Origin of the sequence: Allorhizobium undicola ORS 992 = ATCC 700741, from assembly GCF_000621665.1 — a bacterium.
GTDB lineage: Bacteria > Pseudomonadota > Alphaproteobacteria > Rhizobiales > Rhizobiaceae > Allorhizobium > Allorhizobium undicola.
The window spans coordinates 1-57,671 of record NZ_JHXQ01000009.1; the positions used below are offsets into that span (position 1 = coordinate 1).

Sequence of the window (57,671 nt, forward strand, 5' to 3'; positions counted from 1 at the left end):
GGTAGCTCGTCAGGCTCATAACCTGAAGGCCGCAGGTTCAAATCCTGCCCCCGCAACCAAATCACAGCCCCGTAGGTCAATCCTGCGGGGCTTTTTGCGTACCCACAACCTCACAGGTCTTTCGACAGGCGGCAAGCCGTCGTAAATAGCGTGAGCGTCCGGGGAGCTGTTTTGTAAGCGGCAAGCTATGGGCGACGCTGCACCGATCGTGTTCTGTGTTCGGTCCGATTGCGTTTGACGGTGAAAGGCCTATATCCTGTGATCAGCTCGATGGCTACGGTTATTGAGTGCAGGCAAGAGCATTCACAGGAAAAGCGGAGAACGATTTTCCGTCGAGTGTACGAAGAAACAATCAATCACCGTCGTCCCTTGTTCCCGTGAAACGAGGAGCGGCTCCGGGGCAGGGCAATCAAGGGCGATGTTGCAGACGTTTGACGTTGACCGGACGATCGGCTGTAACAGCGTGGACGGCCTGGGCTGTCCCGGTCGGTGGTGGCGCTAGAAAAGTACGATGGAAAAAAACCTTCTCCGCTATATTTGGCGCCATACGCGCAAGCAGCAGGTTTTCGTGCTGTCCATCGTGCTTATCTCGATGGTACCCTATTTCCTTGCGTTTGATTTGCCGAAGCGGATCATCAACGGCCCAATTCAGGGAAGCGGCTTCGAGACGCCAGACGCCACTGCGCGGTTCATGGCCTTCCATTACGATATTCCATTCATTGGCGGTTCTATTGGTTTCGCCGGGCTGGAACTGGACCGCATGGCCATGTTGATGGCCTTGAGCGGTGTGTTTCTGTTGCTGGTCATCGTCAACGGATTGTTCAAATTCTACATCAACACCTATAAGGGCAGGCTGGGAGAGAGATTGCTTCGGCGTATCCGCTACGAGCTGGTGGATCGTGTGCTTCGGTTTCCGCCGAGCTACGTCAAGCAGGTGCATTCCTCGGAAGTCTCCACGATGGTGAAGGATGAGGTGGAGCCCTTTGGGGGCTTTACCGGCGATGCCTTCGTCCAGCCCGCCATGCTGGGTGGGCAAGCGATTGCCGCGCTCTGCTTCATTTTCCTGCAAAGCTTCTGGCTCGGCATGATTGCCGGGGTCATGGTGGGAATGCAGGTCGGCATCATTCCCAAGATGCGCCGGCGTCTGATCACGCTAGGGCGGCAGCGTCAGATCACGGCGCGTCATCTGGCCGGGAAGGTCGGAGAAATTGTCGAGGGTATCGGCACAATTCACGCCTATGATACCTCCAATTATGAGCGCGCCGATGTGGCGCAGCGGCTTGGACATATCTACAAGATCCGCTTCGACCTTTATCAGTGGAAGTTTTTCGTCAAATTCTTCAACAACTTCCTCTCGCAGCTCACGCCGTTTCTGTTCTATTCGATTGGCGGATATTTTGCGTTGCGGGGCAGTCTCGATGTCGGTCAGCTTGTTGCTGTCATCAATGCGTATAAGGACCTTCCCGGGCCGCTGAAGGAGCTGATCGATTGGGATCAGTCCCGCCAGGACGTGCAGGTGAAATACGAGCAGGTGCTTGAGCAGTTCGAGCCGCCGCAAATGCTGGAGCCGGGCTTGCAGGCTTTGGTCGTGGCCACGGTTTGCGGGCAGGGCGAGGCGCTGGCGGCCCAGAACGTGACGCTGCTGGATGGCAGCGGAGCAAAGGTTGCCGAAGCGCTCTCGGTGAAAATCGAAGCCGGTCAGACCGTCGCCTTCATCGATAATCATGGCAACGGCGCCGAGATGCTGGCAGAGTCCTTCGGACGCCTTGTCTGGCCAGCCGCAGGCAAGGTCACGCTTGGTGAGAACGATCTTCTGGAGTTGCCGGAATCGGTCACTGGCCGTAGGATTTCCTACGTTTCCGCCGATGGTTATTTCTTTCACGGCAGCCTGAAGGACAATCTTGTTTATGGCCTGAAACATGCGCCCACGAACAGCGTGCATTATTCCGGCAAACAGGCCGTGCATCGGCGGTGGGAAGTCAGGGAGGCGCAACTTGCGGACAATTGCGACTTCGATCTCAATGCCGACTGGATTGATCGTGGCAGCACATCCGTTTTGACGGGTGGGCCGGATGACCTGAAGAATTCGGTGATCGGGGCGCTGAATGCGGTGCAGCTCACCCAGGATGTGATCGATATGGCGTTGCACACGATCATCGATCCGGCGGAATATCCGGACCTGACCGAGAAGGTGGTCGAGCTTCGTCTGGCGTTGCGTGATCAGTTGGAAAAGGAAGGTCTTTCCAACCTCGTCGTGCATTTCGATCCCAGCCGCTACAATGTGGAGGCAACAGTCGGCGAAAACCTGCTTTTCGGTGCGATGCGCCCGCTTGAAGGGGCGGTCGTGGGGGTTCATGAGAGCGATCACTTCTTTGATGCCCTCCGCAGCGCCGGATTGCTCGGGCTGCTCTACGACATGGGCGTCATGATCGCGGAAAACCTGGTGGAGATCTTTGCCGGCCTGCCTGCGGACCATCCGTTCTTTCAGCAGCTTGAAATTTTGACGGCCGAAGATGTGCAGGCCTATCAACAGATCCTGCAACGTCTCAAGGGCCGCAATCGTCCTGCTCCCGGCGAAAAGGAGCAGCGCGCCATGATCCGGCTGAGTTTCCGTTATATCGAACCGCGTTACCGCCTTGGTATCCTGACGACCTCCGCGATGGATGAGCTGGTGCGCGCGCGTGATCGCTTCCACGAACATCTGCCGCTTGAGTTGCGTGACAGGATCGAGCGCTACGATCCCCATCGTTATATCTCAGCCGCCACCCTTCGGGAAAACATCGTTTTCGGCAAGCTGGTCAACCGGAACGCGGATGCGCCCGCGAAATTCCGCAGGTTGGCGGTGCGGTTGTCGAAGGAAAAGGGGCTTCATGAGCGTTTGCTCGCCTTGGGGCTCGAATTCGATATTGGCAGTGGTGGCCGCCGCCTGACGATCGTGCAGCGCCACAAGCTCAATCTGGCTCGCGCTTTGGCACGGCGGTCGGATTTTTACGTCTTCAACAAGCCGCTTCCCGGTCTCGATCGGCGCGCTCAGGAGGAAATCGTCAAGGATGTGCTTGCATTTCTGCGCGAGCAAGACAATTATCCATCAATTATCTGGGTGCTTTCGAACACATCCTTGTCAAAAATGTTTGATAGAGTGGTGGTATTCGACCGAGGCTCGGTAGTCGCGGATGGTTCTTTCGAGACACTGGGCAATGAAAATGGTATCTTCAAAGCGTTGGTGGCCTGAAAAGGATCCGCCAGCATAGAGGAGCTGAGTTGCAGCCATGCTTTTGAATGACGAAGTCCAGCTGTTGAGAAAAGTGCCCTTCTTCGAGCGCGTGGATCCGTGCAAGCTGAAGCTGCTGGCCTTTGCCTCTCAGCGTGTCAGCTACAGCCGCGGCGACCTGGTTTTCGAGCAGGGCGATGGCGGAGATGCCGCCTATATCATCATTGAAGGGCAGGTTGATCTTATTGCCCATTCGCCTGCGGGCGATATAAAGATCGGCGAAGCCTCCTGCAATTCCATAATCGGCGAGATGGCCCTTCTCTGTGACGGTCCGCGCACCTCATCTGCCCGCGCCGCGACAGATGTTGAGGTTCTTCGTATTTCCAAGGATTGCCTTTCCAAGGTCATGGCCAACAATCCTCGTGTCAGCGTGGAAATAAGCCGGGCCCTTGCAGAACGCCTTCGAGTTGCGACCAGCGAACTCGACAGCAATCGTATTCGCCAAGCCGTTTTTGCGGAGTGATGCTTCCTTTTATTTCATGACCGAAATGCGGCGTCGGTGTCACATCCTCTGTTGGATGACATTGCTGTGATTGCGTGTGATGAAGACGTCACGGACAGCGAGCGTCGTTTAAAGCGCTTTTCGATCTGATTGAATGAGATCGGCGCTCTAACATGTTTTTATTGAAGCATAATCCTATCGATCCTCACAGCTACTGCATAATTCCTTAAATCGGAATCGATTTAAGGTGAAAATTATGCAGCAGATTTAAAGTGTTACAGCATCCTTCGTGCATTTGATAAAACGCACGGCGCTGTAAAGCACCACCGAAAGGTTGGGCGCTGCATATGCCTCATAAGATTTTTCGGTAGAAAAAATAACGATCCGGCTCGATATGTGGCAGGACCGGCAAAGGCTGCAATTGCGCGTTATCCAGCGGCAGCCCGCTTAGTGCATAGCCGCCGGGCAGCAACATGGCGGCGACCATGGACGGCAGCCAGGTGAGGGTGACAGCGTCCTTTTCGGGATAGCCTGTGCCGATATCGGCATGAACGAACGCAGCCTCCCCGGTCATGAAGGGCTTGCCCGCGCGATCGATTTCCCCAAGAACGAGATTGCCGTCGTCGGGAATGGAGCTTTTATGCGCGCCGAGCTGGCGATCAAAGGCCACGATGCGGCGGTGAGGGAAATTTTCCCGAATGTGGTTGAAGGTTCGGCCATTGCCCAGGCCAATTTCAAGAATGGTGCTCTCCGGCGGCAGCTCGCAATGATCGCGAATGTGATTGAGCATGTCGCGCTGGGCGCTCATGCGGTTTATGAAACTGTCCAGACGGCTCATGGTCAGGCCTTGATAATGGTGTCCGCGGCAATCAGGCGGCGGGCAAAGGCGTTGCGTGTATCGATGACGAGCGATGCATGGCGGGCAATGGCGTCGTAATCGACAGGATCGTGATCGGTTGCAATCAGTACGGCATCAAAGTCCGAAAGGGCTTGCGGGTTCCATTCGAGGCTTTTGCGGCCCCTCAGATGGCCGTATTCGCGGGTGCGGGGAATTTCGGGAATGAAAGGATCGAAATAGCTGACCTCGGCACCGCGCTCCAGCACCAGTTCCATCAGCTTCAGCGAGGGGCTTTCGCGAATGTCCGGCACGTTTTTCTTATAGGCCAGTCCGACAATCAGCACGCGGGAGCGGCTGAGCGCCTTGCCGAGGCGCCTGTCCAGGCCCTCGGCCAGCTTCTCCACCACATAATGCGGCATGGCCGTATTGATCTCGCCCGCCAGTTCGATGAAGCGGGTGGGCTGGTCGAATTCCCGCGATTTCCAGGTGAGGTAAAAGGGGTCGATGGGAATGCAATGGCCGCCAAGACCGGGGCCGGGATAGAAGGGCATATAGCCGAAGGGCTTGGTCTTCGCCGCATCGATCACCTCCCAGACATCGATGCCCATGGCGTCATAGACCAGCTTCAACTCGTTGACGAGGGCGATATTGACGGCACGGAAGATGTTTTCCGTCAGCTTTACCGCCTCTGCCGTGGCGGTGGAGGAAACCGGCACCACCGTTTTGACCACGGCTCCATAGAAGGCTTCCATCATTTTCGATGCCTCCGGCCCGTCGCCTGCGATGACTTTGGGAATGGTTGAGGTTTCGAAATCGCGGTTGCCGGGATCTTCCCGTTCCGGTGAAAAGCCGATGAAGAATTCTTCACCTGCGCGCAATTCGGAATTTTCGAGAATGGGCTTCACCACCTCTTCGGTGGTGCCGGGATAGGTCGTGGATTCCAGAACGATCAATTGGCCGGGTCTCAAGGCCCGGGCGATCTGGCGGCAGGTGTTTTCCACGAAGGAAAGATCGGGATCGCGATGGCGGGTGAGGGGGGTCGGCACGCAGATGGCGATGACATCACAATCCGACAATTGCAGGAAATCCGTGGTGGCGCTGAAACGGCCCGCTGCGGTCATCTCGCCAAGTACCGCGTCCGAAACGGCTTCGATGTAGCTTTTTCCCGCCTCGATGGCATCGATCTTCGAAGGATCGATATCGAAACCGAGAACGGAAAAGCCTGCCCTGGCAATGCTCATGGCCAAAGGCAGACCGACATAGCCCAGGCCAATAACGCCTGCCTTTGCGCGTTTGCTGGTGATGGCGGAGAGAAGCGCTTCGGCGTGGCGGGATTGCGACATGATGGAGGGCCTGCGTGATGTGAGAGAGGCCTTTCAGTTGCGGAGCCTTGCCGGGAAAGTCAAGCTTTGCAAGACATCGCAAGTGCGTGAATACGCATGAAAGGCGCAAAACCACTTGCATGACCACCCGGCGCTGACGCATGACATGGGCATGAAGATTGCTTTTTACGCGCCATTGAAATCACCAGACCATCCCGTTCCCTCGGGTGACAGGCTGATGGCGCGGCAACTGATGGCAGCCTTGCGGCTTGCCGGGCACGAGGTGGAACTGGCCTCGTCGCTGCGGGCCTTCCATGCCACGCCCGATACGCGGCTGGAAGGGTTTGAAGCTGCCGTTGAAGCTGAGGCTGAAAGGCTTCGGGTGCTTTGGCGTGTCGGGGGCAAGCCTGATCTCTGGTTTTGCTACCACCCCTATTACAAGGCCCCCGACCGTCTCGGCCCCATGCTGTCGCGTGAATTCGGGCTTGCCTATGTTACGGCGGAGGCCTCCTATTCCCATCGCCGCAACCTTGGCATCTGGGGAGAGTTTCAGGTGGAATTGCGCGAGACTGTGGCGCAGGCCGACGCCAACCTGCATTTCACCAACCGCGATGCGCGCGGGCTTGCGGAGGCCGTGCCGCAGGCCCGTCTTGAGCCCTTCTTTCCTTTCATCGACGCTGATCCCTTCCTGCGGAGAATGCCGCAGCCTGAAGATGGCCGGCTGGTGACGGTGGCCATGATGCGTCCGGGCGACAAGCTTAGCAGCTACCGGGCCCTGGCGGCAGCACTCCGGCACCTGCCGCCGACCGGCTGGACGTTGACGGTGATCGGCGATGGCTCGGCGCGGGCCGAGGTGGAAGCCTGTTTTGCCGGTCTCGATGACGGCCGGCTGGACTGGCGCGGACAAATGTCTGGCGAGGAGGTGGCGCAGGAGCTATCGCGGGCCAGTCTTTTTGTCTGGCCGGGCCATGGCGAGGCCTACGGGCTTTCCTATCTTGAAGCGCAGGCGGCGGGGTTGCCCGTGATTGCGGAGGCTGTGGCGGGCGTTCCGGAGGTGGTGGTTCATGGCGAGACGGGTTGGCTTGTACCGCCTGATGACGCGGTTGCCTTTGCCGACGCCATTGCCGCCTTGCTCGGCAACGCCGCGCGGCGGCAGTCGATGGGCCAGGCGGCGCGACGCTTTGTCATGGAAAAGCGTTCGCTTGGCGCGGCCGCACTGCGGCTGGAGGAAATCTTGAGACGGGTGCGGAATGGGTGAGAAAAGATTTCGGCAGGCGCTGGCAAGGGCGCAGGAGCAGGGCAAGCAGGTGCGCTTCTGGTGGCGCGATGACGATGCTGTCGCGCCCGGTCCGGCGCTGGACGAGCTTATCGAACTTGCCCGAAAATATCGCGTGCCGGTGACGCTTGCCGTCATACCGGCGCCAGCGGGCGAGGCTCTGGCTGAACGGGTGCGCAATGAGCCGATGGTTGGCTGTGCCCTGCATGGCTGGTCGCATGAAAATCATGCGGGTGCAGGGGAAAAAAAGCAGGAACTTGGTGCACATCGGGCCGCCAGCGACGTGCTGGGTGAACTTTCCATCGGGCTGACCAAGCTGGAAAGCCTGTTTGGGCCTTCCTTCCATCCCATGCTGGTGCCGCCATGGAACCGCATTTCACCGGCGCTGGTGCCGCATCTGTCCGGGATCGGCATCCGGGCCCTTTCGGTGTTCGGGGCCGAGCGGCCGGATGCGGCTTTGCCGCTGTTCAATACCCATGTGGATGTCATGGACTGGCACGGCACGCGCGGCGGGCGCGATGCCGCTATGCTCTTCGATGAACTGGCTGACTGGATGGAGCGGGACTGGCCGCTCATCGGCCTTCTCACCCATCATCTCGTGCATGACGATGCGGCTTGGCAATTTCTGGACCGGCTTTTTTGTCTGACCGGCGAACATCCGGCCTGCATCTGGCTGGGCTGTGAAGATCTGATGACGGCTTGCGAGGGGTAGGCAGGGTGCAAGGGCTTTCGGCGCGCTACCAGGATTTCCATCCGATCAGAAATCCCCGCGCCACACGGTCTGCCTGTTTGCGGGCTTCTTCGACGGCGCTGAAGGGTGCGCGGCGTGGCAGGTTGGCGGCCACCAGCGTGCAATCGGGCAAGGTAACAGTGGTGGAACGCAGGATCAGCGTGAAAAGAAGCGGACCGGTAGACCACCATGCCGGGGCATCCGGCAGTCGCGCCATGGCCTGCGGCATGGCCTCCAGCAGGCGGGTGAAGACGAGATGGCCGGGCGGGCTGGCAATGAAGGAATTGGTGAGCAGAAGCGGGCCGAAACCTGTCAGCCGGGGCGTGTCCTCCGGCAGGGCCGAGAGGCCGATCAGCGGGTGGCAGTCGGCAAGACTTGCCCCGTCGCGGGCCGGATACCAGTCGCAATCGAGATAAACACCGCCTTGTTGCGACAGAATGAGATAGCGCGCCACGTCCACCGCGCCCGGATAATCGCCCCGTGCCAGCATGGCCTGAAAGCTCGGATGGCGGTCGAAGCCTTGCCGGGCGAGGTCAGCTTCACGCCACAGGCGCCATTCGAAGCCATGGCTCTTGCAATGGGCCTGCCATGCCGCGGTGGCGGGAGGCAGGGGCAGATCGCCGAGCCAGATCTGATGGACAACCCTTGGAACGGGCTGCCGGTTGATGTCCGTCATGGCATTGCGGCTGCCTTCGTGGAAGGTGGCCAGATCGGCCAGAACGGCTGGATGCGGCACAAGCAGATATTGCAGGGCGGCGATCTCGCGCATGTCCCGCCGCAGCTTGGCCAGTTTCAGCCGGGTGGAGTGCAGCTTGCGCGGCTCGCCAAGGGCCGTCAGCGGCCCTGGTTCGCCTTTTTCCAAAAGCTCGCGATCGGCCGCCAGCCTTTCCAGTAAGGCAAGTGCATCGCCATGCTGACCAGCCTGTGCAAGCCCAACCGCCTGCTCCAGAATGGCGCGGAGTTTTTCGCGCGGTTTTTGCATATCGTTCATGAAGCTGGCCTAATGATTTGCAGCGGCTCGAGGCGTTTTGCGCATTGAGAGCGTTAGAGCATTTTCAGGAAAAGTGGAAACCGGTTTTCCGTTTGAAAATGCGTTAAAGGGAAAGACCGAGCATTTTCAGGAAAAGTGGAAACCGGTTTTCCGTTTGAAAATGCGTTGAAAGAAAAAGTGGTTTGGCAAGACGGCCTGAAGATTGACGCGAAGGGTCATTGTTTCAGTCATGGACAGTCCGTAAAGGGTCATATAGCCTGCTTGATAAAATATGGAAAAAGCCTTCAGGCCTCAGGCCGGGGGCAGGGGGCTGAACAGTAACATATGGTGGAAAGCTCAGATCTGCTGTCCGTTGATCGTCTTGCCGTGCGCTTTCCCTTGATCGGGGGCAGTCTGGAGGCGGTCCGTTCTTTCAGCATGAGGGTGCGGCCCGGCAGGGTCACGGCGCTGGTGGGGGAATCGGGATCGGGAAAATCCGTGATCGGCCGCTCGATCATGGGCATAGAGACCCCGATGGCCGAGCTTGGCGGGCGTGTCCTGTTTTGCGATCCTGACGGTGAGGGCCCGGTCGATCTTCTCGGCTTGAAGCGCGATGGCCGGCAGTTCCGCGCCATTCGCGGCAATCGCATCGGCATGATCTTCCAGGAGCCGATGACCTCGTTTTCGCCGGTTCACACCATCGGCAACCAGATTGAGGAAGTGTTGAAGGTCCACCGCGTGATGACGCCCGCCGAGCGGCGTGCGGCGGTGGAGGACATGCTTGGCCTTGTCGGCTTCGAAAAGCCGGGCCGCGTCTTCGACATGTATCCATTTGAACTCTCGGGCGGAATGCGCCAGCGCGCCATGATCGCCATGGCGTTGATCTGCCGTCCCGCACTTCTGATTGCCGACGAGCCGACGACAGCCCTGGACGTGACCATCCAGGCGCAGATTCTGAAACTCCTGAAGGAGTTGCAGGAAAAGCTGAACATGGCTGTCCTGCTCATTACCCACGATCTTGGCGTGGTTGCCTCCATGGCCGATGAGGTTGTGGTGATCTATCGCGGCGAGGTGATGGAATCGGGGCCGGTGGAGGCGATTTTCCGCAATCCGCAGCACGCCTACACAAAAGGTCTGATGGCAGCCGTGCCGCATTTCGAGATGCAGCCGGAAGAGAGGCTGAAGCCGCTTCGCGAGATCCGCACGGATGCCCGCAACCTGCTTGCCTGCGAAAGCCGCGCTGTTTCGCAAAGCGAGGTGCTGTTAACGGTGCGCAACGTTACAAAGAGCTTTGTGCCGAAAGGCGCAAGCGGGCTGTTTTCCGCGCCCGGCGAGCGGGTGCTGGCGGTCAATGACGTTTCCTTCGACATCAGGCGTGGCGAGACGCTGGGTTTGGTGGGGGAGAGCGGCTGCGGCAAGACGACGCTTTCGAAGATATTGATGCGTGGCCTTGGCGCCGATTCCGGCGAAATCACCTTTCATGGTGGTGATGGCGACATCGATGTGCTCCATGCAAAAGCCACGGCGTTGAAGACGCTGCGCAAGCGTATCCAGATGGTGTTTCAGGATCCTGTGTCTTCGCTTTCGCCGCGCATGACGGTGCGCGGCATTGTCGGCGAGCCGTTGGAAATCCATCACCGCGCCAAGGGACCGGAAAGGCTGGAGGCGGTGCGCCGGTTGATTGCCGCCATCGGTCTGCCAGAAACGGCGCTGGGGCGTTACCCGCACAGTTTTTCCGGCGGCCAGCGCCAGCGTATCGGCATTGCGCGTGCGCTGGCGCTCAGGCCCGACCTTGTTATTTGCGACGAGCCGGTCTCGGCGCTCGATGTTTCGGTGCAGGCGCAGATCCTCAACCTGATGAAGGATCTGAAAAGCGAACTTGGCCTGACCTACCTCTTCATTTCCCACAATCTCGCGGTGGTCAATTACATGGCAGACCGCGTGGCGGTGATGTATGCCGGGCGCATCGTGGAGATTGCGCCTTGCGAGGTCATCATGCGCCGTCCGGTGCATCCCTATACAAAAAAGCTTCTGGCGGCCGTGCCGATGGCCGACCTTGAGCATCCCCTCGACTTTTCGCTGATTGGCGAACCTTCTGCCGCAGCCCGCAAGAAATGGGCAAGGCAATTCCATGATGAGGGCGATCCGGCCAATCTTGCCCATGCCGATCTCGGCGGCGGCCATCTGGTGCTGGCCCGCCGCAATGTCGATGCAGGGGAGCTGATGCCGTGATCACCCGCCGCCAGAGCCTTGCCCTTTTGGGGGCCGCAGCCCTTCACCCGAAATTGGCATTGTCCGCGCCCGAGACGGCGTTGCGCGAGCCGGAGATTCTGCGCGATGCGGTGGCGGCCGGAAAGCTTCCGCCGATGACCGAGCGTCTGCCGCGTCTGCCGCGTGTTGTCACGCTGTCCGATCCCGACCGGCAACCCGGCAAATATGGCGGCACGCTCCGGCGCCTGATCGGCGGGCCACGTGATATTCGCTACATGCCCATCGACAGCTATTGCAGGCTCGTCGGCTATGACCGGCAATTCCGTTTCGTGCCCGATATTCTGGCTGCTTTCGAAGTGGAAGAGGAGCGTGTCTTTACCTTCCACCTGCGCCCCGGACACCGCTGGTCGGATGGCAGTCCCTTCACGACGGAGGATTTCCGTTATGTCTGGGAGGATATGTTCCACGAAAAGAAACTGCACAAGGGTGGCACCCCGACGGTGCTGAAGGTGCGTGACAAGGAGCCGCGTTTCGAACTCATCGACGACGTGACCCTGCGTTATAGCTGGGACGATCCCAATCCGGATTTTCTGGCGGAACTGGCCTCTCCGGTAGCAACCCGGTTGATGATGCCCTCCGCCTATCTCAAGCAGTTTCACCGGAAGTACCAGAGCAAGGAAAAGCTGGAGGAACTGGCGCTTGCCAATGGCGTGGAGGACTGGGTGGCGCTGCACCAGAAGATGTCGCGTGCCGTGCGGCCGGAAAATCCCGATCTGCCGACGCTTGATCCCTGGATGCCCCGCACGGCCCCGCCCGCGCAGCAATTCGTCTTCGACCGCAACCCCTATTTCCACCGTATCGATGAAAACGGCCTGCAATTGCCTTATCTGGACCGGGTCGTCATGAATGTGGGCTCGGGCGATCTCGTTTCCGCCAAGACGGGCACGGGCGAAAGCGACCTGCAAATCACCAATATCGATTTCGGCGATTATACCTTCCTGAAAAGCGCCGAAAAGCGTTATCCGATCAAGGTGGAGTTGTGGAAGCGCACGCAAGGCTCCCGCGTGGCGCTCATTCCTAATCTGAATTGCAAGGATCTTATCTGGCGGCAGGTGCTGTGGGATGCGCGGGTGCGCCGGGCGCTGTCGATTGCCGTCAATCGCGACGAGATCAACAAGGCGGTGTTTTTCGGCCTTGGGCAGCCCAGCGCCAACACGGTGCTGCCGGAAAGTCCGTTGTTTCGCGAGGAGTATCGCAAGGCCTGGACGAATTTCGATCCTGACGAGGCCAATCGCCTGCTGGACGAGGCGGGGCTCACGCGCGATGGCCGCCACGGGCTTCGCTACCTCAGTGACGGCAGGCCCTGCCATCTGATTATCGAGACCACCAGCGAGGCGGGTTTCGAAGCCGATGTGCTGGAGCTGATTACCGATCACTGGCGTCGCATCGGTTTTCGGGTGTTTGTGCATGTCTCGCATCGCGAACTCTTCCGCCGCCGCATCGTCAATGGCGAAACGGTCATGGCCGTGTGGTGGGGTCTGGATAATGGCGTGCCGACCGCCGACATGTCGCCGCGCGAACTGGCGCCCACGGCGGACGATCAGCTTCACTGGCCGCTCTGGGGCCTGCATTTTCTCTCAGGGGGCGGCGATGGGCGCCCGCCGGAACTGCCGGAGGCGCAGAAGCTGCTGGAGCTTTATCATGGCTGGCGGCGTGCGGCGGCGGGTCAGGAGCGCGAGGCCATCTGGCATGAAATGCTGGCGCTTTTCACCGATCAGGTCTTCACCATCGGTCTGATAAACGGCACGGTGCAGCCGGTGGTGCGCGCCAGCAGATTGCGCAACCTGCCGCAGCACGGCCTGTTCGGTTTCGATCCCACCTCCTATCTCGGCGTCTATATGCCGGATACCTTCTGGTATGAGGGAGACGCCTGATGCTGCGATATATCCTCTGGCGCATCGCGGTGATGATCCCGACCCTGATCATGATCTCCATGCTGATCTTCACCATCATCGAATTGCCCCCCGGCGATTATTTCGAAAGCTATGTGGAGGAAATGCGGGCCATCGGCGAAAAGGCCGATATGCAGGAAATCGAGGAATTGCGCGCCCGCTATGGCTTCGACAAGCCCGCGCCAGTCCGCTATTTCAACTGGATCACCGGCTTTGCGCAGGGCGATTTCGGCTATTCCTTCGAATACCGGATGCCGGTGGCCTCTGTGGTGGGAGACAGGGTGTGGCTGACCATTGTGGTTTCCACCGTGACAATCGCGCTCACCTGGCTGATTGCCTTTCCCATCGGCATCTATTCCGCCACCCATCAATATAGCTGGGGCGATTACGGCCTGACCTTGCTCGGGCTGATCGGCATTGCAGTGCCGAATTTCATTCTGGCGCTGGTGATGATGTATTTCGCCAATATCTGGTTCGGCATTTCCATCGGCCATTTGATGGACCCGGAATATCTGATGAAGCCGATGAGCTGGGCCAAGGCCCAGTCCATTCTCGAACATATCTGGATTCCGGTCATCATCATCGGCACGGCGGGAACGGCGGGCATGGTGCGGCGGGTGCGCGCCAACCTTCTGGACGAGCTGAACAAGCAATATGTCATGACCGCGCGCGCCAAGGGCCTGCATCCCTTCAAGGTGCTGATGAAATATCCGCTGCGGCTGTCGTTGAACTTCTTCATTTCCGACATCGGTTCAATACTTCCTGCCATCATTTCCGGGGCGGAAATCACCGCCGTCGTGCTGTCGCTGGAAACCACCGGCCCCATGCTGATCCGCGCCTTGCAAAATCAGGACATGTATCTGGCAGGCTCCTTCCTGATGTTTCTGGCGGTGCTGACGGTGGTGGGTGTTCTGGTGTCGGACATTGCACTTGCGCTGCTCGATCCGCGCATCCGCTTGCAGGGAGGCAGGACCCGATGACCGGCGCCCCGATCAAACAGACCGCCATGGAGCATTATGTTTCCTCCGCTCCTTTCGATCCGGACGCCGAAGAAAGCCGGGAGCTGACGCGGGGATCGCGGCTCGATCAGGCCTCGCAGCTCAAGCTGACCTGGTGGCGTTTCCGCCGTCACCGGATTGCCTATTACTCCGGCCTGCTTTTGCTGGCCGCCTATTTCATGATCGCCTTCGTGGAATTCATTGCGCCCTACAATGTGCATTCCCGGCATGTGGATTTCATCTATGCGCCGCCGCAGCAGGTGCATTTCTTCGACAAGGGCCGCTTCGTCGGGCCATTCGTCTATGGCCGCAGCATGGCGCTGGATATGGATACGCTTCAGCGAAACTATCGCGATGAGCCGGATCAGGTGCAGAAACTGCGGTTTTTCTGCGCGGGCGATCCCTATCTCTTCTGGGGGTTCATCGAAGGCAATCGCCATCTCGTCTGCCCGGCAGAGGGCGGGCAGCTTTTCCTGATGGGCACCGACCGGCTCGGCCGCGACGTTCTTTCCCGCATCATTTACGGGGCGCGGGTTTCGCTGACCATCGGCCTTCTCGGCGTCATGACCAGCTTCGTTCTCGGCGTCGTGATTGGCGGGCTTGCCGGATATTGGGGCGGCTGGTTCGATCTTGTCGTGCAGCGCATCACCGAAGTCCTGCAATCCATTCCCAGCATTCCGTTGTGGCTGGCCATGGCAGCCATCATGCCGCCGGACTGGAGCCCTTTCTTGGTCTATCTGGGCATCACCTTCATTCTGGGACTTCTGGATTGGACGGGGCTTGCACGCGCCGTCCGCTCCAAACTTCTGGCGCTGCGCGAGGAGGATTACGTGATGGCCGCGCAAATGATGGGGGCCGGCACCCGGCGCATCATCGGGCGCCATCTCATTCCCGGCTTCATGTCGCACCTCATTGCCAGCGCCACGCTGACGGTGCCGGGCATGATTCTCGGAGAAACGACGCTGAGCTTCCTGGGGCTTGGCCTTCGCGCGCCCATCACCAGTTGGGGCGTGCTGTTGACGGAGGCCCGCTCCGTCAATGTCATAGCGCTTTATCCCTGGCTGCTCTGGCCGGTGGTTCCCGTGATCGTGATCATTCTTGCCTTTAATTTTCTGGGAGACGGGCTCAGGGATGCGGCCGATCCTTACAAGTAATGTCAGGGCATTTTAACTGAACCTGATGTATGGACACAGACAAAACGCCGGTGGCAAAAGGACATGCGCCCTCTCCAGGGGCGCTGATAAAACGGAAGGAACCGAAAGGCCGCCGGTGCGTTTGCCGGTTCTGCCGTGCGGCTCCCGCCTTCCGAAAGCGACGCAACGAAGATCACCGGCCTTTGCGCAACAAGCGCGAAGGCTTCCGAATTTTAGGAAAGCGACCAATGTCGAGACGCCTGGCAAACGCTCGTATCCTCATGTACAGCCACGATACTTTCGGACTTGGCCATTTGCGCCGATGTCGCACCATTGCCCATGCGCTGGTGGAAGAATATCGCGGGCTTCAGGTTCTCATCATTTCCGGAGCCACGATTGCCGGAGCCTTCGATTATCGCGCGCGGGTTGATTTCGTAAAAATCCCCAGCGTCATCAAGCTGCGCAATGGCGATTACACCTCCATGGACGGGCATATCGACATCCAGGAAACGCTGCGGATGCGCCAGTCGATCATTCGCTCCACGGCGGAAACCTTTCAGCCGGACATGTTCATCATCGACAAGGAACCACTTGGCCTTCGCGGCGAGGTGGAAGAGACGCTTGCCTATCTGAAGACGCGCGGCGCCTCGCTGGTGCTGGGTCTGCGCGATGTCATGGATGCGCCCCACCTTCTCGATGCGGAATGGAAGCGCAAGGATGTCATGGGCCGCATTGGCCAGCTCTATGACGATATATGGGTTTACGGGCCGCCGGATTTCTACGATCCGCTGACGGGTCTGGATGTTCCCGCCTCGGTGCGCGGCAAGATGCAGTTCGTGGGTTTTCTGCAACGCAAATGTTCTCCGGCGCGGCGGGCGCGCAATAGCCGCGAGGATTATCTGCTGGTGACAACGGGTGGCGGCGGTGACGGTGCCGATCTCGTGCGCAATGTCATTGCCGCCTATGATGCCGATCAGACGCTGACCCAGAAGGCGCTCGTCGTGCTTGGTCCCTATATGCCCGCCGAGCAACGGCGCGAGTTCATGCAGGCCGCGGCAGGGAACGAGCGCCTGCACCTGATCGAATTCGACAATCGCATGGAGGATCTCATCGCGGGCGCAAAGGCGGTGGTGGCCATGGGAGGCTACAACACTTATTGCGAAATTCTTTCCTTCGACAAACCCGCCCTGATCGTACCACGCACCGCACCGCGTCAGGAGCAGTTGATCCGGGCCTTGCGGGCTACCGAACTGGGGCTGGTCGGCATGGCCGATGATGAAGAGGCGGCCGATCCGCAGCGCTTTGCCGCCGCCCTTCGCGAGGTGCTGAAACGGCCCCCGCCCTCGGTGACGGCTCCGGACTTGCATCTGGAAGGGCTAACCCATATTTCCCGTATCGTGGCAGAGCGCCTGAAGGCGCGGCAGGCTCAGCATCTGAGCCTTGTACGGGGTTAGGCGTGCAGGACAAGAAAACGATACTGGTTCTTTTGAAAGGTTATCCGCGCCTTTCCGAAACCTTCATTGCCCAGGAATTGCTGGGGCTTGAGCAGGCGGGACACCGGCTGGTGCTGGTGGCCATGCGACGCCCGACAGACAAGAAGCGTCACCCGGTGCATGATGAAATTCAGGCGCCGGTGCATTACCTGCCCGAATATCTGCATGAGGAGCCGCTGCGGGTTTTGAAAGCGATGTGGAAGGTCATGCGGATGCCGGGCAGGACGGCGGCTCTTTCGCAGTTTTTGCGGGATCTGCCGCGTGATGTCAGCCGCAATCGCTTTCGCCGGTTCGGTCAGGCCGCCGTTCTGGCGGCGGAATGGCCGGGCGATGCAGGCTGGCTGCACGCGCATTTCATCCACACGCCGGCTTCCGTGGCGCTTTATGCCAGTCTGTTGCGGGGCATGGGGTGGTCTGTTTCGGCCCACGCCAAGGACATATGGACCTCTGCCGATTGGGACATTGCCGAAAAGCTTGACCGCGCCGATTGGGCGGTGACGTGTACGCAGGCCGGTTTCACGCGGCTGAACGCGCTTTCGGGCGCGCGGCAAAACGTGCATCTCTCCTATCACGGGCTCGATCTTAAGCGTTTTCCGGCCTTCGACGCCCCCCGCAGCCAGCGCGACGGCAGCGATAGGTCAGAGCCGGTGCGCCTGCTCAGCGTTGGCCGCGCGGTGCGCAAAAAGGGGTATGACGTGTTGCTGCGGGCGCTTTCGAGCCTGCCGCGCGACCTCAACTGGCGCTTCACCCATATCGGGGGTGGCGAGGAACTGGTTCGCCTCAAGGCATTGGCAGACGAACTCGGCCTTGCGGAACGGATCGACTGGAAAGGGGCCATGGACCAGCGGGACGTGCTTTCGCATTACCGTGAAAGCGATCTTTTCTGCCTTGCCTGCCGCATTACCGAAGACGGCGACCGCGACGGCCTGCCCAATGTGCTGGTGGAGGCGGCAAGCCAGGGGTTGATGGCGGTGAGTACGACGGTTTCAGGCATTTCCGAATTGTTTTCGGATGGCGAGAATGCCCTGCTCGTTGCTTCAGAAGATCCTGCCGCGCTGGCTCTTGCCTTGGAAAATGCCATGCGTCACCCTGAGCGCCGTCACGCTTTGGGCAGCGCGGCGGCGGCGCGGGTGCGCCGTGATTTCGATTATCGCAACAGCATTCGCGATCTCACGCGGCTGTTTGCCGAAAGCTGGAGCCGACGGGCATGAAGGGCGAAGTGCGCCGGGTGTTTTTCTATGTGCAGCATCTGCTGGGAATAGGCCATCTGGCCCGCGCCAGCCGGATTGCCGCCGCCATGGTGGAAGAGGGCATGGCCGTGACCATGGTTACAGGCGGCGCGCCCGTGAAGGGTTTTCCCGGTCCCGGCATCGAACATGTGCAACTGCCCGCTATCCTCAGTGCCGATGGCGGCTTTTCCGGGCTTGTCGATGAGCGTGGCCAACCGGTCGATACGGCCTTCGAGGCGGCGCGCGCCAAGCTGCTGCTGGCCGCCTTCGAGGGCGTGCAGCCGGACGCCGTGATCATCGAGGCCTTTCCCTTCGGGCGCCGGCAGGTGCGCTTCGAATTGCTGCCGCTTCTTGAGGCTATTGGCAAGGCAGGCAAGAGACCGCTGTTGTTTGCATCCATTCGCGACATTCTTCAGGAAAACCGCAAAGCCGGACGCGACCGGGAAACGGTAGATCTGGTTCAGGCGCATTTCGATGGCGTTCTCGTGCATGGCGATCCTGATTTCATCCGGCTCGAGGAGACCTTCCCGCTGGCGAGCGAAATTCGCGACAAGGTGCTTTACACCGGGCTTGTGACGCCACCGCCACCCGAAGCTTCGGATGAGCATTTCGATTTCATCGTTTCGGCAGGCGGCGGGGCCGTTGGCGGCAGGTTGATTGCCGCAGCGCTTGAGGCCTCCGCGCTTCTGGGCGGCGATGAACGCTGGTGCGTCATTACCGGGCCCAATCTGCCGGAAGCCGAATTCCAGCGCTTTCAGGCCGAAAGCCAGGGCCGTGTGGCGCTTTACCGCTTCCGCCCGGATTTTCCAGGCCTTTTGCCCAATGCGAAACTGTCCATTTCGCAGGCAGGCTATAACACGGTCTGCGATCTTCTGCGGGCGCGCTGCCCCGGCCTTCTCATTCCCTTTGCGGCAGGTGGCGAGACGGAGCAGACATTAAGGGCGGAAAAACTGAAGGCGCTGGGCCTTGCCGATGTGCTGCAAGAAGACGGGCTGACCGGCGAGGCCATGGCATTGGCCATTTCACGGGCGCGAAAGCTGCGCTTTCCCGCAAATCTCAGCATATCGCTGGATGGCGCCGCCACCACGGCCCGTCTTGTTCGTGGCTTCAACACCAATCACCCGCAGCCGACACCCGTGACGGCCTGATGGCAGGTTACGCGGGCACTTTCCGGCGGCGCCTTTCCGAAAACCTAAAAAGCTAACTCTCTGTTTTTACGCATTTCCGGGCGCAAGACCGAATGCACTTTTTCTGGAAATGCCCCTAGATCGGTTCATTGTTTCACGGAAACATTGAACCGATCTAACTATTTGTTTTTACGCATTTTCAGACGGAAAACCGGCTTCCACTTTTCCTGAAAATGCTCTAAAGCTTCAACTCCTGCGCATGGTCGCGATACCAGCGGACGGTGGCTTTTACGCCGTCGATCAGCGCGGTGGAGGGCTTTTGCCCGGTCAGCGCCAGCAGCAGATCGGGGCTGGCGAAGGTGCGCGGCACGTCACCCTTCTGCATGGGCAGCAGCGTGCGTTTGGCCTTTTGCCCCATCACATTTTCCAGCGTCTCGATAAAGTCCATCAGCGCCACGGGCTCGCCGCCGCCGATATTGACGATGCGGAAGGGGGCATTGTGCGACAGGGTGTCGATGTTTGCCGGGGCGGTGATGCGGTTTTCTTCCGCGGGTGCGATGGCGGAAAGGCCGATGATCGCGCTCACCAGATCATCGATATAGGTGAAATCGCGGCTCATCCGGCCTTCGCCGTAAATCTCGATGGCCTCATCGGCCAGCATGGCCTTCATGAATTTGAACAGCGCCATGTCCGGCCTGCCCCAGGGGCCATAGACGGTGAAAAAGCGGAAGGCGGTGGTGGGCACCCGGTAGAGATGGGCGTAGCTGTGCGCCATCAGTTCCATGCCCTTCTTGCTGGCGGCATAGAAGGTCATCGGTTCATCGGCGCGGTCGGTTTCCCGAAAAGGGATGGCGGGATTTGCGCCGTAGATCGATGAGGTGGAGGCCAGCATCAGGTGCTGCACGCCGATTTCGCGGGCAATGTCGATGACGTTCCACGAACCGACGAGGTTGGAACTGAGATAGGCCTGCGGATTTTCAAGGCTGTAGCGCACGCCGGCCTGGGCAGCCAAGTGAATGACGACATCGGGCGCGGCGGTGCGGATCGCCTGCTCCAGCCTTTCCCGGTCCTCCAGCATGGCGGTTATGCCTGTAAAACCGGGAAATTGTATAAGACCGGCAAGGCGGGCTTCCTTGAGGCGCAGATTGTAATAGGCGGTCATGCCGTCATAGCCCACCACCTCGTGACCGTCCTGCAACAGCCTGCGGGCGAGATGAAAGCCGATAAAGCCTGCTGTTCCGGTAATGAAATAGCGCACGGGCATGATCCTGACAGGTGAGAAGCGCCGCTGCATCTTTCATGCAGCGGCGCTTCTTATCGTTTTTTCATGGCAACGGAAAAGCCTTTTCCCTGAATGGCGCGGAAAAACTCAGGCCGCCATGGACCCTGCGCGGCGCTGGTCCTCCGGCTTGAGCTTGAACTGGTTGACAAGGTTCATCAGTTCGTCGGCCTCGTCGGCCAATTGGCGGGTGGCCGCATTGGTCTCTTCCACCATGGCGGCGTTGCGCTGGGTCATCTGGTCCATGCCGTTGACGGAGGAGTTGATTTCACCAAGCGCCACGGCCTGATCGCGGCTGCCGGAGACGATGGCTTCGACGCGCTGGGAAACCGTAACGATCTTGGCGGAAATTTCGCCCAGTACCGTGCCGGTGCGCTGCACCAGCTCCGAACCGGAGGCAACTTCCGTCGAGGATTTGTGAATGAGATCCTTGATCTGCTGGGCGGCGCCGGCAGAACGCTGGGCAAGTTCACGCACTTCCTGCGCCACCACCGCAAAGCCCTTGCCCGCTTCGCCCGCACGGGCGGCCTCGATGCCGGCATTGAGGGCCAGAAGGTTGGTCTGGAAGGCGATCTCATCGATCACGTCGATGATCTGCACGATCTGGCCCGAGGCCTCCTCGATACGTGTCATGGCGTTGATGGCATCCGTTACCACGCGGGAGGAGGTGTCGGCTGCGGTCTTGGTTTCGGTCACGATGCGGTTGGCGTCTTCAGCCTGTGCGGCGGAGGTCTTCACCGTCGAGGTGATTTCAGCGACGGCGGCGGCGGTTTCTTCCAACGAGGCGGCCTGCTGTTCGGTGCGCTTGGCAAGATCGTCTGCGGCCGAGCTCATTTCAGCGGCATTGCGCTGGATCATGAAGGTGTTGGAGCGAATGTTCGTCATCGTTTCCTGAAGACGCATGAGCGAACTGTTGAAGTCGGTGCGCAACTGCTCCAGGCGGCCATGGAATGGCGTATCGATCGTGGATGAGATGTCGCCATTCGCCAGACGGCCAAGGCCCGAGGCGAGCGCGCCGACGGCAAACTCGATCTGCCGGTCGGTTTCCTGTTTTTCCGCATCGTTGCGGCGGCGTTCGGCTTCGGCTTCGGCACGTTCGGCCGCGCTTTGCTTTTCGATCTCGATCTTGGAAAGGGCGTTCTGTTTGAAGACACCGAGCGCACGGGCCATCTCACCGATTTCATCGATGCGGGCTTCGCCGTTGATGCGAATATCCAGCACGCCTTCCGCCAGCCGCCGCATGGCGGCGGTGATCTGCCCGATCGGACCCTTGAAGGTCAGCACAAGGCCGATGCCTGCGAAAATCGAGATGAGGATGCCAAGGACCATCGCCCCGATGGAGATCGAATTGGCGTCCTGACGCTCTTCGCCCGCGCTGATTTTCTGCAATTCGGCGAAGCTGGTCAGCTGCTTCCAGATCTTGTCGAGGTCCGCCTTTGCCGTGGCGAAATTCTGCTGCCGGTCGAGGCTGGTCTTCACCAATGCGGCGCTGGCCTTGTCCATGCCGTCGATGGCGCCAAGCAGCTTGTCGCGGATCGGCTGGTAGAAATCCATCGTACCGGCGCTGCCATCCAGCGAGGTCAGCGTCTTGCGCATGGAAAGGAATTCCTGGGCGATGCGCTTGAGGTTCTCGTCCGTCGGCGCAAGCATGAAGCGTGCGGTGGTGATCTGAAGCGCATAGCCGGAATTGATAACGTTGCGGCCGTCATTCACCACGGCCTGCGCCTGTTCCATCGGCTTGTCCAGCGTGCCGAATTTCAGCGTCGCATCCTTCATCTTCTGCTGTGCGGCAAGGTTGAGATAGGCCGAAAGCTGCGTGAAATTGCGAAGCTTGACGGCCATGGCGTCAATGACCTCTTGCGACTTGTCACCCGCTGTCACGAGATCGGTAAGATCCTTGACCAGCGTTTCCACCGTCTTGGCGGCGGATTTGTTCTGGTCGGGCAGAGCTACGGCCAGAACACGCTGCTTGCTTTTCAGGTCTGGCATACTTGCCGCGACCAAAGCGAATTTTTCGTCGATGCTTTCGAGCTTGCCGAATTTCGAGTTGAGCTCGCTGAGGGCCGCGCTGGTGGACATGATGCGGTCGGCATCGCGGAGCATCTGCTTGGCCTGCGCTTCATCGTCATTGACGGTGCGCTGTAGCTTCTTCATGGCTTCGTTGAGGTTCACGCTGGTATTGACGACAGTCGCGAGGCCTTTCTGCATTTCCTTGATAAGGCCGGTTTCGGTTTCATGGATAGACCAGAGCGTGCCTATGCGATTGGTAATGCCATCGACGGCGTCGGCGGCATTTTCCAGCTCGGTGCGTCCTTCGGCCTCAGGCGTCAGGCGATCCAGCGTATCGCGCAGAACCTGCTGCTGCTCCTTGAGCTTGCCCGTAACCGCATCGCGCGTGGCGGGCGTGGTCTGGTCCAGAAAGTCGCTCATCGCGGCAGAGACGTCGCGGAAACCACTGAGAGACTGCAACACGCTGTTCGATAGCTCCATGCGCCCTTGCAGAAGTCCGGAAGCGTAAAGCCCGGTCAGGCCAACGGCGCTAATGGAGACAACGAAAGGCAGAATGAAGATCAGCACTTTGGTCTGGATGCGGAAACGCGACAGCACTCGATCAATCAACATCAATTTTGCTCCTCCAGTCCGCCCGCGATCATGTTCGCGGCAGGCTGCCGATTCGTTAAGGCCAGCCGTGGGGAAAGGAAACGCCCTTCGCCTGGCTGGTTCGATCCTGCAAGATGTGCGGCTCCTCCTCATGGAGCGCAGACCTTGCCGTTGTCTTCCCGGCGGGCATTCATCGCCCGTGGAAGCCACCCGCGGATTCATCAGCTGCAAGTTATGAGCTTCCAATGTTAAGATGTACTTAAATGGAGCGGCGCGTGGCGGGATTTCGCTGATCTTCGCCGCTTTCAACCCCCTTTTTCGCAGGGCATTTCGCTTTGCTTGCAGATGCTGTATAGCGGGCGGCGTTCTGGTTGCAGCATGATGGAGCCTTGCTTGCCGTCTGATTTTTTTCGTCGCCGCATCGCGCTTGGCGGTCCGGCCATCATGCTGCTTGGCATGTTGATGTTTGCCCTGAACGACGCAATGGCCAAGGCGCTGGTTGCAGATTACGGATTGGGGCAGGTGGTGGTACTGCGCAGTCTGGCGGCGCTTGTCCTGCTGTTGCCTTTTCTGGCCGGTGGCGGATGGCGCATGGTGCGCCATGTCGAGCAGCCCCGGATGCAGCTTGCCCGCGTTCTGGCGTCAACGGTTGAGATCATCACCTTTTACTTCGCCGTCAAGGCCCTGCCACTTGCCGATGTGATGACCTACTGGCTGGCTGCGCCGATCTATGTGGCCGCGGCCTCGCCCTTTCTGCTTGGGGAGCGGCTGGGGTGGCGGCGGATCAGCGCCATTCTGGTGGGATTTATTGGTGTGCTTATTACGCTGGAGCCCTCCAGCCAGATGTTCACGCCCGCAGCAACGGTCTCGATTGCAGGGAGTGCTGCCTTTGCCTTCATGATGCTGTCCGGCCGCTCGCTTCGCGGCACGCCGGACAGGATGCTGGTGCTGTTTCAGGTGGTGGCGGCCCTGATCGGCGGCCTTTTCTTCGCGCCTTTCGATTGGGCGCCGATTGCCTCCACCGGCCATTTCCTCATGCTTTCCATGCTTGGGGTCGTTTCCATGGGCGCGCATATGCTGGTCAACAGGGCTTTGAAAATGGCTGATGCGGCGGCGGTCGCGCCCTTGCAATATACATTGTTGCTATGGGCGGTCATTTTCGGCTGGCTGTTCTTCGGCGATGTTCCTCGCCCCAGCATGATTGTCGGCGCCTCGCTCATCATCGCGTCCGGCCTGTTCATTTTCTTCCGTGAAAGGCAATTGAAGAAACGCGACTGCATTTTGCCTGCCGTGCCCGAGTAAGGGTGTTCTATCTCTTCGGATCCGGCCTGCTCACCACGAAGGCAGCGCTGCCGAGGAGAATAAGACCCGTGATTGCCTTGAGGGCCGTCGATGCATTCGAGGTCAGCGCCATGGCCGCAAAGCTGACCGCCATGACGATGACGGCGAGGAGCTTTGCCTTTCTTGAAATCGCACCCTGCTTTCGCCAATCGAGGAGGGGCTGGCCGAAGCGTGGATGATCCAGCAGCCATTGTTCAAAGCGCGGTGAGGAACGGGCAAACAGGGCGGCGGCCAGGATCATGAAGGGGGTAGTGGGCAAAAGAGGCACGAAAATGCCGATAATTCCAAGGCCGACGAAAAACCACCCCAGGGCCATCAGGATCAGTCGCATCAGTTTCTCCCGGCATTTTCTTCTGTCAGGGCGCAAGCCATGGCAGATTTCCGGAGGGGAAAACGGTTATACACTTTTCGCAGGTCAATGCGCAAAAGGCCATGATCGGCAGCGATCATGGCCTTTTTCCCGATCTTTTTCCAGAGGCGGTCTGTCAGCTTTTATGGGCCGCCACGGCGGCGTCATAGGCGGCTACCAGCGCATTTGCCTTGGCCTTGACGCCATCGGCCTTGTCGCCAGGCTTGTAGAGGCTGGTGCCAATCCCGAATGCGCGGGCGCCTGCCTTGAGGTAATCGCCGAAATTATGCTCTCCCACCCCGCCAACTGCGCCAAGCGGAATATGGGGCGGCATGATGGCCTTGATCGCGGCAATGCCGCTTGGGCCAAGAACGCTTGCAGGAAAGAACTTGATGGCCGAGGCGCCTGCCTTGACGGCTGCCAGCGCCTCCGTGGGGGTGAAGGCGCCGGGCATGGACACCATGCCGAGCCGCGCGGCAAGCCCGATGACTGCCGGGTCGGTATTGGGGGTGACGAGCAGATTGCCGCCAACGCCATGCAGGCGTTCCACATCGGCGACATCCAGAACCGTTCCTGCGCCGATCAGCACCGAGGAGGGCGCCAGCTTGCGCGCCTTTTCGATAGACAGGAAGGGATCGGGCGAATTGAGCGGCACTTCTATGGCTTCGAAGCCCTCTTCCAGCAGAACGGTGACAACGCTCTCAATGTCCTGAGGCGTGATGCCGCGCAAAATGGCAACCAGTTCCCGCTTCAATTGCGGCCAGACGACGCTTTGAGATGTCATGGGCGAATATCCTGATCTTGAACGATAAGCTTGCGGGCCGCGGCAAACAGGCCGTGGCGCACGAGAGCGCTGCCATCCAGCGGGTGCGAGACAACGCCTGCCAGATGCAGCGCACGGGCATAAAGGGCCGAAAGCCTGGCGGAAGCGACGATATGCACGGTTTTTCCGCCTTCGAAGAAGGCGCGCATCCCGGCAATCTCGGCCCCGATCAGCAAACCGGAAAGGCGGCTTGCCGCTTCGTTTTCCGCCGGTGCGGTCAAAAGTGCGGCGGCGCGAATGGAAAACAGGCCGGTTGGCAGGGAAAATGCCGGGCTCAAGGCTTCGCTCACGGCTTGATCGAAGGCCTCTCCGTTCAATTCCGTCGCCTCGGCGGGAATGGAAAGCCTCAGGATCGACTGCTTGCCGATGAGATCGAAGAGTTCGCCCGTCATGGCGGTGCGGAAGCGTTTGACGATGCCCTGTTCGAGATCCACCCATTTGCAGTGCGTGCCCGGCATGGCGATGATGCCGGTTTCAATGCCACCGGCAATGACGCCGGCAAGCTGGGTTTCCTCGCCGCGCATCACGTCGAAGGGGCCGGTCTGTTTCTGGCAGAGACCGGGAAGGATATGCACCTTGCGCGCTGCCTGCGGGCAGACGGTATGAAGGTGCAGATCGGTCAGTGCCGTCGGTGTTTCCACATAGGGCGCCTCCAGCCATCCGGCGCGTGCGCCTGCCATGCCCGCAATCACGACCGGCAGGAATGGAGGCGCATTCAGCGCCTCCAGATGTTCCTCCAGCACGGCAGCAAAGCGGTTTTGCGCCGCCGTGGCCGACATGCCATCCGCAGACTGGCCTTCGCCAAGGACAATGCCCTCGCTATCCACCAGCCAGATGCGGAAATTGCTTGTGCCCCAGTCCACCAGCGCCGCAAATGGGCCTGCCTCAGGGGAGGCTGCTGCCGTCATCTGTCAGCCCTCGCTTACTGCAAATCTTCCGGCAGCAGGGCGACCGGCAGGTTTTGATAGGAAACGGGGCGCAGGAAGCGGCGGATCGCCATGGTGCCCACCGAGGTCGCGCCGAAATTCGTGGTGGCCGGATAGGGCCCGCCATGCACCATGGCATCGCAGACCTCGACGCCGGTGGGGAAGCCATTGGCCAGCACGCGGCCCGCCTTGCGCTCCAGGATCGGCAGCAGGCGCCGGGCGATGGGGGCGTCCGCCTCATCCATTTGCAGGGTTGCGGTCAGCTGGCCCTCGAAGTTGCGCGCCAGCGTCACCATCTCGTCCTCATCCTTCACAGTGACGAGAATACCGAGCGGGCCGAACACTTCCTCACCCAGAACGTGCTGCGCCAGGAAGTTTTCGCCCGTCGTGGCGAAAAGATAAGGTGTCGCATTGCGCCGCTCGCAGCTGGTGGTCAGCACCGGACGTACGCCATCGGCCGCCTCGACGCGGGCAGCGCCGTCGCGGAAGGCATTGGCCATTCCGTCGGTCAGCATTGTCTGGGCGTTGACCGCGGCAAGGGCGGTTTTGGCTGTTTCGAGGAAGGCTTCGGCCTCCGCGCCCTCCTGCATGATGGCAATGCCCGGATTGGTGCAGAATTGTCCAGCCCCCATGGTCAGCGAGCCTGCCCAGCCCTTGGCAATCGTCTCGCCGCGTGCCGTCACGGCGGCAGGCAGCAGAAACATGGGATTGACCGAACCCAGTTCGCCGAAGAAGGGGATTGGCTCTTCGCGGCGCACGCAAATATCGAACAGGGCGCGGCCTCCGCGCAGCGATCCGGTGAAGCCGACGGCACGTGTCAGCTTGTGCAGGCAGATGGCTTCACCCGTTTCGCGGTTGCCGCCCTGCACCAGCGAGAAAACGCCGGCGGGCATGTTGCAGCGCCGGATGGCCGCATCGATTGCCTGTGCGACAATTTCCGACGTGCCGGGATGGGCCTCATGGCCCTTGACGACGACGGGGCATCCGGCGGCAAGCGCAGAGGCCGTATCGCCGCCCGCCGTTGAAAAGGCCAGCGGGAAGTTGGAGGCGCCGAACACGCCGACCGGGCCGATCGGACGCTGGATCAGGCGAATATCCGGACGTGGCAGCGGCTGGCGGTCCGGCAGGGCCTCGTCGTGGCGGCGGTCGAGATAATCACCCTTGCGGATATGGCTGGCAAACAGCTTCAACTGGCCGGTCGTGCGGCCGCGCTCACCCACAAGCCGGGCTTCCGGCAGGCCGGTTTCCTGCATGGCGATCTGCGTGATCTCCGCGCCGCGGGCATCGAGTTCCTCTGCGATGGCTTCCAGAAAGCTGGCGCGCTCTTCGCGGGAAGAATAGCCGAAGCTTTCGAATGCCTGTTCGGCGGCCTGCATGGCGCGGTCCACCAGGGCGGCGGAACCCTTTTGGAAGACATGGCTGTCACCCGTGGCGGGGGTAGAGGTGAAGGTTTCGCTGCCATCGACCCATTCGCCGGCAATCAGGTGTTTTCCGGTGAGGTTCAGCGTCATCCTGCTATCCTTTCAAAATCTTTTCATGGAATGCCCGCCCTTGTGGGGGCGGGCGGACGTGGTGAGCAAAGCCCCACCTTAATCGATAAAGGCCTCGACCGTGTGACGTTCGCCGGTCAGGAAGGCATCGGCCACCAGCCTGAGCGGCTGGAAGTCGGCGTCGCTGCGGCGGGACCGGATCAGGTCTGCAAAGCGGCTATAGATGCGCGCATATTCGCGATCGGGGCCTTCGACCTGAAGTGTCCCATCGATATAGAGTTCCGCGCCGCCCTTTGCGAGCCTCAGCGTGCCGGATTCGGTTTCCACCACGATGTCCCAGGTTTGTGGACCTTCCTGACGCCAGTCGAATTCGGCGTTTATCGGTGCGCCTGCCGCACTTCTCATGGAAAGGCTGGCGGCAATCGGTTGCTGGCGGTTTTCCGGGAAGGCAAGCGAGGCCTTTTCCACGATGGTCTGGCCGGGAATGATGGCGGTGAGAATGGAAAGGGCGTTGATGCCGGGATCGAAAACGCCGAAACCACCGGCTTCCCAGATCCAGGCCTGGCCAGGATGCCAGCGGCGAACGTCTTCCTTCCAGGTGATCTCCACATTGCGAATGGTCTTGTCCGAAAGCCATTGGCGAGCGGGCTCCACACCATTGGCAAAACGCGAATGCCAGGTGGCAAACAGCACCACGCCCGCCTGTTCGGCCAGTTCGCGCAGCGCTTGCGCCTCGCCGATCGTGGCGGCGGGCGGCTTTTCCATCAAAACGTCAAGACCGCTGGCAAGGGCTTTTTTGGCCATGGCGAAACGCACATCCGGCGGCGTGCAGAGGGAAATGGCGCGAATATCGGGGCGCTTCTCAAGAAATTCGTCATAGCTGGTAAAGTTTTCCGCGCCGTCGATCTTGCCGTTGCGGCTGATGGCGACGGTAATGTCGAAATCGGCACTATCGGCACAGGAGGGAATATGCTGGTCGCGAGCGATCTTGCCAACGCCGGCCAAAGCAAGGGCGATCCGGGAAGAGGTGGTCATGGGCTTTCCTGACAAACGGCTCATTATAAAAAAGGGCGCGCTGTCGGGCGCGCCCCGTTTGTTTGTTAGAGCGTTTCATGGAAACGCTCTAACGTTTTTTACGCATTTCCGGACGGAAAACCGGTTTCCACTTTTCCTGGAAATGCTTTAGTGCGAATCCTTGCCGACAGGCGCGCCACGGCAGCCCTTGAGGAAGTCGAAATCCGCACCGGTATCGGCCCCTTCCACGTGGTCGTGGAACAGCTTGGCGTAGCCGCTGGCGGGCGCTTCCACGGAGGGGCGCCAATCAGCCAGACGATGCTGCAATTCCTCCTCGGAAATATCGAGATGGACCTTGCGGGCATCGACGTCGATCTCGATGAAATCGCCGTCACGCACGATGGCCAGCGGCCCGCCGCGGGCGGCTTCCGGCGAGGTGTGCAGGAGAACGGTGCCGTAAGCCGTGCCGGACATGCGGGCATCGGAAATGCGCACCATGTCGGTGATGCCCTTGCGCAGCACCTTGGGCGGCAGGCCCATATTGCCCACTTCCGCCATGCCCGGATAACCGCGTGGACCGCAGTTTTTCAGCACCATGACGCAGGTTTCGTCGATGTCGAGAGCCTCGTCATTGATCTTGGCCTTATAGTCGTCGATGTCTTCGAAGACGACGGCGCGTCCGCGATGCTTCATCAGATGCGCCGAGGCGGCTGACGGCTTCAGAACGCAGCCCTTGGGCGCCAGATTGCCGCGCAGGACCACGATGCCGCCATGCTGGGTCAGCGCCTTCTCGACCGGCAGGATCACATCCTCGTTCCAGTTGCGGACATCCTTGACCTCATCCCAGATCGTTTCCCCGGAAACGGTCAGCGCATCCTTGTGGAGCTTGCCAGCCTCACCCAGACGCTTGATCACCACCGGCAGGCCGCCCGCATAGAAGAATTCTTCCATCAGATATTTACCGGATGGCATGAGATTGACGATGGTGGGAATGTCGCGGCCAAGCCTGTCCCAGTCATCCAGTGTCAGATCGATGCCGACACGACCCGCCATGGCCAGAAGATGCACGACGGCATTGGTGGAGCCGCCGATGGCACCGTTGACGCGAATGGCGTTTTCGAAGGCGGCCTTGGTCATGATGTCGGAGGGCTTCAGGTCGTCCTTGACCATCTGCACGATGCGGCGGCCGGAAAGCTGGGCCATGACGCGGCGGCGGCTGTCAACGGCGGGGATCGCGGCATTGCCGGACAGCGCCATGCCAAGCGCCTCGACCATGGAGGCCATGGTGGAGGCCGTGCCCATGGTGTTGCAGGTGCCGGTGGAGCGCGACATGGAGGCTTCGGCTTCCAGGAACTCTTCCTGGGTCATTTCTCCGGCCTTGACGGCTTCCGAAAACTTCCACAAATGCGTGCCGGAACCGACGCGCTCGCCACGGAAATAGCCGTTCAGCATCGGGCCGCCGGTGACGACGATCGAGGGCAGGTCGGTGGAAGCGGCGGCCATGACAAGCGATGGGGTGGTCTTGTCGCAGCCGACCAGCAGCACGGCGCCATCGATGGGCTGGCCGCGCATGGCTTCTTCCACCGCCAGTGCCGCAAGGTTGCGATACATCATCGCGGTGGGGCGGAAGGTGTTTTCCGAGGCCGAGAAAACCGGGATCTCGACCGGAAAGCCACCGGCTTCCCATACGCCTGCCTTCACCTTCTCCGCCAGTTCGCGCAGATGGCCGTTGCAGGGGGTCATGTCCGACCAGGTGTTCAGAATGCCGATAACCGGGCGGCCATCGAAAAGATCATGCGGATAGCCCTGATTCTTCATCCAGCCGCGATGGTAGATGGTATCGCGCGAATTCCCGCCATACCAGGACTGGGAGCGGAGCGTGCGGGGCCAGGGCTTTGGTGTGAAACCACTCATGGCGTTTCTTTCCCATTCTTTATTGAAGCAGCCAATGCTGCTGCTGCTTAAAGCGTCTTGATGGTGAGCGGCTGTTCAGCCGCGATTTTCAGCGGATTTTGCAAGGGCAGGCCGAATTCGGGGGCGCTGACTTCGAAAACATCGCCTTCTTGTGTTTTGAAGCCATCGGCGAAGGAGAGCGTAGCCGTGCCGAACATATGGGCGTGGAGATCGCCCGGCTGGCAGAACAGCCCATATTTGAAGTGATGGTATTCGAGATTGGCGATGGTATGCGACATATTGTTTTCGCCGGACAGGAAGGGCTTTTCCCAGACCGTCTTGCCGCCGCGCAGGATTTTCGAGGCGCCCCCGATATGGTCGGGCATCGGGCCGATCAGCATTTCCGGGCCGAAGGAGGCCGGACGCAGCTTGGAATGGGCAAGGTAGAGATAGTTGATCTTCTCCGTCACATGGTCGGAGAACTCGTTGGCCAGCGAAAAGCCGAGACGAACCGGATTGCCGTTCGGGTCGATCACGTAAAAGCCTGCAATTTCCGGCTCTTCGCCACCGTCAAGCGCGAAAGAGGGCGAAATCAGTGCCTCACCCGGCGCAATGGCGTTGACGCCGGTGCCCTTGTAGAACCATTCAGGCTGCACGCCCGTTTCGCCGGGCTTCGGCTTGCCGCCTTCGAGCCCCATGCGGAACATCTTCATGCTGTCGCTCATGCCGGCGGAATCGGCGTGCATACTGTCGCGGGCAGAGGCCGAGCCGGTATGGGTGAGGCCCGTGCCGGTAAGGAACATGTGGGCGGGATCGGGGTGACGGATGGGGCAGTCCAGCTTGCCGGAGGCGGCAAGGGCGTTCAGATCCACCGTTTCGGCAAAGCCGCGCCCGGCCACGAAATCCTTCAGGCTCTGGCCTGCGGCGATAGCGGCCATCGCCAGATCGTAGGTGGTGGATGAACCCTGAATCAGGCGCGCATCTTCCCCGTGCCGGCAGATGACGCCGCCAGCCTTGAGCTGTGACAGATACATGTTTCCATTCCTCATAGGCTGCTTCGCGATCCAGAAGCGGAGAAGCATCCTTGCTTTGTTTTTGCAGTGGCGCCTGTGGGCCGCTTCGCCCGGCAGTCGCGACTGGTTTCTTTCTGCGGCGGCGATGAACGCATGTTTCGCGCCTGGAAGAAGTCGAAAGCGGCGATGACCCTGTGCGGAGCGCCCCGCCGCTTTCCTGGTCGTCGGCCCGCCAGCTGTGGCAGGCGGGCCGCAACAGGCTGCCTCAGGCAGCCTTGTTCTTGTTGTAGACGTCGAAGAACACGGCGGCGAGCAGCACCAGACCCTTGACCATCTGCTGATAGTCGATCCCGAGGCCGATGATCGACATGCCGTTGTTCATGACGCCCATGATGAACGCGCCGATGACCGCGCCGGTGATCTTGCCAACGCCGCCGGAGGCCGAAGCGCCGCCGATAAAGCAGGCGGCAATGACGTCCAGTTCGAAACCCACACCGGCCTTCGGCGTGGCCGAATTCAGGCGGGCGGCAACGATCATGCCTGCAAGACCGGCCAGAACGCCCATGTTCACGAAGGTCAGGAAGGTGAGGCGCTCGGTATTGATGCCGGAAAGCTTGGTCGCCTTTTCATTTCCGCCCATGGCGTAAATGCGGCGGCCAATGGTGGTGCGGCGCGTGACGAAGGAATAGAAAATGATCAGCGCCAGCATGACCACCAGAACGTTCGGCATTCCGCGATAGGTGGAAAGCAGGTAGCCGAGCAGCAGGATGGCGCCCGAAACGATCACGTTCTGCACCACGAAGAAGGAGAAGGGCTCCACATCGATGCCGTGTGCCACATTCTTCTGGCGGCGGCGCCAGGCCAGCACGAACAGCGTCAGCGCACCGATCACCGTCAGGATGATCGAGGTTGAATGCAGTTCGCCCATATCGAAGATGTCGGGAATGAAGCCGGTGCTGATGAGCTGGAAATCAGCCGGGAAGGGGCCGACATTCTTGTTGCCGAGCACGATATAGGTAAGGCCGCGGAAGACCAGCATTCCGGCCAGCGTGACGATAAAGGCCGGAATGCGGTGATAGGCGACCCAGTAGCCTTGCGCAGCACCGATCAGCCCGCCGACGATCAGGCTGATGAACAGGGCGGGCAAAAAGCCCATGCCGAGCTGCACCGTCAGCACGGCCGAAACCGCGCCGATAAAGCCGACGATCGAACCGACCGACAGGTCGATATGGCCCGCCACGATGACCAGCAGCATCCCCAGCGCCATGACGACGATGAAGGAGTTTTGCAGCACGAGGTTGGTCAGGTTGACCGGCTTGAACAGAATGCCGCCCGTATAGAACTGGAAGAAGACCATGATCGCGACGAGCGCGATCAACATGCCATATTCGCGGATGTTGGAGCGGATATAGGAGCCGATCGACACCACGTTCTGCTCTTCGGTGGGATGATTGACCGAATTCATTATTTCTTCTCCCCTGAGCGCATGATAGCGCGCATGATGCTTTCCTGGCTTGCTTCTTCCTTCGACAGTTCGGCGACGATGCGCCCTTCGTTCATGACGTAGATGCGGTCGCAGGTGCCGAGAAGTTCCGGCATCTCCGACGAGATCATCAGAACGCCTTTTCCGTCGGCGGCAAGCTGGTTGATGATGCTGTAGATTTCATATTTCGCGCCGACATCGATGCCGCGCGTCGGCTCGTCGAGAATCAGCACCTCCGGATCGGAGAACAGCCATTTCGACAGCACGACCTTCTGCTGGTTGCCGCCCGAAAGATTGACGGCCTCCTGATAGATGCCGTGCGAACGGATGCGCAGGCGCGAGCGATAATCTGTGGCGACCTTGGCTTCCTTGATGTCGTCGATCACCGTGCCGTTCGCCACGCCCTGGAGATTGGCAAGCGAGGTATTGTGCAGGATATTGTCGCCGAGGATCAGGCCAAGATGCTTGCGGTCTTCCGTAACATAGGCAAGACCGGCATCGATGGCCTTGCGAACAGTGCTCACATCCACCGGCTTGCCGTGAACGAGCGCCTCGCCGGTGATCTTGTGGCCATAGGAGCGGCCGAACAGGCTCATGGCGAATTCGGTGCGTCCCGCGCCCATCAGGCCGGCAATGCCGACCACTTCGCCGCGACGCACATGGATGTTGATGTCGTGCAGCACCTGACGGTCGCGATGCTGGTGGTGGAAGGCGTTCCAGTTCTTCACATCCAGCACGACATCGCTGATCGGCACGGAGCGGGGTGGATAGCGGTCTTCGAGGTCGCGTCCCACCATGTTGCGGATGATCACGTCCTCGCTGACTTCTTCCTCGCGACAGTCCAGTGTTTTTACAGTCTGGCCGTCGCGCAAAACCGTGATCTGGTCGGCGACCTTGCGCACTTCGTTGAGCTTGTGGGTGATGATGATGGAGGTGATGCCCTGGTTTCTGAACTCCATCAAAAGGTTCAGCAGCGCATCGGAATCGGTCTCGTTCAACGAGGCGGTCGGCTCGTCGAGGATGAGCAGCTTCACGCTCTTTGAAAGAGCCTTGGCGATTTCAGTCAATTGCTGCTTGCCCACGCCAATATCCGTCACCAGCGTCGAGGGCGACTCCTTCAAGCCAACCTTGGCGAGGAGCTGCTTGGTGCGCCGGTAGGTTTCTTCCCAGCTGATCACGCCCTTCGAGGCGATTTCATTGCCGAGAAAGATGTTTTCGGCAATCGAAAGCTGGGGAACCAGGGCAAGTTCCTGGTGGATGATGACGATGCCGATTTCCTCACTGTCCTTGAGGACCTTGAAATTGCGGACTTCGCCATCGAAAAAGATCTCGCCGTCATAGGTTCCAGCCGGATAGACGCCGGACAGAACCTTCATCAGGGTCGATTTTCCGGCCCCGTTTTCGCCGACCAATGCATGAATCTCACCGGGACGAACCTTCAGGTTCACGTTCGAGAGCGCTTTCACGCCCGGAAACGTCTTGGTGATGTTCCGCATTTCGAGAATTGTATCGGTCATCATGAAAATCCCACGCCACGGCCATTCGAGCTTTCGGACGGTCTTGCCGTCTCCACGTTTGTCAACGGGTGGAAGCTTAAGGCCAAAGTGACAGTTTTCTGCGCTTTTGCGGCAAGGGACATTGCGCCTTGCGCGAGCGCTTTCGCTTCAAAAAGCCGGGGCGGACGCATGGCCCGCCCCGGCCCATGCATTATTTCAGCTGATCGGCCTTGTAGTAGCCGCTCTTGACGAGCACTTCGTCAACATTGGCCTTCGTGACCGTAACCGGCTTAAGCAGGTAGGACGGAACGACCTTTACGCCGTTGTCATAGGTCTTGGTGTCGTTGACTTCAGGCTGCTTGCCTTCCATCAGAGCGTTGACCATGGAAACCGTGACCTTTGCCAGTTCGCGCGTATCCTTGAAGATGGTGGAATACTGTTCGCCAGCCAGAATGGACTTGACGGACGGCACTTCCGCATCCTGACCGGAGATCACCGGCAGCGGCATGTCCTTGGAACCGTAGCCTACGCCCTTGAGCGAGGAGATGATGCCGATGGAGATACCGTCATAGGGAGACAGGACGGCATTGACCTTGGCATCGGTGTAGTAGGCCGAAAGCAGGTTGTCCATGCGGGCCTGGGCGGTTGCCGCATCCCAGCGCAGCGTGCCAACCTTGTCCATGCCTTCCTGGCCGGACTTGATCACCAGCTTCTTGCTGTCGATATAGGGCTTCAGGACCGACATCGCGCCATTATAGAAGAAGAAGGCGTTGTTGTCGTCCGGGGAGCCGCCGAACAGCTCGATGTTGAACGGACCCTTGCCGTCCTTCAGGCCAAGACCGTCTACCAGGGTGGATGCCTGGAGAACGCCGACCTGGAAGTTGTCGAAGGTGGCGTAGTAATCGACATTGCCGCTGTCGCGGATCAGGCGGTCGTAAGCGATGACCTTGATGCCGGCGTCATGGGCCTTCTTCAGAACGTCGGACAGCGTCGTTCCGTCGATGGCGGCAATAACGAGAACCTTTACACCCTTCGTGACCATGTTCTCGATCTGCGAGAGCTGGTTTGGAATATCGTCATCGGCATACTGAAGGTCGGTGGAGTAACCGGCTTCCTTCAGCTGCTTCACGATATTGTTGCCATCGTCGATCCAGCGGGCGGACGACTTGGTCGGCATGGCAATGCCGACGGCGCCCTTGTCTGCCGCCATTGCAGAGGATGACAGGATGGCAGCGCCCATGGCGATGGACGCAAAAAGACTGACGAGTTTCTTCACGAGGAACCTCCCTTGGTTTCCGTGCGGCCCCAGCTCCTTCTGTTCGCCGCTAAGAATCCGGCAGGCCGCAAACAGCCTGCATGATCCAATGCCGGACTCTTATCGTCCCTTATATATCATTCAAATGATTTATTTGACAAAGACCATATCAATAATGGTATATGAACTATGTCCGATATTCTCTCACAGCGCTTGCAGCCGCGCCACTTCAGCCTCATCAAGGCCATTGCAGATCTGGGCCAGCTCAGTCTGGCTGCGGCAAGCCTCTCCATGACACAGCCCGCCGCTTCACGGATGCTGGCGGAAATAGAAAAAATCGTCGGTGCGACCGTGTTCGTGAGAACGCCCAAGGGAATGGAGGCGACCGAGATCGGCAATGCGCTGGCGCGGCGCGCCGAAACCCTTCTTGAGGAGATCCGCGAGGCGATGCGCGAGGTGGATGCCATCAAGCGCGGCGCCTCCGGCACGGTGCGGGTGGGAGCTGTCACGGGCGGGGCGCTCGGCTATATCGTTCCGGCGATCCGTGCGCTGAAGGCGGAATCACGCATGGCGGAAATTCATGTGGACGTTGCCCCCAGCGGGGCGCTGGTCAGCAATCTCATGTCCGGGCAGTTCGATTTCGTGCTGGGGCGCATTCCCTTCGGCATCGATGCGCGGCAGTTCGATATTCGCCACGCGCTGGCGGAGGAGGTGGACCTCGTGGTGCATCAGCGTCATCCGCTTGCCGGTGTCGGCCGGTTGCATATGGGCGACCTTCAGCATTTTCCCTGGGCCATGCAGGGGCCGGGTGCGCCCATGCGCCAGGCCGTGGAGCACGCCTTTGTCGAGGCGGGCGCCAACCTGCCCGGCGATGTGGTCAATACGACCTCGCTTCTGGTGATGATCGCCATGATCGCCAGTTCCAACGCCATTGCGCCGGTGTCGCGCGAGGTGTCGGATCTGCTTTGTCATCCGGGAACCGGAGCGGGGCTGAGGCGGCTCGATCTCTCCTTGCCCATCAATGTCCTGCCCTACCACATGATCACCTTGAAAAGCCGCAGAATGTCCGCCCTGGCCAGCCGGTTGCAGGATCTGGTGCTTCAGCAGTTTATCAATCGTTAAAACCTGGGGGAAGCCAGGGGGGAAGCGTACCGGAATTGCTGATAAAGGCTTGTTTTCTGCGGTGCAGGGCTTCTACAGTCATCGGCGATCAACATGCCGCGTGGGGGATGCTGCGCGGTGGGAGTGATGGTTCCCGAGGAGGGGCTTTGAATGCCTGGGTGCTTGCTGGAAGCGCGCAGGAGTTCAAGCGTTTGTTGTAACGCATTTCCGGACGGAAAACCGTTTTCCATGTTTCCTGGAAATGCTCTAGGGTCAGGAGGTTGCTGTGAGTATCAAGATTGGCTCGCCGCGCGAGATATTTGCGGGTGAAGCGCGCGTGGCGATGACGCCCGACAGCGCGGTTCAGCTGCAAAAGCTGGGTTATGAATGCGTGATTGAAGCGGGCGCCGGCAAGGCTGCCGGTTTTTCCGACGAGGCTTATCAAAAAGTTGGTGTTTCGGTTGTGGAAGGGGCTGCCGCCCTTTATGCCGCCGCCGACGTCATTGCCAAGGTGCGCCCGCCGGAAAGCTCCGAAGTGCAGCTGCTTGCACCCGGCAAGACGCTGATTTCCTTCTTCTATCCCGCCCAGAACAAGGAGCTTCTGGAACAGGCGAAGGACAAGGGCGCCAATGTCATCGCCATGGATATGGTGCCGCGCATCTCGCGCGCCCAGAAGATGGACGCGCTTTCCTCCATGGCCAATATTGCCGGTTATCGCGCCGTTATCGAGGCGGGTAACAATTTCGGCCGCTTCTTCACCGGTCAGGTGACGGCGGCGGGCAAGATCCCGCCTGCCAAGGTGCTGGTCATCGGCGCAGGCGTTGCCGGTCTTGCTGCCGTCGGCACCAGCGTGTCGCTGGGTGCGATTACCTATGCCTTCGACGTGCGCCCGGAAGTGGCCGAGCAGATCGAAAGCATGGGCGCGGAATTCGTCTTTCTCGATTTCAAGGAACAGCAGCAGGATGGTGCCGCCACCGGCGGCTATGCAGCTCCTTCCTCGCCGGAATTCCGCGAGGCACAGCTCAAGAAATTCCGCGAACTGGCGCCGGAGATCGACATCGTCATTTCCACCGCCCTCATTCCGGGCCGCGATGCGCCGAAGCTGTGGCTGGCAGACATGGTTGCCGCCATGAAGCCGGGCTCGGTAATCGTGGACCTCGCCGCCGAGCGCGGCGGCAATTGCGATCTGACGGTGGCCGACCAGCGCATCGTTTCGGAAAACGGCGTCACCGTCATCGGTTACACCGATTTCCCAAGCCGCATGGCCACCCAGGCCTCGACGCTCTATTCCACCAATATTCGCCATATGATGACCGATCTGACGCCCGGCAAGGACGGCAAGCTCGTTCACAACATGGAAGACGATGTCATTCGCGGCGCAACCGTGACCTTCGAGGGGGCGATTACCTATCCGCCGCCGCCGCCCAAGGTGCAGGCCATTGCCGCCGCCAAGCCGAAGGAAAAGGTGAAGGAGCCGACGCCGGAGGAAAAGCGCGCCAGGGAACTGGCCGATTTCAAGGCCCAGACCAAGAGCCAGGTTCTGCTGCTCGGTATCGGCACGCTGTTGATGCTGATCGTCGGCGCCTATGCGCCGGTCAGCTTCATGAGCCACTTCATCGTGTTCGTGCTGGCCTGCTTCGTCGGCTTCCAGGTGATCTGGAATGTCAGCCATTCTCTGCACACGCCGCTGATGGCGGTGACGAATGCCATTTCCGGCATCGTCATCCTTGGGGCCTTGTTGCAGATCGGCTCCAGCAACTGGCTGGTGGTGATCCTGGCGGCACTGTCGGTTCTGATCGCCACGATCAATATCGTCGGCGGCTTCCTCGTGACACGGCGTATGCTCGCCATGTTCCAGAAGTCTTGAGCCGGGGAGGGGAATTGACATGACTATCGGTATCGTTTCGGCAGCCTATATCGCTGCTGCCGTTCTCTTCATCCTCTCGCTCGGCGGTCTTTCCGGCCAGGAAAGCGCCAAGCGCGCCGTGTGGTATGGCATTGTCGGCATGGGGCTGGCGGTTGTCGCCACGGTCTTCGGTCCGGGCGTCGGCCACTGGTTCATCATTTTGCTGATGCTGGCGGGCGGCGCGGTGCTGGGGCACTTCGTGGCAAGCCGCGTGCAGATGACGGAAATGCCGCAGCTCGTGGCGGCGCTGCACAGCTTCGTCGGTCTGGCTGCCGTGTTCATCGGCTATAATGCCCATATCGAGGAAGCCCATGTGGCGCGCCTCGATGAGGCGGCGCGCAGCGAACTCACCGGCTTTGCGGCCATTCTGGCGCACAAGCTGCCGGTGGAACTGGCCATCATGAAGGTGGAAGTCTTCCTTGGCGTCTTCATCGGCGCTGTCACCTTCACCGGCTCGGTCGTCGCCTTCGGCAAGCTTGCCGGCAAGGTGGATGGCAAGGCCAAGAAGCTGCCGGGCGGCCATTATCTCAATGCCAGCGCGGCGATCCTCTCCTTCCTGCTGCTGCTGCTTTACTGCAACACCGGCACGGTCTGGGCGCTGATCCTGATGACGCTGCTTGCCTTCTTCATCGGCTATCACCTGATCATGGGCATTGGCGGCGCGGACATGCCGGTCGTCGTCTCCATGCTGAATTCCTATTCGGGCTGGGCGGCTGCGGCCATCGGCTTCTCGCTGGGCAATGACCTCTTGATCGTCACCGGCGCGCTGGTCGGCTCTTCGGGCGCGATCCTCTCCTACATCATGTGCAAGGCGATGAACCGCTCCTTCATCTCGGTCATCCTCGGCGGCTTCGGCACGACGACAGGCCCGGCCATGGAGATCACCGGCGAACAGATCGCCATCGATGCCGAAGGCGTGGCCAATGCGCTGAACGACGCCGACAGCATCATCTTCGTGCCGGGCTACGGCATGGCGGTGGCGCAGGCGCAAGGGGCGGTGTCCGAACTCACCCGCAAGCTGCGCGCGGCTGGCAAGAACGTGCGTTTCGCCATCCATCCGGTCGCAGGCCGTCTTCCCGGCCACATGAACGTGCTCCTGGCCGAAGCCAAGGTGCCCTATGACATCGTGATGGAAATGGACGAGATCAATGACGACTTCCCCGAAACGGATGTTGTCATCGTCATCGGCTCCAACGACATCGTAAACCCCGCCGCCGAAGAAGACCCCAACAGCCCGATCGCGGGTATGCCGGTGCTTCAGGTCTGGAAGGCCAAGCAGGTCTTCGTCTCCAAGCGCGGCCAGGGCACCGGCTATTCCGGCATCGAAAACCCGCTGTTCTATAAGGAAAACACGCGGATGTTCTATGGCGATGCCAAGAAGTCGATCAACGAATTGTTGCCGATGATCAAGTGAGATTTGGCGAGTTTGAGAGATGGAAAGCCGGGTGGAAACGCCCGGCTTTTTTGCTTTCCCCTTGCTTTTCAAGGGTAGACGTCGCGCGCCGATGGCGCCTATAAACTATCAAGAACTAAGGTGAGCTAAGGACTTTCTTTTAGTTTTGCCTAGCATTTGTTAGTCTTCGCAGGAGCACGCTATGGATCCGCTTAGAAATCCGTTCTCGCCTGGTGCGGGGTCTCGACCGCCTGAGCTGGCAGGTCGAGAGGATATTGTTTCGGCGGCAAACGTGGCTCTTGGAAGAGTGGTAATGGGCCGGAGTGCGCAGAGCCAGATTTTCCTGGGCCTGCGCGGTACCGGAAAGACGGTATTGCTGAATGAGGTTTTGGAAATTGCTGAACGAACCAATTACGTGACGTCGTTCATCGAAACCCCCGAGAATAAGTCGTTGACGGAAATGCTCTATCCGCAGATGCGCCAAGTTCTGCGTAAGCTATCCAACCTTGAGGCCGCAAAACAAAGCGCCCGGTCCGCATTTCGCGTGCTCCGCAGCTTTGCAGCGACGTTCAAGATCGCAATCGGTGACGTGGAAATTGGCGTCGATCCAGAGGTGGGAACAGCAGACAGCGGAAACCTTGAAATCGACCTTGCCGAAATTTTTGAAGCCGTTGGCAATGCCGCGAAATCGGCGGGAAAAGGTTGGGCATTGCTTATCGACGAGGTGCAATATCTGGACAATGAAGAATTATCTGCGGTCATCGTTGCAGTTCATCGGATGTCGCAGCGAAATTTGCCTGTCATGGTTTTTGCAGGAGGGCTGCCGCAGGTTGCCAAATTATCCGGAGATGCCAAAAGCTATGCGGAACGTCTTTTCGTCTATCCTGAAATAGGGGCATTGGATGCCGATGCTGCGAGAGAAGCCATTCAGAAGCCTCTTCGGAGCGAGGGAGTGGATATCCAGGCGGAAGCGCTGGAGGTCATCATCAATAAGACTGGCGGGTATCCGTTTTTCTTACAGGAATGGGGGCATCATGCCTGGAACACCGCGTCCGACAGCCCAATCACATTAGAGGACGTGCTTAAGGCAAGCCAGAAGGCCTTGGACCGGCTAGACTCCGGATTTTTCCGGGTGAGGCTCGACAGGCTGACGCGAGCAGAAATCGACTATGTCAAAGCCATGGCAGCGCTGGGGAGAGGTCCATATAAGGTCAATGATGTTGCGCAGGCCCTTGGTATGGAGCCTAAAGCACTGGGGCCGAGGCGAGCGAGCATTATAAAAAAAGGGATGATTTATGCGCCTTCCTACGGTGACATAGATTTCACTGTTCCGCTGTTTGATGACTTTTTGCGCCGGACACGATTTTAGAGCAAACACAAAGGCGGGCACCGGACGTTTACGGTGCCACATGTGTGAAGCAAAACGATGAGTGGCATCAATTTTCCATCAAATTCTGACCATCGGCTTCACATCACCGCCCCAACCTGCCAAGGCACAAACTCATTATCCCCCAGCCCCAAAAGCTCTGACTTGGTCTTCTGCCCGGAGGCAGACGCCAGCACGAGGTCGAGGATCTCGCGGCCCTTGTCTTCCACGGAAACGCCGTGGCTGATGATGTCGCCGCAATTTAAGTCCATGTCGTCGGGCATGTCGGCGAAGAGGCGGCTATTGGTGGCGAGTTTGATGGTCGGCGTTGGTTTCGAGCCGAAGGCGGAGCCGCGGCCGGTGGTGAAGACCAGCATTTGCGCGCCGCCGGCGATCTGGCCGGTGGCGGATACCGGATCGTAGCCCGGCGTGTCCATGAAGACGAAGCCGGGCGTGGTGATGCACTCGCCATAGGCCAGCACATCGGTGAGCGGCGTGCTGCCGGCTTTGGCGGATGCGCCGAGCGATTTTTCGAGAATGGTGGTCAGCCCGCCCAGCTTGTTGCCGGGGCTTGGGTTGTTGTCCATCGAGCCGCCATTCATCCGCGTATAGTCTTCCCACCAGCGGATGCGGGCAATCAGTTTGTCACCGACGTCGCGGGAAGCGGCGCGGCGCAGCAGCAATTGTTCGGCGCCGTATATTTCCGGGGTTTCTGACAGGATGACTGTTCCGCCCATGCCCACCAGCAGGTCGGAAGCCACGCCCAGCGCCGGATTGGCGGTAATGCCGGAAAACCCGTCCGAGCCGCCGCATTGCAGGGCAAGCTTCAGTTCCGATGCCGGGATCGGCTCGCGATGCACGGCGTTGACCTCCGGCAGCAGGTTTTGGATATGCTTGACGATCTGGGCAATGGTGGCGGCTGTGCCGCCGCTTTCCTGAATGGTGAGACCGAAGAAGCGGCCTTCATCGGCATTGCCGTAAAGCGCTTTCATCCGGGCAAGCTGCATGACCTCGCAGCCGAGCCCGACAAAGACGGTAGCCCCGACATTCGGATGGGTCGCATAGCCCCACAGCACCCGCTGCAAAAGATCAGCACCTTCACCGCCCGCATCCATGCCGCAGCCGGTGCCATGGGCAAAGGCGGCAACGCCATCCACATTGGGATAATCGGCCAATATGCCGGAGCGGTTGATCTCCTCGGCTGCGCGGCGAATGACGGTGGCGGAACAGTTGACCGTGGCGCAGATGGCGATGAAATTGCGGGTTCCCGCCTGCCCGTTGGCGCGGCGATAGCCCATGAAATGCCGTGGCGCCACCTTGGGAACGGAGGCCAGCGCCTTTTCATAATCGGCGCCCACCTCATAGGTCTGGTCATGGATGCCGAAGGCGCAGTTGTCCACATGCACATGCTCGCCCGCCGCAATCGGGCGGCTGGCATAACCGATCACCTGCCCGAATTTGACGATCGCGCCGCCTGGCGGCACATCGTGAAGCGCGATCTTGTGACCGCGCGCCACCGGATGGTCGAGCGTGACACCAAAACCGAGCGGCTGGCTTCCTGCGGGAGCAGGGCCGGTGAGAATGGCCACGCTGTCCTCAGGATGCAGTCGCAGGGTTTGGGCTGGATCAGGCATGATGGGTGTTTTCGTGGCTAAGCGCGCGGATGACACCGCGCAGTTCGGCCAGGCCACGCAACCGGCCGATCAGCGGATAGCCGGGATGGGTGCCGCTGCCAATATCGCTCAGCAGTTCATGGCCGTGGTCGGGGCGGAAGGGAATATCGGCGTCTTCGCGGCCTTCGTCGCGGCGGCGCTTTTCTTCCGCAAGCAGGGCCGCAATCACCGCCACCATATCCGTGTCGCCATCGAGATGTGCGGCTTCCTGGAAGGAGCCGTCGGCATCCTTGGTAACATTGCGCAGATGGGCGAAATGCACGCGGTCGGCAAAGCGCAGGGCAATGGCGGGAATATCATTCCTGCGGTTTGCGCCGAGCGAGCCGGAGCAAAGCGTCAACCCGTTGGAGCGAGCTTCCTGCTGGCCCATGATCCAGGCAATATCCTCTTCGCAGGACACAATGCGCGGCAGGCCGAGAATGTCGCGCGGCGGATCGTCCGGATGCACGCACATCCTCATGCCGAGGTCTTCTGCGGCGGGAATGATTTCCGCCAGAAAGCGGGCATAATTGGCGCGGATTTCTGCCCGGCCAATGCCGTCATAGCGCTTCAGCGCCTCGCGCAGACCGTTGATGTCGTAACGGTCGAAGGCGCCGGGCAGGCCGGACATGATGCTGTTCAACAGCTTTTGCCGATCGGCCTCCTGCGAGGCATCGAACCAGTCTTTTGCTGCGGCGCGAACCTCGGGCGCATAATCGGCTTCTGCCCCTTCGCGCTCCAGCATGTGGATTTCGAAGGCGGCCATATGCGGCTCGGAAAAGCGCAGCGCCGTGCCGCCGCGTTTTACCGGCGCATCAAGTTGCGTGCGCGTCCAGTCCAGAAGCGGCATGAAATTATAGCAGATCGTCCTGATGCCCGCGGAAGCGAGGTTCTGCATCGACTGCCGGTAGTTGGCAAACAACGTGGATAGGTCGCCTTCGCCGCGCTTGATGTTTTCATGGATCGGCAGGCTTTCCACAACCACCCATTCGAGGTCGAGCCCGGCATTGGCAATCTCGTTGCGCCGCGCAAGGATCGCTTCCTTGCTCCACACTTCGCCATAGGGCACCTCGTGCAGGGCATTGACAATGCCGGTTGCGCCCGTCTGGGCTATTTCGGGCAGGGTGATGCGGTCAAAGGGGCCGTACCAGCGCCAGCTTTCCTTCATGATGGCAGGTCCTTGATGGTATTGAGAGCGCCTTTGTCCTGAAGGCTCTGGTAATGGCGGACGAGAAGGTCTTGCAGCACGGCATTGCCTGCCAGCGCTTCGGGAAAGATTTCCCGCACGGACAGCAGGTTCTTTACCTTGTCGTGGGCGGTTACGCCCGCATCGCTCAACTCTTTCAGCCGGGTGGCCAGCGGGTCGCGCACGTCGATGGCATTGCCCTTTTCATCGACGCCGCCAACATAGCGCATCCAGGCCGCGACAGCCAATGCAAGCCCGGAGATCGGGCGTCCCGCGGCAAGATTTTCGGCGATGGTGCCGAGAATACGTTGCGGCAGCTTTTGCGATCCGTCCATGGCAATCTGCCAGGTGCGGTGGCGAATGGCGGGGTTGCAATAGCGCGTCATCAAGGCGGCGGTGTAATCTGCAAGGCTGACGCCGGGCGGCGCTTTCAGGCCGGGGGTGATTTCCTCGTCCCACAGCCGCCGGCAATAGCGATGGAGAGCGGGATCGGCCACGGTTTCGGCAATGGTTTCCTTGCCGGCGAGATAACCGAGATAGGCAAGCGCGGAATGCGTGCCGTTCAGGCAGCGCAGCTTCATATGTTCGTAGGGCGTGACATTTTCGACCAGCTCCACACCCACCGCGCCGAAATCGGGCCGCAGGCCATCGACGAAGCGATCCTCGACCACCCACTGCCGGAATGGCTCGTGCATGACCGGCGAGAGATCGAGCGCGCCGATCAACGGCACCAGCTTTTCAATGTCTTCCGGCTTGGTTGCGGGCACGATACGATCCACCATTGTGGAGGGAAAGCTGCATTCCGCCTCGATCCAGCGGGCAAGATCCGGGGAAACAGTTTCGGCGAATTCCCGCACGACGCCGCCAACAACCTTGCCGTTTTCCGGCAGGTTGTCGCAGCACAGCACCGTAAAGGGCCGATGTCCGGCGGCGCGGCGGCGTTCCAGCGCCCAGACGAGAAAGCCGATGGCCGAGACCGGCGAACCGGGATGGGAAAGATCGTGGCGAATATCGGCATGGTCGCGGTTGAGCCTGCCGGTTGCCGGTGCGTGGCAATAGCCCTTTTCCGTCACCGTCAGGCTGACGATTTTCACCTTCGGATCGCAGAGCGCCTTCAGCACGGCCTCGGGATTTTCCCGCGCCACCAGCACGCCGTTCAGCACGGTAACGAGGCGTGGTGTTTCGCCTTCCGGGCCAAGCTCCACGGCGGTATAGGCAAAATCCTGCGGGGCCAGCGCGTCGCGCTGGTCGGGCCGCATCAGGCTGACGCCGGTAATGCCCCAGTCTCCGCCGGAGGCCTTCATGGCTTCTTCGATGTAGAGAGCGCCATGGGCGCGAAAGAAAGCGCCAAGCCCAAGGTGAACGATGCCTGTTTGCGCCCGCGCCGTTCCTTGCGGCTTCCGCAGCCGTTGCGCAATGGCGCCCGCCCCGGCGGGTTGCATGGGATCAGCGGGCAAGCCAGCCTCCATCGACATTCAAAATCGCCCCGTGGATATATTTTGCCGCCCTGGAGGCAAGGAACACCGCCGCACCGCCAATATCCTCCGCATCACCCCAGCGCCCGGCGGGAATGCGCTCCAGAATGGCCTTGCTGCGGGCTTCGTCATTGCGCAGGGCTTCGGTATTATTGGTGGAAATATAGCCTGGCGCAATGGCATTGACATTGATGCCTTTGGCGGCCCATTCGTTGGCGAGCAGCTTGGTCAGGCCCGCCACGCCGCTTTTCGAGGCGGTGTAGGACGGCACGCGAATGCCGCCCTGGAAGGATAGCATGGAGGCGATATTGACGATCTTGCCTTCGCCGCTGCGGGCCAGCACGGCCCTGGCAAAAGCCTGGGAGAGAAAGAACACCGCCTTGAGATTGACATCCATGACGGCATCCCAGTCCTCTTCGGTGAAATCCACCGCATCGGCCCGGCGAATGATCCCGGCATTGTTGACCAGAATGTCCACGGGGCCGCGCGATTGAAACACCTCGCGGCCTGCCATGGGATCGGAGAGATCCAGCGTCAACCCCTCGGCCTTGCCGCCTGCCGCGGCAATCAGGGCAAGTGTTTCATCGACGGGCGAGCGCCCTGCGGCGATGATGCTGGCGCCTGCCTTGGCCAGCGACAGGGCAATGGCCTGACCGATGCCGGTATTGGCGCCCGTGACCAGCGCTGTCTTGCCGGTAAGGGAGAAAAGCTCGCTCACTTCAGCATCTCCATCGAAACCATTTCCACGTCCTTGTAATCCACATTATCCCCGGCCATGGCCCAGATGAAGGTGTAGGACGAGGTGCCCGCTCCCGAATGGATGGACCAGGGGGGCGAGATCGCGCCTTCCTCATTGGCGATGACCAGATGGCGGGTTTCGCTCGGCTCGCCCATCAGATGCATGACACGCTGACCTTCGGCGAGATCGAAATAGAGATAGGCCTCCATGCGCCGGTCATGCACATGGGCAGGCATGGTGTTCCAGATCGAGCCCTTGGCAAGCTTGGTCATGCCGACGACAAGCTGGCAGGATTTCATAACGTCCGGATGGACGAACTGATAGATGGTGCGCTCGTTGGAGGTTTCCTGCGCGCCGAGTTTTACCTGCGCGGCGTCATCGATCTTGATCAGGCGCGAAGGATAGGTGTGATGGGCCGGGGCGGAGAGAATGTAGAAGCGGCCCTCGCCGGAAAAGCTGACCTTGCCTGCTCCCATGCCGAGATAGAGCATGTCGCCCTTGCCCATGGCGTAATCGGCATCCGCCGTGACGGTGCCATTGCCGCCGATATTGACGATGACCATTTCGCGCCGGTCGAGAATGGAGGCCGTGCCGCATTCCTTCACCTGGTCAAGCGTCAGCGTGGCGCCCGCCGGAACCGCGCCGCCCACGATCATGCGGTCGTAATGGGTATAGATCAGCCGGATCTCGCCATCGGCAAAAATGCCGCCGACGTGAAAGTGCTTGCGAAGCGCCGTGGTATCGAAACCCTTTGCGGTTTGCGGGTCGATGGCGTGGCGGGTTTCGACGGTCAACATGGTCTGCTCCTGAAAGGTCTGGAAATTTAAAGAAAATCGTCACGGCGCGGCGTGAAGCTGTCGATCAGCACGCCCGCCTGGAGTGCCCGGCAGCCGTGAAAGGCACGCGAGGGAACAACAGCGCTTTTCGACCTGATTGAATCAGATCGGCGCTCTAACATCTTATTTTTGAAGCATAATCTTATCGATCCTCGTTTCGTTCCGGTGGGATTATGCCGTAGATTTAAAGTGTTACAGCGTCCTTTGTGCGTTTGATAAAACGCACGGCGCTGTAGGATGGCCTCGATGGAGGAAAAGCGTCTCTGCTGAATTCCGGTCAATTGCTTTTCTCCCCGGTCAAAGCCTGTAGGCCCGCTTGGCAAGGCCATAGGCAAGCTCCTGGGCAAGGTCGGCCGCCTCGTCCTCCTCGAGGCGGCCGGTGGCGACGAGGGTGGCCAGATAGGCGGCATCCACACGTCGCGCAACGTCGTGACGGGCCGGAATGGAGCAGAAGGCGCGCGTATCGTCGTTGAAGCCAACGGTGTTGTAAAAGCCCGCCGTCTCCGTGGTCTGCTCGCGAAAGCGGCGCATTCCTTCCGGACTGTCGAAGAACCACCAGGCGGGACCGAGTTTCAGGCAGGGATAGGCGCCTGCCAGCGGCGCAAGCTCGCGCGAATAGCTGGTTTCGTCCAGCGTGAAGACAATGACGGAAAGGTCGCGCTCCATGCCCACCGCATCCAGCAGGGGTTTCAGCGCCCGCACGTAATCTGTGCGGGTGGGAATGTCGAAGCCCTTGTCACGCCCATGGCGGGCCATGACGGATGCCGAGTGATTGCGCATCGAGCCGGGGTGGATTTGCAGAACCAGCCCGTCATCCAGGCTCATGCGGGCCATTTCCGTCAGCATATGGCCGCGAAAGGCATCGGCCTCTTCGGGCGTAATGCGGCCCGTCAGCGCCTTGTCGAACAGCAGGCTGGCCTGATCGGGCCTTAGATTTTCGGTGCGCGCGCTGGCATGGCCATGGTCAGAGCTGGTCGCGCCATAGGTTTTGAAAAAGGCGCGGCGGTTGCGGTGCGCGGCGAGATAGCCGGTCCATGTGGTCGCATCCTCGCCCGCAAGCGCGCCGAAGCGTTCGATATTGTCCGCGAAGCCTTCGAATTCTGGATCGACGACCGGATCGGGCCTGTAGGCGGTGATGACGCGGCCCTGCCAGCCGGATTGGCGGATCATCTCATGCCAGTCGAGCGGATCGAGCGGGCTTTCGGTGGTGGCGATGACTTCGATGTTGAAGCGCTCGAACAGCGCGCGCGGCAGAAATTCCGGCTTTTGCAGGCTGTCGGCGATCTGGTCGTAAATCTCGTCCGCCGTCTGGGCCGAAAGACGCTTTTCAATGCCGAAGACATGTTCGAAGGCATGGTCCAGCCACATGCGGCTGGGCGTGGCGCGAAACAGATGAAAGTTTTCGGCAAAGAGCCGCCAGATCGTGCGGCCGTCGGCCTCTGTCTCGCCGCCATCCGCCCTTGGAACGCCAAGCGCTGCCAGATCTATGCCCTGCGAGCAGAGCATCCGGAAAACATAATGATCCGGCACCACGAAAAGCCGGGCGGGATCGGGAAAGGGCTGGTTTTCGGCAAACCAGCGCGGGTCGGTATGGCCGTGCGGGCTGACGATGGGCAGGGCCTTGATGCCGTCATAAAGCGAGCGGGAGAGGGCGCGCAGTCCGGGATCGGCGGGAAAGAGCCTGTCCGGGTGAAGCATGATGGGAGGCCTCCTGCACCTTGATGCCGAAATCATCGGCTCACTCGCTCCCGCCTTTCGGCATGGGTGCGAAACGCTTGCCGATCGTATAGACTGCTCCGTCAGCCGGAGGTGCGAAAATTGCATCCCGCTTTTCGGCACGGCAGGGGATCAGGCTATTCCCAAACGGCTGATAACCTAATATGTTAGTATGCAAAGCAAGTCAACGGAGCTTTCATGGTTGAACCGGCAAGTCTCAAAACCTTCGAGATCGAGCGCCAGCCCTCGGTCACGGATCAGGTTTTCGAGCTTCTCTATCGTCAGGTGGTGGAGTTGCAGCTCCTGCCGGGCTCCAAGCTTTCGGAGGTGGAGGTGGCGCGGCAAATGGGTGTGTCGCGCCAGCCGGTGCGCGATGCCTTTTACCGTCTGTCGCAGCAGGGCTTTCTGCTGATCCGCCCGCAGCGGGCAACGGTGGTCACGCATATTTCCGAGCAGGGCGTTTTGCAGGCGCGCTTCATTCGCACCGCGCTTGAAATGGAAACCGTGCGGGCTGCCGCCGGGCGGCTGACCGAGCAGCAGATCGGCCAGTTGCGCCATCTCGCCGAACGTCAGTCCGAGGCGCTCGATGCGGGCGACAAGATGCGCTTTCACGAGCTGGACGATGAATTTCATCGGCAAATCTGTGTGTTTTCCGGGCATGAATTCGCCTGGACGCTGATCCGCGAAAGCAAGGCGCATATGGATCGGGTGCGTTATCTCAGCCTGTCCTTCGGGGCGCGGTCTGCCTTTGACGACCATCTGGACATCATGGCGGCGCTTGAGGCGGGCGACGGTGAAAAGGCGGCCGCCCACATGCGCCATCACCTGTCGCGCCTGTTGTCGATCATCAGCCGGGTTCGGGAAACGCACGGCCAGTATTTCGCATCGGAATGATCTTTGACCGGAATGATGTCATGACACAAACGCGCATACTCTGCCTTGGCGAATGCATGGTAGAAATGGCCCCCCGCGAGGACGGCGCCTATCTTCGCAATTTCGCAGGCGACAGTTTCAACACCGCCTGGTATCTGCGCCGCCTTCTGCCCGCCGGTTTTTCGGTGGACTATGGCAGCGCGGTCGGCACGGATGCAATCTCGCAGTCCATGCTTGCCTTCATGCAGGCGGCGGGCATCGGCACGGACCATGTGCGCCGCATCGCGGAGCGCACGGTCGGGCTCTACATGATCGAGTTGAAGGATGGCGAGCGCTCCTTCAGCTACTGGCGCGGCCAATCGGCGGCGAAGCTTTTGGCCGAGGACGAGGCGTCGCTCTTGCGAATGATGGAAGGCGCGGGGCTTATCCTGTTTTCCGGCATTACCCTTGCCATTCTCTCTGCCGATCATCGCGGCAATCTTTTGCGGGCACTTGCGCGCGCGCGCGCGGACGGCGCCACCATCGCCTTCGATCCCAATATGCGCCTGAGGCTCTGGGCCGATGCGCGGGAAATGTGCGATGCGGTGATGCGGGCGGCAGCCCATGCCGATGTCGTCCTGCCCTCCTTTGACGAGGATGGCCCGAATTACGGCGATGCCACACCGGAGGAAACCATTGCCCGCTATGCAAAAGGCGGGGCCACGACCGTGGTGGTCAAGAACGGCGCGGGGCGCATCCATGCCTTCGATCTGCGCGAAGGCCATGCCGTTTTCGATCCGGTGCCGGTGACGGCGGTGGTGGATACCACGGCTGCCGGTGACAGTTTCAATGCCGGCTTCCTGTCCGCCCGGCTTGCCGGAAAGGGGCTTGTGGAAAGTCTTTCGGCGGGGGCGGCCCTTTCTGCCTGTGTGATTGCAGCACGCGGTGCGCTCGTGCCCTGATGCTGGCCTGATCCTGCCGTGATCCTGGCCTGTCCGGCTGGCTTCTCCCGAACTTGTGTTGCAGCGCAAATCTTTTTTCTTGAACCGGCCCCGAATTTGGTTCTACGATCTTTCCAAATGGTCAAAAGAGCTTAATTTTCTTCAATGTCAGTGGCTTGTGAATCGTCGCAGCGCTCCCGGAGAGGATGAGCCTTCTTCCAGGCGGCAGCCGTCTGGAGAGGGTGTTACGAGCCATGGAAGCATATCGATCCGGCCAAGGCCGGATTTTTCGGGGTGATGAAGAATGCAACTGGTTTTTGACGGGCATAACGATGTGTTGCTGCGGCTGTGGCGGGCACATGCATCGGGCATCGACCCTGTCCGGCAATTCATCGATGGAACGCGCGACGGCCATATAGATGCCAACCGCGCACGCGCAGGCGGGCTGGCCGGTGGATTGTGCGCCATCTACATTCCCTCCATGCATGATTTCGTGCTGAACGAGCCCGATTCCAGGGGGCATTATGTGACCCCGGTGGACAAGCAGCTCGAACGGGCGCCGTCGCTGGATATTGCCAACCAGATGGCGGCCATTGCGCTGCGCGTGGAGCGGGCGGGCGGATGGCGGCTGTGCCGCAGCACCGCCGATATTCGCGCGGCCTTTGCCGATGACGTTTTTGCCGCCGTTTTGCACATGGAAGGCTGTGAGGCCATCGATGCCGATCTTGCCGCGCTTGAGGTCTTCCATCAGGCGGGACTGCGTTCGCTGGGGCCGGTGTGGAGCCGCCCGAATATTTTCGGCCATGGCGTGCCTTTCGCCTTTCCCATGTCGCCGGATACCGGGCCGGGACTGACGCCGCTTGGCTTTGAACTGGTCAAGGCCTGCGACAGGCTGGGCATTCTGATCGATCTGGCCCACATTACCGAGAAGGGTTTCTGGGATGTGGCCAAGGCCTCTGCCGCGCCGCTGGTGGCCAGCCATTCCAATGCGCACGCGCTGACGCCCGTGGCGCGCAATCTGACCGATCGGCAGCTGGACGCCATTGCCGAGCGCAAGGGCCTTGTCGGGCTGAATTACGCCGTGACCATGCTGCGGCCGGACGGGCGCGATTTTGCCGATACGCCGCTTTCCGATATGGTGCGCCATGTGGATTATCTGGTGAACCGCATGGGCATGGAATGCGTTGCGCTGGGGTCGGATTTCGACGGTTGCACGGTGCCCGCCGCCATCAAGGATGCCAGTGGCAATCAGGCGCTGGTGGAAGCCTTGCGGCAGGCGGGATATGGCGAGGACGACCTTGCCCTGATTTGCCGGGAAAACTGGCTGCGCGTGCTGGGCAATGCCTGGCACGAGCAGGCCGATCGATAAAAACAGTTTACATTGAGGGGAACGAGCATGACCACGACCATTACCCGCCGCACGTTGATGACCACGGCAAGCGCCGTGGCGGCCCTTTCCTTTACCGGACTTCCCAAGGCCTTTGCCGCCACGCCGAAGGATACGCTGGTGGAAGCCTGGGCTTTTGATGACATCATCAGCCTGGATCCGGGCGAGGCTTTCGAGATCTCCGCTGCCGAAGTTACCGGCAATACCTATGATACGCTGGTGAAGCTCAACGTGGCCGATACGTCCACCGTGGCGCCGGGCATTGCCGAAAGCTGGCAGGCATCGGAAGATGGCCTCACCTATACCTTCAAGCTCAAGTCCGGCCTGAAATTCGCCTCAGGCAATCCGATCACGGCCGAGGACGTGGCCTATTCCTTCGAGCGCGCCGTCAAGCTCAACAAGAACCCGGCCTTCATTCTCCAGCAATTCGGCCTGACGGGTGAAAATACTGCGGAAAACGCCAGGGCTGTCGATGCGTCTACCTTCCAGTTCAAGGTGGACAAGCCCTATGCCACCAGCTTCGTGCTGAATTGCCTGACGGCAACGGTTGGCGCCATCGTGGACAAGAAGCTTGTGGCAAGCCATGTGGCCGCCACCACGCCGTCCAAGGACTATCCCTACGACAATGATTTCGGCAATGGCTGGCTGAAAACCAATTATGCCGGTTCCGGACCCTTCAAGCTGCGGGAATGGCGGGCAAACGAGCTGATCGTCCTGGAGCGCAACGACAATTACTATGGCGAAAAGGCCAGGTTGAAGCGCGTTATCTATCGCTTCCTCAAGGAAAGTGCAGGCCAGCGTCTGGCGCTGGAGGCAGGCGATGTCGATGTGGCGCGCAATCTTTCGCCCAATGATTATGCCGCCATCCTCAACGCTAAAAACATCAAGACGGATGCTGCCCAGAAGGGCACGGTCTATTATCTCGGCCTGAACCAGAAGAACCAGTATCTTTCCAAACCGGAAGTGCGCGAAGCCATCAAATATCTGGTGGATTACGATGGTATCGGCGCAACCCTCATCAAGGGCGTTGGCACCATTCACCAGTCCTTTCTGCCCGCCCGTATTCTCGGCTCCGTGGATGACCAGCCCTACAAGCTGAACGTGGCCAAGGCCAAGGAGCTTCTGGAAAAGGCCGGGCTGAAGGACGGCTTCAGCGTGACCATGGATGTGCGCTCCCTTGAGCCGATCACCAGCGTTGCCCAGTCCTTGCAGCAAAGCTTTGCGCAGGCGGGCATCAAGCTGGAGCTCATTCCCGGCGACGGCAAGCAGGTGCTGACCAAATATCGCGCCCGCAATCACGACATTTATATCGGTGACTGGGGCGCGGATTATTGGGATCCCAACTCCAATTCCGAGACCTTCACCAGCAATCCGGACAATTCCGAGACGCCGAAATCCAAGACGCTTGCCTGGCGCAATGCCTGGAACGTGCCGGAACTGACGAAAGAAACGGCTGAGGCGCTGCTGGAACGCGACACGCCGAAGCGCAAGGCGATGTATGAAGACCTGCAACGCAAGGTGCTGGCCGAAGGGCCTTTCGTGGTGCTGTGGCAGAAGACGGAAATTGCCGCCTACCGTGACAACCTCCAGAACTACAAGCTGGGGCCGACCTTCGACAGCAACTTCAAGGCCGGTATTTCCAAGGCGTAAGCGGGAGCGAGCCCTTGGCTTCGACCATGCAGACATCCGGCGGTCGCAGGCGCGGCCGCCAGTCGCGGCGTTTGAAAGCGGTGGCGGGATTTCTCGTCACCGTCGTCACCACTTTTCTTGGCCTTCTGGCCATCACCTTCTTCATCGGCCGGGTCATTCCCATCGATCCGGCGCTGGCCATTCTGGGTGACAGGGCGCCGCAGTCCGTGGTGGAGCAGACGCGCCGCGCCCTCGGCCTTGACCAGCCGCTGTGGTATCAGTTCTGGCTCTATCTGAAGCAGGCGGTTTCAGGGGATTTCGGTGTTTCCGTGCTGACCACCAATCCGGTGATGACGGATATTGCCCGCTTCTTTCCCGCCACCATCGAGCTTGCCACCATCGGCACGCTGATCGGCGCGGCGCTGGGCATTCCGCTCGGGGTGCTGGCGGCGGTCAAGCGCGGCAGCCTTGCCGACCAGTTCGTACGCCTGATCGGTCTCGTCGGCTATTCGGTGCCGATTTTCTGGCTGGGACTTCTGGGCCTGCTGGTATTTTACGCAAAGCTGCAATGGGTGGCCTATCCCGGACGGCTCGATGTCGTCTATGAATATGATCTGGTGCCGGTCACGGGCTTTTATCTCATCGACGCGGCCATGGCGGGGCAGTGGGAGATCCTTTGGGACCTTCTGCGCCACATCATCCTGCCTGCGGCGCTGCTCGGTTATTTTTCGCTTGCCTATATCAGCCGCATGACACGCTCCTTCATGCTGAACGAAATGGCGCAGGAATATGTGGTGGCCGCCCGCGCCAAAGGGCTTTCGGAAACGCGGATCATCTGGTTTCACGCGCTGCGCAATGCCGCCGTGCCGCTGGTGACGGTGGTTGTGCTGTCCTATGCCAGCCTGCTGGAAGGCTCCGTGCTGACGGAGACGATTTTTTCCTGGCCCGGCATCGGCCTTTATCTCACCAATTCCTTGCAGAATGCGGATATGAACGCGGTGCTGGGCTGTACCATCGTGATCGGCTCGGTTTTCATCGCCTTCAATCTTCTGTCCGATCTGCTTTACCGGCTTCTTGATCCAAGGACGCGCCGATGACGAGGTCTTCCGGTCAAACCCTTCGCCAATGGCTGCTGTCGGATCGCCCGCAATCGCGCCGTCAGGCCCGGCTTGGCCGCGCCTATGTGGTCTGGCGGCAGTTTTCCGCAAACCGGCTGGCGCTGGCGGGGCTGGCCATCATCCTGCTTCTGGTGCTTGTGGCGGCCCTGGCCGATGCCATCGCGCTTCACGATCCGCTTCAGGGCAATCTGGCGCAGGCGCGGCTCCTGCCGCCGGGCAGCGATGGCTACTGGCTGGGAACAGACGATCAGGGACGGGATATTTTTGCCCGCCTCGTTCACGGTTCCCGGCTGACCCTGCTGGTAGTGGTGCTGGTGGGCATTATTGCTGCCCCCATCGGGCTCATTGTCGGCACGGTCGCGGGCTATGCGGGGGGCTGGCTCGATGCGGTGCTGATGCGCATCACCGATATTTTCCTCGCTTTTCCCAAGCTCGTCCTGGCGCTGGCGCTGGTTGCAGCGCTCGGTCCCGGCATTGAAAACGCCATTCTTGCCATTGCCGTCACATCCTGGCCGCCCTATGCGCGCATTGCGCGGGCGGAAACGCTGACCTTCCGCAAATCCGACTATATTGCCGCCGTGCAATTGATGGGGGCATCCCCCATGCGCATCGTGCTGCGCCACATCATGCCGCTCTGTCTGTCCTCGGTCATCGTGCGGGTGACGCTGGATATGGCGGGCATCATTCTGACTGCGGCAGGCCTTGGCTTTCTGGGGCTCGGCGCCCAGCCGCCTTTGCCGGAATGGGGCGCGATGATCGCCGACGGGCGGCGGTTCATTCTCGACCAATGGTGGGTGGCGGCCATGCCGGGCATTGCCATTCTCGTCGTCAGCCTTGGTTTCAACCTTTTGGGCGACGGCTTGCGCGATGCGCTGGACCCGAAGGAGGCCGGACAATGACGCCGCTGCTGTCTGTCGAAAACCTCAAGGTTTCCTTTCCCACCCGCACGGGGCTGGTGGAGGCGGTGCGCGGCGTGACCTTCACGCTTGGCCGCGAGCGGCTTGGCATTGTCGGCGAATCCGGGTCCGGCAAATCCCAGACCGGCCGCGCCATCATGGGGCTTACCCCGCCACAGGCCGTGATTTCCGCCGGGCACTTGCGCTTTGGTGAAACCGATCTTCTGGCGCTTTCGCCGCGCGAGCGCCGCAAGCTGCGCGGCAAGCGGCTGGCCATGATCCTTCAGGATCCGAAATATTCCCTCAATCCGGTGATGACCATTGGCCGCCAGATCGTGGAAACGCTTCTGACGCATGAAAGGCTTTCGGGCCGGGAGGCTCGCGCAAGGGCGCTTGCCATGCTGGAGGCGGTGAAAATCCGTGATCCGGAGCGGGTGTTCGGCCTTTATCCGCACGAGGTTTCCGGCGGCATGGGCCAGCGCGTGATGATTGCCATGATGCTGGTGTGCGGGCCGGAACTTCTGATTGCCGACGAGCCGACCTCGGCGCTGGATGTGACGGTGCAGCTGGAAGTGCTGGACATTCTGAACGGTCTGGTGCGGGAAAGGGGCATGGGGCTGATCTTCATTTCCCATGATCTGCGGCTGGTGTCGTCCTTTTGCGACCGGGTTCTGGTGATGTATGCGGGCCGGGTGGTGGAGGAACTGGCCGCGGCCAATCTCGCCGAGGCCCGGCACCCTTATACGCAGGGCCTGCTGCATTGCCTGCCGAGCCTTGAAAGCGACCGGCATCCCCTGCCGGTGCTGATGCGCCGCAAGGAGTGGTCGCTATGACGCCTATTCTGACAGTGGACGGCATTTCGGTGTGGTTCGATGATTTCGCCGCACTCAAGCAGGTGAGCCTGAGCGTTGCAGCGGGCGAGAGCTTTGGTCTGGTCGGGGAATCGGGTTCGGGAAAATCCACCCTGCTGCGCGCCATTGCCGGGCTGAACGCCTTCGAAAGCGGCCTGTTGAGCGTCGATGGTCTGGCCTATTCCGACGCAAGCCGCACCAAGGCGTTTTACCGCAAAGTGCAGATGGTGTTTCAGGACCCTTACGGTTCGCTGCACCCGCGCCAGACTGTAGACCGCCTGCTGCTGGAACCGTTGCTGATCCACGGCTTCGACGATGTGGACCGCCGCATTTCCCGCGCGCTCGACGAGGTGGGGCTGGGCAGCGGATTCCGGTTTCGCTATTCGCACCAGCTTTCCGGCGGCCAGCGCCAGCGCGTGGCGATTGCGCGCGCCCTGATCTTGGAGCCGAAAATCCTGTTGCTCGATGAGCCGACGTCGGCGCTCGATGCCTCGATCCAGGCCGAAATCCTCAACCTTCTGGAAGAGATGCGCAAGCAGCGCGGCCTGACCTTTCTGATGGTCAGCCACGACCTTGCCGTCATCAGCCATATGTGCGACCGGCTGGCCGTGATGCGCGGCGGCGAAGTGGTGGAAACGCTGACGGTGGAGCAATTGCGCCACCGCGAGGTCA

At 60.3% G+C, this 57,671-nt stretch carries 45 protein-coding genes (1 of these 45 running past the window's edge); 24 read left to right on the forward strand and 21 right to left on the reverse strand.

The genetic code is table 11. The features are described from left to right. Positions 1-511 precede the first annotated feature (511 nt). On the forward strand, positions 512-3,232 hold the full coding sequence (locus T424_RS0110995) for an ABC transporter transmembrane domain-containing protein (protein WP_027487776.1): 2,721 nt from the start codon (positions 512-514) through the stop codon (positions 3,230-3,232). Between the two features lie 37 nt (positions 3,233-3,269). Beyond that, on the forward strand, positions 3,270-3,734 hold the full coding sequence (locus T424_RS0111000) for a cyclic nucleotide-binding domain-containing protein (RefSeq protein ID WP_027487777.1): 465 nt from the start codon (positions 3,270-3,272) through the stop codon (positions 3,732-3,734). A 331-nt stretch (positions 3,735-4,065) separates the two neighbouring features. Here the strand turns inward: T424_RS0111000 and T424_RS0111005 are convergent, their stop codons facing one another. Continuing rightward, a complete protein-coding gene (locus T424_RS0111005; protein WP_027487778.1) occupies positions 4,066-4,551 on the reverse strand; it encodes a class I SAM-dependent methyltransferase in 486 nt (161 codons plus the stop codon). A 2-nt stretch (positions 4,552-4,553) separates the two neighbouring features. Then, positions 4,554-5,894, reverse strand: a complete 1,341-nt coding sequence (locus T424_RS0111010) for a nucleotide sugar dehydrogenase (RefSeq protein WP_027487779.1) — start codon at positions 5,892-5,894, stop codon at positions 4,554-4,556. Positions 5,895-6,045: 151 nt separating this feature from the next. Here T424_RS0111010 and T424_RS0111020 point away from each other — a divergent pair, with 151 nt between their 5' ends. Together T424_RS0111020 and T424_RS0111025 are read left to right on the forward strand one after the other, a co-directional pair. Continuing rightward, positions 6,046-7,131 (forward strand): glycosyltransferase family 4 protein, encoded by a 1,086-nt coding sequence (locus T424_RS0111020; RefSeq protein ID WP_027487780.1) that lies wholly within the window; start codon positions 6,046-6,048, stop codon positions 7,129-7,131. After that, positions 7,124-7,861, forward strand: a complete 738-nt coding sequence (locus T424_RS0111025; RefSeq protein ID WP_027487781.1) for a polysaccharide deacetylase family protein — start codon at positions 7,124-7,126, stop codon at positions 7,859-7,861. The genes T424_RS0111020 and T424_RS0111025 overlap by 8 nt, the downstream gene beginning before the upstream one ends. Before the next feature lie 25 nt (positions 7,862-7,886). On the opposite strand, the gene T424_RS0111030 is transcribed toward T424_RS0111025, so the two are convergent. Continuing rightward, complete coding sequence (locus tag T424_RS0111030) at positions 7,887-8,870, reverse strand: glycosyltransferase family 32 protein (RefSeq protein ID WP_245269520.1); 984 nt, start codon at positions 8,868-8,870, stop codon at positions 7,887-7,889. A 324-nt stretch (positions 8,871-9,194) separates the two neighbouring features. Between T424_RS0111030 and T424_RS0111040 the strand changes: the two genes are divergently transcribed. From T424_RS0111040 to T424_RS20785, 7 genes are all read left to right on the forward strand, one after another. Then, positions 9,195-11,081 (forward strand): ABC transporter ATP-binding protein, encoded by a 1,887-nt coding sequence (locus tag T424_RS0111040; protein ID WP_027487783.1) that lies wholly within the window; start codon positions 9,195-9,197, stop codon positions 11,079-11,081. Next, positions 11,078-12,994, forward strand: a complete 1,917-nt coding sequence (locus tag T424_RS0111045) for an ABC transporter substrate-binding protein (protein WP_027487784.1) — start codon at positions 11,078-11,080, stop codon at positions 12,992-12,994. The genes T424_RS0111040 and T424_RS0111045 overlap by 4 nt, the downstream gene beginning before the upstream one ends. Next, entirely contained in the window at positions 12,994-13,992 is a 999-nt protein-coding gene (locus T424_RS0111050) for an ABC transporter permease (protein WP_027487785.1), read from the forward strand. The genes T424_RS0111045 and T424_RS0111050 overlap by 1 nt, the downstream gene beginning before the upstream one ends. Next, a complete protein-coding gene (locus T424_RS0111055; RefSeq protein ID WP_027487786.1) occupies positions 13,989-15,164 on the forward strand; it encodes an ABC transporter permease in 1,176 nt (391 codons plus the stop codon). The genes T424_RS0111050 and T424_RS0111055 overlap by 4 nt, the downstream gene beginning before the upstream one ends. Positions 15,165-15,391: 227 nt before the next feature. Beyond that, a complete protein-coding gene (locus T424_RS0111060; RefSeq protein WP_027487787.1) occupies positions 15,392-16,597 on the forward strand; it encodes a glycosyltransferase family protein in 1,206 nt (401 codons plus the stop codon). 2 nt (positions 16,598-16,599) lie between these two features. Then, positions 16,600-17,847: a glycosyltransferase family 4 protein gene (locus T424_RS0111065; protein WP_027487788.1), complete on the forward strand. Its 1,248-nt coding sequence runs from the start codon at positions 16,600-16,602 to the stop codon at positions 17,845-17,847. Beyond that, complete coding sequence (locus tag T424_RS20785) at positions 17,844-19,013, forward strand: glycosyltransferase family protein (RefSeq protein ID WP_051558934.1); 1,170 nt, start codon at positions 17,844-17,846, stop codon at positions 19,011-19,013. The genes T424_RS0111065 and T424_RS20785 overlap by 4 nt, the downstream gene beginning before the upstream one ends. A gap of 217 nt (positions 19,014-19,230) precedes the next feature. On the opposite strand, the gene T424_RS0111075 is transcribed toward T424_RS20785, so the two are convergent. Both T424_RS0111075 and T424_RS0111080 read right to left on the reverse strand, forming a co-directional pair. Then, positions 19,231-20,250 (reverse strand): NAD-dependent epimerase/dehydratase family protein, encoded by a 1,020-nt coding sequence (locus tag T424_RS0111075; protein ID WP_027487789.1) that lies wholly within the window; start codon positions 20,248-20,250, stop codon positions 19,231-19,233. A 111-nt stretch (positions 20,251-20,361) separates the two neighbouring features. After that, complete coding sequence (locus T424_RS0111080) at positions 20,362-22,893, reverse strand: methyl-accepting chemotaxis protein (protein WP_027487790.1); 2,532 nt, start codon at positions 22,891-22,893, stop codon at positions 20,362-20,364. A gap of 423 nt (positions 22,894-23,316) precedes the next feature. On the opposite strand from T424_RS0111080, the gene T424_RS0111085 reads away from it, so the two are divergent. Next, positions 23,317-24,174 (forward strand): DMT family transporter, encoded by an 858-nt coding sequence (locus T424_RS0111085; RefSeq protein ID WP_084268482.1) that lies wholly within the window; start codon positions 23,317-23,319, stop codon positions 24,172-24,174. A gap of 7 nt (positions 24,175-24,181) precedes the next feature. Here T424_RS0111085 and T424_RS0111090 read toward each other — a convergent pair whose 3' ends face one another. The 10 genes from T424_RS0111090 to chvE all read right to left on the reverse strand — a co-directional run bounded on the left by T424_RS0111090 (position 24,182) and on the right by chvE (position 35,976). Beyond that, positions 24,182-24,544: a YbaN family protein gene (locus T424_RS0111090; protein WP_027487792.1), complete on the reverse strand. Its 363-nt coding sequence runs from the start codon at positions 24,542-24,544 to the stop codon at positions 24,182-24,184. Between the two features lie 154 nt (positions 24,545-24,698). Continuing rightward, a complete protein-coding gene (locus T424_RS0111100) occupies positions 24,699-25,346 on the reverse strand; it encodes a 2-dehydro-3-deoxy-6-phosphogalactonate aldolase (RefSeq protein ID WP_027487793.1) in 648 nt (215 codons plus the stop codon). Continuing rightward, positions 25,343-26,293: a 2-dehydro-3-deoxygalactonokinase gene (locus T424_RS0111105; RefSeq protein WP_051558935.1), complete on the reverse strand. Its 951-nt coding sequence runs from the start codon at positions 26,291-26,293 to the stop codon at positions 25,343-25,345. The genes T424_RS0111100 and T424_RS0111105 overlap by 4 nt, the downstream gene beginning before the upstream one ends. 14 nt (positions 26,294-26,307) lie before the next feature. Then, on the reverse strand, positions 26,308-27,822 hold the full coding sequence (locus tag T424_RS0111110) for an aldehyde dehydrogenase (NADP(+)) (protein ID WP_027487795.1): 1,515 nt from the start codon (positions 27,820-27,822) through the stop codon (positions 26,308-26,310). 78 nt (positions 27,823-27,900) lie between these two features. Next, positions 27,901-28,836, reverse strand: a complete 936-nt coding sequence (locus tag T424_RS0111115) for a Gfo/Idh/MocA family protein (RefSeq protein ID WP_027487796.1) — start codon at positions 28,834-28,836, stop codon at positions 27,901-27,903. Between the two features lie 147 nt (positions 28,837-28,983). After that, positions 28,984-30,729 (reverse strand): L-arabinonate dehydratase, encoded by a 1,746-nt coding sequence (gene araD, locus T424_RS0111125; protein ID WP_027487797.1) that lies wholly within the window; start codon positions 30,727-30,729, stop codon positions 28,984-28,986. A gap of 47 nt (positions 30,730-30,776) precedes the next feature. Continuing rightward, on the reverse strand, positions 30,777-31,742 hold the full coding sequence (gene araD1, locus T424_RS0111130) for an AraD1 family protein (RefSeq protein ID WP_027487798.1): 966 nt from the start codon (positions 31,740-31,742) through the stop codon (positions 30,777-30,779). Positions 31,743-31,986: 244 nt separating this feature from the next. Beyond that, entirely contained in the window at positions 31,987-33,186 is a 1,200-nt protein-coding gene (gene mmsB / locus T424_RS0111135) for a multiple monosaccharide ABC transporter permease (RefSeq protein ID WP_027487799.1), read from the reverse strand. Continuing rightward, entirely contained in the window at positions 33,186-34,721 is a 1,536-nt protein-coding gene (gene mmsA, locus T424_RS0111140) for a multiple monosaccharide ABC transporter ATP-binding protein (RefSeq protein WP_027487800.1), read from the reverse strand. Before mmsA ends, mmsB begins: the two co-directional genes overlap by 1 nt. 190 nt (positions 34,722-34,911) lie before the next feature. After that, positions 34,912-35,976, reverse strand: coding sequence for a multiple monosaccharide ABC transporter substrate-binding protein (chvE, locus tag T424_RS0111145; RefSeq protein WP_027487801.1), 1,065 nt, complete (start codon positions 35,974-35,976; stop codon positions 34,912-34,914). Between the two features lie 168 nt (positions 35,977-36,144). On the opposite strand from chvE, the gene T424_RS0111150 reads away from it, so the two are divergent. From T424_RS0111150 to T424_RS0111165, 4 genes are all read left to right on the forward strand, one after another. Then, positions 36,145-37,077: a LysR family transcriptional regulator gene (locus T424_RS0111150; protein WP_027487802.1), complete on the forward strand. Its 933-nt coding sequence runs from the start codon at positions 36,145-36,147 to the stop codon at positions 37,075-37,077. A gap of 271 nt (positions 37,078-37,348) precedes the next feature. Beyond that, the gene (locus T424_RS0111155) at positions 37,349-38,923 is read left to right on the forward strand and encodes a Re/Si-specific NAD(P)(+) transhydrogenase subunit alpha (RefSeq protein ID WP_027487803.1); all 1,575 of its coding nucleotides are present in this window, start codon (positions 37,349-37,351) and stop codon (positions 38,921-38,923) included. Positions 38,924-38,942: 19 nt separating this feature from the next. Beyond that, positions 38,943-40,376 carry an NAD(P)(+) transhydrogenase (Re/Si-specific) subunit beta gene (locus T424_RS0111160; protein ID WP_027487804.1) on the forward strand — a complete coding sequence of 478 codons (1,434 nt, stop codon included), beginning with the start codon at positions 38,943-38,945 and terminating at the stop codon, positions 40,374-40,376. 181 nt (positions 40,377-40,557) lie between these two features. Next, positions 40,558-41,724, forward strand: a complete 1,167-nt coding sequence (locus T424_RS0111165; RefSeq protein WP_027487805.1) for an ATP-binding protein — start codon at positions 40,558-40,560, stop codon at positions 41,722-41,724. A gap of 98 nt (positions 41,725-41,822) precedes the next feature. Here T424_RS0111165 and T424_RS0111170 read toward each other — a convergent pair whose 3' ends face one another. From T424_RS0111170 to uxaC, 6 genes are all read right to left on the reverse strand, one after another. Further along, on the reverse strand, positions 41,823-43,355 hold the full coding sequence (locus T424_RS0111170) for a UxaA family hydrolase (protein WP_027487806.1): 1,533 nt from the start codon (positions 43,353-43,355) through the stop codon (positions 41,823-41,825). Continuing rightward, positions 43,348-44,541 (reverse strand): mannonate dehydratase, encoded by a 1,194-nt coding sequence (gene uxuA, locus T424_RS0111175; protein WP_027487807.1) that lies wholly within the window; start codon positions 44,539-44,541, stop codon positions 43,348-43,350. The genes T424_RS0111170 and uxuA overlap by 8 nt, the downstream gene beginning before the upstream one ends. Further along, the gene (locus tag T424_RS0111180; protein WP_027487808.1) at positions 44,538-46,028 is read right to left on the reverse strand and encodes a mannitol dehydrogenase family protein; all 1,491 of its coding nucleotides are present in this window, start codon (positions 46,026-46,028) and stop codon (positions 44,538-44,540) included. The genes uxuA and T424_RS0111180 overlap by 4 nt, the downstream gene beginning before the upstream one ends. Further along, the gene (kduD, locus tag T424_RS0111185) at positions 46,006-46,752 is read right to left on the reverse strand and encodes a 2-dehydro-3-deoxy-D-gluconate 5-dehydrogenase KduD (protein ID WP_027487809.1); all 747 of its coding nucleotides are present in this window, start codon (positions 46,750-46,752) and stop codon (positions 46,006-46,008) included. The genes T424_RS0111180 and kduD overlap by 23 nt, the downstream gene beginning before the upstream one ends. After that, positions 46,749-47,570 carry a 5-dehydro-4-deoxy-D-glucuronate isomerase gene (gene kduI, locus T424_RS0111190; protein WP_027487810.1) on the reverse strand — a complete coding sequence of 274 codons (822 nt, stop codon included), beginning with the start codon at positions 47,568-47,570 and terminating at the stop codon, positions 46,749-46,751. Before kduI ends, kduD begins: the two co-directional genes overlap by 4 nt. A gap of 336 nt (positions 47,571-47,906) precedes the next feature. After that, positions 47,907-49,307, reverse strand: coding sequence for a glucuronate isomerase (uxaC, locus tag T424_RS0111195; RefSeq protein WP_027487811.1), 1,401 nt, complete (start codon positions 49,305-49,307; stop codon positions 47,907-47,909). A gap of 216 nt (positions 49,308-49,523) precedes the next feature. On the opposite strand from uxaC, the gene T424_RS0111205 reads away from it, so the two are divergent. The 8 genes from T424_RS0111205 to T424_RS0111240 all read left to right on the forward strand — a co-directional run. Further along, positions 49,524-50,219 (forward strand): GntR family transcriptional regulator, encoded by a 696-nt coding sequence (locus T424_RS0111205; RefSeq protein ID WP_027487813.1) that lies wholly within the window; start codon positions 49,524-49,526, stop codon positions 50,217-50,219. Positions 50,220-50,239: 20 nt separating this feature from the next. Beyond that, entirely contained in the window at positions 50,240-51,139 is a 900-nt protein-coding gene (locus tag T424_RS0111210) for a sugar kinase (protein ID WP_027487814.1), read from the forward strand. A gap of 283 nt (positions 51,140-51,422) precedes the next feature. Then, positions 51,423-52,487 carry a dipeptidase gene (locus tag T424_RS0111215; protein WP_027487815.1) on the forward strand — a complete coding sequence of 355 codons (1,065 nt, stop codon included), beginning with the start codon at positions 51,423-51,425 and terminating at the stop codon, positions 52,485-52,487. 27 nt (positions 52,488-52,514) lie between these two features. After that, on the forward strand, positions 52,515-54,155 hold the full coding sequence (locus T424_RS0111220; RefSeq protein WP_027487816.1) for an ABC transporter substrate-binding protein: 1,641 nt from the start codon (positions 52,515-52,517) through the stop codon (positions 54,153-54,155). A gap of 26 nt (positions 54,156-54,181) precedes the next feature. Further along, positions 54,182-55,231 (forward strand): ABC transporter permease, encoded by a 1,050-nt coding sequence (locus tag T424_RS0111225; RefSeq protein WP_037067453.1) that lies wholly within the window; start codon positions 54,182-54,184, stop codon positions 55,229-55,231. Beyond that, on the forward strand, positions 55,228-56,151 hold the full coding sequence (locus T424_RS0111230) for an ABC transporter permease (RefSeq protein ID WP_027487818.1): 924 nt from the start codon (positions 55,228-55,230) through the stop codon (positions 56,149-56,151). Before T424_RS0111225 ends, T424_RS0111230 begins: the two co-directional genes overlap by 4 nt. Then, complete coding sequence (locus tag T424_RS0111235; RefSeq protein WP_027487819.1) at positions 56,148-56,981, forward strand: ABC transporter ATP-binding protein; 834 nt, start codon at positions 56,148-56,150, stop codon at positions 56,979-56,981. Before T424_RS0111230 ends, T424_RS0111235 begins: the two co-directional genes overlap by 4 nt. Beyond that, positions 56,978-57,671, forward strand: partial view of an ABC transporter ATP-binding protein gene (locus T424_RS0111240; protein ID WP_027487820.1) — the 5' portion only. The gene runs 56 nt beyond the window's last position; the window shows 694 of its 750 coding nt (coding positions 1-694); it begins with the start codon at positions 56,978-56,980; its stop codon lies beyond the right edge, outside the window. Before T424_RS0111235 ends, T424_RS0111240 begins: the two co-directional genes overlap by 4 nt.

Coding starts and splice junctions, on each gene's coding strand:
- T424_RS0110995 (WP_027487776.1), top strand. CDS start 512: ATGGAAAAAAACCTTCTCCGCTATATTTGGCGCCATACGCGCAAGCAG.
- T424_RS0111000 (WP_027487777.1), top strand. CDS start 3,270: ATGCTTTTGAATGACGAAGTCCAGCTGTTGAGAAAAGTGCCCTTCTTC.
- T424_RS0111005 (WP_027487778.1), bottom strand. CDS start 4,551: ATGAGCCGTCTGGACAGTTTCATAAACCGCATGAGCGCCCAGCGCGAC.
- T424_RS0111010 (WP_027487779.1), bottom strand. CDS start 5,894: ATGTCGCAATCCCGCCACGCCGAAGCGCTTCTCTCCGCCATCACCAGC.
- T424_RS0111020 (WP_027487780.1), top strand. CDS start 6,046: ATGAAGATTGCTTTTTACGCGCCATTGAAATCACCAGACCATCCCGTT.
- T424_RS0111025 (WP_027487781.1), top strand. CDS start 7,124: ATGGGTGAGAAAAGATTTCGGCAGGCGCTGGCAAGGGCGCAGGAGCAG.
- T424_RS0111030 (WP_245269520.1), bottom strand. CDS start 8,870: ATGAACGATATGCAAAAACCGCGCGAAAAACTCCGCGCCATTCTGGAG.
- T424_RS0111040 (WP_027487783.1), top strand. CDS start 9,195: ATGGTGGAAAGCTCAGATCTGCTGTCCGTTGATCGTCTTGCCGTGCGC.
- T424_RS0111050 (WP_027487785.1), top strand. CDS start 12,994: ATGCTGCGATATATCCTCTGGCGCATCGCGGTGATGATCCCGACCCTG.
- T424_RS0111055 (WP_027487786.1), top strand. CDS start 13,989: ATGACCGGCGCCCCGATCAAACAGACCGCCATGGAGCATTATGTTTCC.
- T424_RS0111060 (WP_027487787.1), top strand. CDS start 15,392: ATGTCGAGACGCCTGGCAAACGCTCGTATCCTCATGTACAGCCACGAT.
- T424_RS20785 (WP_051558934.1), top strand. CDS start 17,844: ATGAAGGGCGAAGTGCGCCGGGTGTTTTTCTATGTGCAGCATCTGCTG.
- T424_RS0111080 (WP_027487790.1), bottom strand. CDS start 22,893: ATGTTGATTGATCGAGTGCTGTCGCGTTTCCGCATCCAGACCAAAGTG.
- T424_RS0111085 (WP_084268482.1), top strand. CDS start 23,317: ATGCTGCTTGGCATGTTGATGTTTGCCCTGAACGACGCAATGGCCAAG.
- T424_RS0111090 (WP_027487792.1), bottom strand. CDS start 24,544: ATGCGACTGATCCTGATGGCCCTGGGGTGGTTTTTCGTCGGCCTTGGA.
- T424_RS0111100 (WP_027487793.1), bottom strand. CDS start 25,346: ATGACATCTCAAAGCGTCGTCTGGCCGCAATTGAAGCGGGAACTGGTT.
- T424_RS0111105 (WP_051558935.1), bottom strand. CDS start 26,293: ATGACGGCAGCAGCCTCCCCTGAGGCAGGCCCATTTGCGGCGCTGGTG.
- T424_RS0111110 (WP_027487795.1), bottom strand. CDS start 27,822: ATGACGCTGAACCTCACCGGAAAACACCTGATTGCCGGCGAATGGGTC.
- T424_RS0111115 (WP_027487796.1), bottom strand. CDS start 28,836: ATGACCACCTCTTCCCGGATCGCCCTTGCTTTGGCCGGCGTTGGCAAG.
- araD (WP_027487797.1), bottom strand. CDS start 30,729: ATGAGTGGTTTCACACCAAAGCCCTGGCCCCGCACGCTCCGCTCCCAG.
- araD1 (WP_027487798.1), bottom strand. CDS start 31,742: ATGTATCTGTCACAGCTCAAGGCTGGCGGCGTCATCTGCCGGCACGGG.
- mmsB (WP_027487799.1), bottom strand. CDS start 33,186: ATGAATTCGGTCAATCATCCCACCGAAGAGCAGAACGTGGTGTCGATC.
- mmsA (WP_027487800.1), bottom strand. CDS start 34,721: ATGACCGATACAATTCTCGAAATGCGGAACATCACCAAGACGTTTCCG.
- T424_RS0111150 (WP_027487802.1), top strand. CDS start 36,145: ATGTCCGATATTCTCTCACAGCGCTTGCAGCCGCGCCACTTCAGCCTC.
- T424_RS0111160 (WP_027487804.1), top strand. CDS start 38,943: ATGACTATCGGTATCGTTTCGGCAGCCTATATCGCTGCTGCCGTTCTC.
- T424_RS0111165 (WP_027487805.1), top strand. CDS start 40,558: ATGGATCCGCTTAGAAATCCGTTCTCGCCTGGTGCGGGGTCTCGACCG.
- T424_RS0111170 (WP_027487806.1), bottom strand. CDS start 43,355: ATGCCTGATCCAGCCCAAACCCTGCGACTGCATCCTGAGGACAGCGTG.
- uxuA (WP_027487807.1), bottom strand. CDS start 44,541: ATGAAGGAAAGCTGGCGCTGGTACGGCCCCTTTGACCGCATCACCCTG.
- T424_RS0111180 (WP_027487808.1), bottom strand. CDS start 46,028: ATGGAGGCTGGCTTGCCCGCTGATCCCATGCAACCCGCCGGGGCGGGC.
- kduI (WP_027487810.1), bottom strand. CDS start 47,570: ATGTTGACCGTCGAAACCCGCCACGCCATCGACCCGCAAACCGCAAAG.
- uxaC (WP_027487811.1), bottom strand. CDS start 49,307: ATGCTTCACCCGGACAGGCTCTTTCCCGCCGATCCCGGACTGCGCGCC.
- T424_RS0111205 (WP_027487813.1), top strand. CDS start 49,524: ATGGTTGAACCGGCAAGTCTCAAAACCTTCGAGATCGAGCGCCAGCCC.
- T424_RS0111210 (WP_027487814.1), top strand. CDS start 50,240: ATGACACAAACGCGCATACTCTGCCTTGGCGAATGCATGGTAGAAATG.
- T424_RS0111215 (WP_027487815.1), top strand. CDS start 51,423: ATGCAACTGGTTTTTGACGGGCATAACGATGTGTTGCTGCGGCTGTGG.
- T424_RS0111220 (WP_027487816.1), top strand. CDS start 52,515: ATGACCACGACCATTACCCGCCGCACGTTGATGACCACGGCAAGCGCC.
- T424_RS0111225 (WP_037067453.1), top strand. CDS start 54,182: ATGCAGACATCCGGCGGTCGCAGGCGCGGCCGCCAGTCGCGGCGTTTG.
- T424_RS0111230 (WP_027487818.1), top strand. CDS start 55,228: ATGACGAGGTCTTCCGGTCAAACCCTTCGCCAATGGCTGCTGTCGGAT.
- T424_RS0111235 (WP_027487819.1), top strand. CDS start 56,148: ATGACGCCGCTGCTGTCTGTCGAAAACCTCAAGGTTTCCTTTCCCACC.